Genomic DNA, 55,894 nt, shown 5'->3' with positions numbered 1-55,894 from the left:
GCGCAGCGTCGGTGCGCGGGTGATCCAGTTCCCTTCCGGCAGCATGCCGACAATCTCAGAGTGGGCGTGCTGTCCAATCTGGCGGATCAGCGTCTTGCGGTAGGCATCCGGCATCCAGTCCTGCGGCTCGATGGCCGTCTCCTGTGCGATGCGTTGCTCAAAGCGTTGTTCTTGCGTCACATAACCACCTTTGTGATTCGTTAAATCACCACAAATAGCAAAATGGTGAATCATTTGGTTTCTTAAAAGTTACACAAGGGTTAAATATAACCCCAAGAAGCGTTTGTTTATTTTGTGACGACGCTCGCAAGCCTTTTCATGAAAGGCCGATGGAGCAAGGCTTTCTGTTGGTCAGGCCAAGCAATACAGATCACAACGTTAACAATTCATTAAAACTCAGCTTGATTTTTATGATTCGAGATCAAACTATTTATAGTGAAATCACGAAACATCTGGAGAGAAGAAATGCAGCAGTTAGCCAGCTTCTTGTCCGGCATCTGTCAATCAGGCCGGGGCCGCGAGCGCACCATCACCCACGCCATCAGCGGGGAAACGCTATATCAAGTCACCAGCGAAGGGCTGGATATGGCGGCCGCGCGCCGTTACGCCATTGAACACGGCGGAGAAGCGCTCCGCGCAATGAGCTTTATCGAGCGCGCCGCCATGCTGAAGGCGGTGGCCAAACATCTGCTGAGCCAGAAGGATCGGTTTTATGCCCTGTCAGCCCAGACCGGCGCGACGAAGGCTGACAGCTGGGTGGATATTGAAGGCGGTATCGGCACCCTCTTCACCTACGCAAGCCTCGGCAGCCGTGAGCTGCCGGACGATACCCTGTGGCCGGAGGATGAGCTGATCCCACTGTCGAAGGAAGGCGGCTTTGCGGCACGTCACGTGTTAACGTCGAAATCCGGCGTGGCGGTGCATATCAACGCGTTCAACTTCCCGTGCTGGGGGATGCTGGAAAAGCTCGCGCCCACCTGGCTTGCCGGGATGCCCGCCATCATCAAGCCCGCCACCGCCACCGCGCAGGTGACTCAGGCGATGGTGAAAGCGATCGTGGAGAGCGGACTGGTGCCGGACGGCGCCATCAGCCTGATCTGCGGTGGCGCGGGCGATCTGCTGAACCACCTCGACAGCCAGGACGTGGTGACGTTTACCGGGTCGGCCAGCACCGGGCAGAGCCTGCGCGTCCACCCGAATATCGTCGCACATTCCATTCCGTTTACCATGGAAGCAGATTCTCTTAACTGCTGCGTGCTGGGTGAGGACGTGACGCCGGAACAGCCGGAGTTTACGCTGTTTATCCGCGAAGTGGTGCGCGAGATGACCGCCAAAGCCGGGCAAAAATGTACCGCCATCCGCCGCATCATCGTGCCGGAAGCGCAGGTTGAAGCCGTCAGCCAGGCGCTGATTGCGCGGCTGGAGAACGTGGTCGTCGGCGATCCGGCCCAGGAAGGGGTGAAGATGGGGGCTCTCGTCAACAGTGAGCAACGTGCTGACGTGCAGGAAAAAGTCGATCATCTGCTGGCCTCGGGCTGCCAGATCCGTCTGGGTGGTAAAGCTGATTTGCAGGCGCCTGGCGCATTCTTCCCACCCACCCTGCTGTTCTGCCCGCAGCCGGACGAAACCCCGGCCGTTCACGCCACCGAAGCCTTTGGCCCCGTCGCAACCCTGATGCCCTGCCGTAACACCGAGCACGCCATGCAGCTGGCGCGGGCGGGCGGCGGCAGCCTGGCGGGAACGCTGGTTACGGCAGATACCCGCGTGGCGCGGCAGTTTATTGCTGGTGCCGCGCGCGCCCACGGACGCATTCAGATCCTCAACCAGGAATCCTCGAAAGAATCTACCGGCCACGGTTCACCGTTGCCGCAGCTGGTGCACGGTGGTCCGGGACGTGCGGGCGGCGGCGAAGAGCTGGGCGGCCTGCGCGCTGTGAAGCACTATCTTCAGCGCACAGCCATTCAGGGCAGCCCGTCCATGCTCGCCGCGATCGGTAAACAGTGGGTCCGTGGCGCGGAGGTGCAGGAAGATCGCGTTCATCCGTTCCGTAAATACTTCGAGGAGTTACAGCCGGGCGACAGCCTGCTTACCCCGCGTCGTACCCTGACGGAAGCGGATATCGTGAATTTTGCCTGCATGAGCGGGGATCATTTCTACGCCCATATGGACAAAATTGGCGCGGCGGAGTCGATTTTTGGTGAGCGCGTGGTACACGGTTATTTCCTGATTTCCGCCGCGGCGGGGCTGTTTGTCGATGCCGGGGTTGGGCCGGTTATTGCCAACTACGGCATGGAAAACCTGCGCTTTATCGAGCCGGTCAAGCCGGGTGATACCATTCAGGTGCGCCTGACCTGTAAACGTAAAACGCTGAAGAAACAGCGCACTGCCGAGGAAAAACCCACCGGCGTGGTGGAATGGGCTGTGGAGATCTTCAACCAGCACCAGCAGGCCGTGGCGCTCTACTCCATCCTGACGCTGGTGGCGCGCCAGCAGGGTGACTTTTAATCAATGCAATGGCATTAACCTTGCTGCCTCGAGTGTTTGAGCGCATCAAAATAAGCAGAAGGTAAAACAGGGACTGGATGGCTTTGATTAATCGAACCATCCAGTCTGCCTGGTTTGGATAAGTTACAACCGGAAACACTAAGCAAATTGACCATGTAGTTAGCATGGTTATTATTTGGCGCCGGGAATATTCCCGCATTAAATTACATGGATGATTAACAAACTATGGCAATTCCTGTTTACCTTTTCTTAACTGAAGATGGTGGGTCAAAAATTACAGGCTCGGTGGATGTTCGTTACCGTGAGGGAAGCATTGAAGTCACCGGCTTTACACACAATCTTCGCCTCCTAATTGATCCTGCCGAATTTGCAAAATTCCAGAACAATAATAATTACGGTGATGATCCAGTCGATCAGTTATGGATAAGGGCAGGAATAGATTATGCGCGACGTTCGGGTTTTTAACTGGCGAGCTGGAATTATTATCTTTATTTTTCTCATATTCATTGCATACCCTTTCCGCGATCTTTTTACCGTGTATGAAAATTTGCAGGAAAAAATCAAGGTTAACGATCGTTTAACTCTTTACATCACCCAGGTTGAGACGGGCTCACTGTCTAAAAACAGGTATCATATTTATCTCTTTGATGCGAAAAAAAGTCCGGAAGAATTCATGTCTAACATTAAGAATATCAATCCCGTCATGATCACCGATGATGATAAAGCTTCAGTGGCAATTAAAAATGGAGACATTTATCTTCGCGTTCGCGGTACGGTTTATTCGTTCACGACGGTAGGTTTTGATGTCCGCACGCATCTCGATAGCTCGCCTTACTGAAGCGCAATTTATCTGCCATGGGGGTGTGATGCACCCCCGCTCTTTTTTTAACCTGGCAAGACTGACAAACAACCTGGCAGATGCAGGCAAACGCTTTTCGTGCGCGCCTGTCAGGATAACGCTGGCACAACACAATAAACACAACAAGATGAGGTCTGCGATGGGAAGCAATTCTTCTTTTTCTGCCCGTAGAACGGCACTGGCCATGGCCGTTGCGCTCTGTTGCGCCTGGCAATCCCCTGTTTACGCTCACGGCAGCGAGGCGCATATGGTCCCGATGGACAAAACGCTTCAGGCGTTTGGCGCGGACGTGCAGTGGGATGATTACGCCCAGATGTTCACCATCGTCAAAGACGGTGCCTTTGTGAAGGTCAAACCCGGCGCAAATACCGCCATCGTTAACGGCAAACCGCTGACGCTCCAGGTGCCCGTGGTGATGAAGAACAATAAGGCGTTTATCCCGGAGACCTTTATCAACGATGTCTTTCAGTCCGGTCTTGATCAGACATTCCAGGTTGAAAAAAGCCCCCACCCGTTAAACGCGCTGACGGCTGATGAAATCAACCAGGCCGTAGCAATCGTGAAAGCCTCAGCGGATTTTAAACCCAATACCCGCTTTACCCAGATTGCGCTGGCGGAGCCAGAAAAGGCCAAAGTCTGGGACTTTGTGCTTAACGGCACGGCGGTGGATGCGCCCCGCCAGGCCAATATCATCATGCTTGATGGTAAACACATCATCGAAAGCCGGGTGGATCTGAAGGAGAAAAAGATCCTCCGCTGGGAGCCGATCAAAGACGCGCACGGCATGGTGCTGCTGGATGACTTCAATACCGTGCAGCAGATCATCAATGAAAGCCCGGAGTTTGCCGCCGTGCTGAAAAAGCGCGGCATTACCGACCCGAAGAAAGTGATCACCACCCCGCTTACCGTCGGCTTTTTTGACGGCAAGGATGGGCTGAAACAGGAAGACCGCCTGCTGAAAGTGATCAGCTATCTCGACGTGGGCGACGGTAACTACTGGGCGCACCCGATCGAAAACCTGGTTGCGGTGGTGGATCTCGAGCAGAAGAAAATCCAGAAGATTGAGGAAGGCCCGGTCGTGCCGGTGCCGCTCACGCCGCGCCCTTATGATGGCCGTGACCGCGTTGAAACGGTGAAAAAACCGCTGGAGATTATCGAGCCGGAAGGCAAGAACTACACCATCACCGGGGATAGGGTGCACTGGCAGAACTGGGATTTTCATCTGAGCCTGGACTCACGCGTCGGCCCGATAATCTCCACCGTGACCTATAACGACAACGGCAAAAAGCGACAGGTGATGTATCAGGGGTCGCTCGGCGGCATGATTGTGCCGTACGGCGACCCGGATATCGGCTGGTACTTTAAAGCCTACCTGGACTCCGGCGATTACGGCATGGGTACCCTGACCTCCCCGCTGGTGCGCGGCAAGGATGTTCCGTCTAACGCCGTGATGCTCAACGAAACCATCCCGGATTACACCGGCGCGCCAATGGAGATCCCCCGGGCGATCGCCATTTTCGAGCGTTACGCCGGGCCGGAATATAAGCATCAGGAATTAGGAAAACCCAACGTCAGCACCGAACGCCGCGAGCTGGTGGTGCGCTGGGTCAGCACCGTGGGTAACTATGATTACATCTTCGACTGGGTATTCCACGAAAACGGCACTATCGGCATTGATGCAGGGGCCACGGGCATTGAAGCGGTGAAAGGCGTGCAGACGAAAACCATGCATGATGCCACCGCGAAGGATGACACCCGATACGGAACGCTGATCGACCATAATATTGTCGGTACCACCCACCAGCACATCTACAACTTCCGTCTGGATATGGACGTGGACGGCATCAACAACAAGCTGGTGGCCATGGATCCCGACGTCAAACCGAACACCGCTGGCGGACCGCGCACCAGCACCATGCAGGTTAATCAGTATGATATTGATACCGAACAGCAGGCGGCGCAGAAGTTTGACCCGGGCACCATCCGCCTGCTGAGCAATACCAGCAAAGAGAACCGCATGGGCAACCCGGTCTCATATCAGATCATCCCTTACGCGGGCGGTACACACCCGGTAGCGTCCGGCGCGAAGTTTGCCCCGGACGAGTGGATTTATCACCGCCTGAGCTTTATGGATAAACAACTGTGGGTAACGCGTTACCATCCCGACGAGATGTACCCGGAGGGAAAATACCCGAACCGTTCCACGCACGATACCGGCCTCGGCCAGTACAGCAAAGATAACGAGTCGCTGAACGACCAGGATAACGTCATCTGGATGACCACCGGCACCACCCATGTCGCCCGTGCCGAGGAGTGGCCAATAATGCCGACGGAATGGGTGCACACGTTGTTCAAGCCGTGGAATTTCTTTGACGAGACGCCAACGCTCGGCAAGAAAAAAGAGCAGAAATAACCCACCGACCGGGCGTAATGCCCGGTTTTTCATCCGCTTACTTGCTGAATTACTCTCCCCGATTATAGTTATTGTTACCTCGCTTAATCCTTTTGCATTTCTTGACACACTTTCACCAGGATTCGAAGTCTCCACAAACAACGTCACAGTTTACTGAGAGGTTTTAGGATGAGAATCAATGAGATCGTCAGGAGTCTCGCGCTGGCGGGATGTTTTATTTCTACCAGTTCCGCCTGGGCCGCAGAAGCACCTAAGGATGCCAGCGCAGCAACGCAACAGGCCAACAACGCACTCTTCAACCAGCTTCCTTTCTCCGATAACACCGATTTTACCAACGCCCACAAAGGGTTTATTGCCCCGCTGCCTCAGGAAATTATCAAAGGGGAGCAAGGCAACACCGTCTGGGATCCTCAGCAGTACGCTTTTATCAAAGAAGGCGATAAGGCGCCCGACTCGGTTAACCCGAGCTTATGGCGTCAGTCCCAGCTGATCAACATCAGCGGTCTGTTTGAAGTGACCGAAGGCGTCTACCAGATCCGTAACCTCGACCTGTCAAACATGACTATTATTGAAGGTAAAGAAGGCATTACCGTGGTCGACCCGCTGGTGTCGGCAGAAACGGCCAAAGTCGGGATGGATCTTTACTATAAAAATCGCGGTAACAAGCCTGTGGTCGCCGTTATTTACACCCACAGCCACGTTGACCACTATGGCGGCGTGCGCGGCGTGGTGGATGAAGCAGATGTGAAGTCCGGCAAGGTGAAAGTCTACGCGCCCGCCGGATTTATGGAGGCCGCCGTCGCGGAGAATATCATGGCGGGTAACGTCATGAGCCGCCGCGCCAGCTATATGTACGGCAACCTGCTGAAGCCGGATGCGAAGGGCCAGGTCGGCGCGGGTCTCGGCACCACCACCTCCGCCGGGACGGTGACCCTGATCGCCCCGACCAATATCATCGAGAAAGATGGTCAGAAAGAGGTGATCGACGGCCTGACCTATGATTTTATGCTCGCGCCGGGATCGGAAGCGCCTTCTGAGATGCTCTGGTATATCGAAGAGAAAAAGCTGATCGAGTCTGCGGAAGATGTCACCCATACCCTTCACAACACCTACTCCCTGCGCGGTGCGAAAATTCGTGAACCGCTGCCATGGTCGAAATACATCAACCAGGCAATTGTACGCTGGGGTGATAAGGCCGAAGTTATCATGGCGCAGCACCACTGGCCGACCTGGGGCAACGAGAATGTGGTTAACCTGCTGAAAAGCCAGCGCGACCTGTATCGCTACATTAACGACCAGACCCTGCGCATGGCGAATGAAGGGCTGACGCGTGACGAGATCGCCGCCAACTTCAAGCTGCCGAACTCCCTGGCCAATACCTGGGCCAACCGAGGCTATTACGGTTCAGTCAGCCATGACGTCAAAGCCACCTACGTGCTCTATTTAGGCTGGTTTGACGGCAACCCCGCGACCCTGGATGAACTGCCGCCTGAAGAAGCCGCGAAGAAATTTGTGGAGTATATGGGAGGCGCGGATGCCATCCTGAGCAAAGCGAAAACCGACTTTGACCAGGGGAACTACCGCTGGGTGGCTCAGGTGGTCAGCAAAGTGGTCTTTGCCGATCCAAATAATCAGGCCGCGCGAAACCTGGAAGCGGATGCGCTGGAGCAGCTGGGTTATCAGGCTGAATCAGGCCCGTGGCGTAACTTCTACCTGACCGGCGCCCAGGAGCTGCGTAACGGCGTGGTGAAAGGACCGACCCCGAACACCGCCAGCCCGGACACCGTGCGCGCGATGACGCCAGAAATGTTCTTTGACTATCTGGCGGTGCACATTAACGGTGAAAAAGCGGCGGATGCAAAATCGGTGTTTAACATCGACCTCGGCAGCGACGGCGGTAAATACAAGCTGGAACTGGAAAATGGCGTGCTGAACCACACGGCGAACGCCGAAGCGAAAGACGCTGACGCGACCGTGACCCTCAACCGCGATACGCTGAATAAAATCATCCTGAAAGAAGTGACGCTTAGACAGGCGCAGGATAATGGCGATATCAAAGTGACCGGCGATGCCGCAAAACTCGATGCCATGCTCGGTTACATGGATAAATTTGAATTCTGGTTTAACATTGTGACCCCGTAAAGGCAGCACTCGCGGGCGGAGGTTCCGCCCGCTCAAGGAAAATTCTCTTCAATGGAAAAAAGACATCCAGCCACACCCGAACCTGCGACATGGCCTACCCGTAAATCAATGGTTGTTCACGGGCTGGCCGTGAACCTGCCGTGGCTCGCCTTTGTGAATGCCAGCTTTGCCCTTATGGTCCTGCTGCGCAATTCGCTTTTCGGCCATATCGATGCCCTCCTGCACATCAGCCCGCCTCTGCGGCAGATGATAGACGCCTCCATGCTTGGGGTAGTCATCCTTTCCGTGGCGCTGGTAATAATGGCCTGGCGCCACATCCGCGGCGTCAGCGCGGTGCTGTTAATGTGTAGCCTGCTATGGTCGATAAGTTGTTACTGGTTTATCAACGTGATACAGCTTCCTCATCCCTGGCCGATATTCGTTACCCTGCTGATGGCCGGTATGACCGCGCTCTATTTTCACCCGGTGGCACTGCTCTGCTTCACCGTTCCGCTATGGATAAGCCTGCCCGTTGCCAGCATGCTGCTGAATCAGGAAATTAATTATCGCTTCGCCGGGCTGTGGGTGGTGTTCACCTTCATTCTCGTGTGCGGGCGCTATATCCTGTTGAGCTGGTTTGAAGAGGCGTGGCGTCGCAACCAGCAGAATCAGCGTTTAATTTCGCGGCTGGATGCGCTGGCCCATCAGGATCCGCTGACGAAAACGGCCAACCGGCGGGCGATGGAGCTGGTGCTGGAAAACGCCGTGGAGCAAGGCAAACGCTTCGCGGTGCTGATGCTGGATGTCGATTACTTCAAACTGTATAACGACACCTATGGTCACCAGGCAGGAGACGCGTGTCTCGCGAGGGTGGCAGAGGTGCTGAACACCTCGGTGCGCACGCCAGAGGATGTGGTTTCGCGCTACGGTGGTGAGGAGTTCGTCGTGATCCTCTTTGACTGTGAAGAAAGCGTTGCTGAGAAAGTCGCCGCGCGGATCCAGGCTGGCCTGCGCACCGCAGCCATTGCGCACAGCGCGTCGAAGGTGAGTGAATGTGTGACGGTGAGTATGGGCATTGCCGGCTATACCCCAGGACTGGCCGGCCCGGAAATCATCGCCCGCGCCGATGCGGCGCTGTATCGGGCGAAGGAGGCCGGGCGGGATCGGTGGTCGCGTTAAATAATGCCGGGTGGCGGCTACGCCTTACCCGGCGTTTTATTAATACCGCACACACACCGACTTAGTTTCACACCAGCCATCCAGCCAGTCGGGGCCGAAATCGCGCCCGGTGCCAGACTGCTTCATGCCGCCGAACGGCAGGTTGGCGTCTATCAGCGTGTGGCTGTTCACCCACACGGTTCCGGCCTGTAACCTGTCGGTATACGCCAGCGCTTTACTGATGTTCTGCGTCCAGACGCTGGCCGTTAAGCCATATTCAGTGTCGTTCGCCAGCTGAAGCGCCTCTTCCCCGTCGTCCACACGAACCAGGTTCACCACCGGCCCGAAGACCTCTTCACGCGTCAGGCGCAGATGATTATCCGGGTTGACCACCAGCGTTGGCGAAACGTAATAGCCTTTACCGTCTGGCCCCCGGTTCCCGGCGATCAGCTCCGCATTGTGCGCCTTCGCCTCATCCAGGAACGCCTGAACCTTATCGCAATGGGCGCGCGACACCAGCGGGTTGATAAACGCATCCGGCGACATGCCCGGCCCGACGCTCAGAGATTTCACGGCCTGTTCAAAGCCGCTGACCAGCGTGTCGAACAGCGGAGCCTCAATATAAATACGCGAGCTGGCCGCGCAGACCTGCCCCTGATTCAGGAAGCTGCCGGTCATCAGCCCTTCAATTACCCACGCCGGATCGGCGTCTTTCAGCACGATGGCCGGGTTTTTGCCGCCCAGCTCCAGCGTCACGCCCGTTAGCGTATCCGCAGCCACGCGGGCAATCTGCTTGCCCGTCGCCGTCGAACCGGTAAAGCTTACTTTGGCAATGCGCGGGTGCGAGGTTAGCGCCGCGCCACAGACGGCGCCACTACCGGTCACCACGTTGAACACGCCATCCGGGATCCCCGCCTCGCTCGCCAGTTCCGCCACCCGTAACAGGGTGAGCGGCGTGGTTTCCGAGGGTTTGATCACGATGGAGCAACCTGCCGCCAGCGCGGGCATTACTTTCCACATGCCAATCATCAGCGGGAAGTTCCACGGCACAATCCCCGCCACGACTCCCACCGGCTCTTTACGCGTCCACGCCTGATAACGCGCGCCCTGCGGCAGTGGAATCGAGAGATCGAGGGTTTTACCGGCAATTTTGGTGGTCAGCCCTGCCGTGTAGCGCATCCAGTTCAGGGTGCATCCCACCTCGAAGGCGCGGGAGATGTTAATGGATTTCCCCTGCTCCAGGGTTTCGAGCTGTGCCAGCTCTTCGCCATGCTGTTCCACCAAATCGGCAAACCGCAGCAGGATGCGTTCCCGCTCTGCCGGCAGACGCCCTGCCCAGCTTCGGGCGACAAAGGCGCGCCAGCCAGACATCACCGCACGATCGACATCATCGACGCTGGCATCGGCGGTGGAGGCAATAACCTCTCCGGTCGCCGGGTTGTAGACGTTCAGACGCTTTTCGCTGTCGGATGCCGCCTGACGCCCTTCAATCCACAGGCCGTGCTGGCGATCTAAAAACTGCTGCACGCCTGGCAGGATGGCGACGTGTGATTCGGACATAGGATACTCCTTCGTTATGCTTCGCAGGGTGTGTATGCAGTCTAAGAGGGGAATCGCATTCCTGCTTTTGTCTGTGTGACATTCGCTTTGTCAGCTGTGACAGGCTCCGCAAATCGTGATAATTCCCACTTATATCGCTGTAACCGTTGAGTGTTCTTTCCTATAGTCAGCCTCGTAGCCCTGACAAAATGCAACATAAATGCAACAATGCGAAAACAGTGACGGTGCAGCGAGAACATCAATGGCGTGTGCAAGCGAACAGGACAATTTTCAGCAGTGGCTGGCGCAAATTAACCAGGTTTGTGGGCGCTTTGCGGCACGTCCGTTAGAGGGGGCGTTTCTCGGCGAACTGGAAACCAGCTATACCCAAAGTCTGAAGCTGAGCACGGTGACCGCCGCAGGCGTTAACCTTTTTCGCACCCGTCAGGAGATCAAAAACGGCAACGACGCCTGGTTCTACACCGTGTTTCAGCTGGAAGGCAGCGCCGGAATCGAACAGGACAACCAGCGCGCGATGCTGAAAGCCGGGGATATCACGCTGATTGACGCCTCCCGCCCGTGCTCCATTTACTGGCAGGAGCGTTCCCGCCAGATTTCGCTGCTGCTCCCGCGACAAATCATTGAGCAACACGCGCGTTTTCAGGAAGTGAGGTGCGCGCTGCCCCTCTCCCGCAGTCTGCCTACCGTACAGCTGAGCTACCGACTGCTACAGGAGAGCATGGGCAATGCCGATCTCAGCGCCAGCGAAAGCGAAGCGGCGCTGGAGGCGATGGTGTGTCTGCTGCGTCCGGCCTTCCAGCAGCAACACGAGGTGCTGCCGCGCAAGGAGCGTCAGTTCCGCCACGTTCTGTCCCTGATTGATGATCATATTCAGTCAGAGGCGTTAAGACCGGAGTGGATAGCTTCAGAGAGCGGCATGTCCGTGCGGAGCTTGTACCGCATGTTTGCCGGGAAAGGGCTGGTGGTGGCGCAGTATATTAAGAACCGTCGCCTCGATTTATGCGCTCAGGCGCTGCGTTCCATCAGCGATGACGAAAAGCTGGCGGGCATTGGCTACAGCTGGGGCTTTACCGACCATAGCCATTTTTCCACCGCCTTTAAACAGCGTTTCGGGGTTTCGCCGGGCGAATACCGTAAGCGTTACCGTTAGTTACTTTTTTAGCCACTTGCCGTTAATCCCCTTCACGTATTCACCCGGCTGGGCGCGCGCCACCAGCTTTTGTCCCGCCATTTTCGCCACTTCGTCGACGGGCAAATTATTGCTGTCAGCTAACTGCTGGTAACTTTCCGTGCGTGCGGCGTTGATACGGCTCACCAGCGCCAGGGTTTCAGCGTCGTGCTGAACGGGCGCAAGATAGCCGCTCAGGGTTTCCCCTACGCGCCCCTGGACACGTGCATCGTTGAGCGTAAGCGTGGCGGCGTGAACGTTCATCCCCAGCGCCAGTAACATCAGAGCTAATCGTTTCATGGCATCCTCAGAACAGATCGCTGCGGGATTTCAGCAGGGCTTCAACGTCTTTATCCACCTTGATATGGATTTCATGCTCAATTTTCACGTTCATGTTGATAGTGATCGGCTCTTTGGGCGCCGCCACTTCAATGCGCGGCGTGCAGCCTGACAGCAGCGCGACGACGGCCACGGTGAGTACACCAGCCCTCTTTTTCATTGTTGTTCCTCACTTTCCTTGCCTGTCGAACCGCGGAGAAGGGGTATCGCCGCATGTTGCTCAAACCATGTTTGCAGATTGTCCCCAAAGCGCAGGCTGCGCCAGAGGGTAAAAATGTTCTCTTCATGGGTGTAATTCAGGTTTACGAAACTGCTTTTGCCCTCGACGCGGCTGGTGCCTTTAATGGCCGCCTGCATGGTTAACACACCCAGATTATCCACATTGAGTTTTGTCCACGACTGCGAAATTTCCATATAGCGGAGCCAGTTGATCGCCGCCCCGGCAACCACGTTGTCTTTCACAATGGCATCCGCCGTGTCCTGGTCGATGCGCAGCGTCATCGGCCCCGGGTTGGTCAGCCAGCCATCTTTAATGATCCATTTTTCATTGTCCAGCCAGAACGGCAGCGCGCCGCTCACCGGGCCGGACATGGCAAACTGCTTCGGATTCACCGCGCTTATCAGTTCGCTGGAGGAAATATTATCCACGCGTAGTAAAGCCGGATCGTGCTGCGGCATTCTCAACTGCTGCATGGTGATTTTCCCGCCGAGCGCTTCCACCTTCACGTTGGTGAGCAGGAGCGGGTTCGCTTCGGTCCAGGGATAATCGCCCTGGAGATCCGCGGTGATATTTCGGGCTGTGACCAGGTTTTTTACCTCGTCGATTCGTAACGTTACCGGCCCGCGCGTGCCCAGCGACCAGGTACCCTGGCTTAAGCGGAACGGCAGAACAAAATCAACGCCGTTGATTTCGTTATCCGGCATCCACGCGCTGCCCGCTTTCAGCACCCCGTGCCCCCCGGCCTCAAACCCCTGATCGGAGGCCGCTGAGAAAGCCACCTGTGCGTACATTTCGCCGCCGCGCAGGGTCATTTTCCAGTCTGGCGGGATCAACGGCTGGAACACCGTAAGAGACTGTTTTGGCCACCAGGCCTTACCGCGAAGGCGTTCGCCATCCCAGCGTCCATTCACCTGGACCGGGCCGATGTCGTCCGCATGCAGGTTCCCTTTAAACTGGAACACCGTCGGGTCTGTCCCGTCAACGCTGAAGGTCAAAACGGACGGCGGCAGCACGCTTCCGCCCGAGAAGCTTGTTTGCCCGGCATTGAGCGCGAGCGCGCCGCTAAAGGTGGGGTTATCCGGGTCCCGCGACCAGCGCACCGGGTGATCCAGCACCAGGCGCGGCTTGCTGACCAGCATCGTACCGTACTGCAATTTGTCGAACCCCGTGGAAAGATCGGTCAGTTCGATAACGTTGTCGCGCCACTCCCCGGTTCCCCGGACATCCCAGCGCGCGTTCATCGGCGTGAAATTCCCTTTACCCCAGTAGCGCCACTGCCACAAACCGTTGTCCGGTAAAAAGTCGTTAGCCTGGCCGTCCAGATGCAGTTCAAAATCGCCCATCTCGTTTTCATGCGCCCGCAGAATGGCTTGCAGGCGGCCGTCCACGCCCTTCTGCGTGAGCTTCACGCCTGCCAGCGGCCAGCGGATCTCATCGATATCCAGCGAGTCGATGATGCGCCCGCGCGAGCGCAATAATGCGCCGGGTTCAAACGTAAGCTGCGGATCGTAAAGGCTGCCGGTCAGCTTCGCCGGGAGTCTGGCATACAGGATCAGATCGTTTTGCTTGGCTTCCCCGCTCAGGTGCAGCGGCATAGCGCTGTTTTCCATACTGAGCGAGCCGGGACCGATATTCAGCACCGCGTTGCCCTTCCCCGCATCCCCCTGGGTCAGCACGTTGAGCCGCCCTGTGAAGGTGGCTTTCTCCAGCCCCTGATGCCAGTTATCCACTTTCAGCCCGACGCGACCGCTCATCGGCATACCGGAGGCTGACCAGTTCCAGCGTCCGTCGCTGACGGTTAACTGCTGAGCGGTGATCTGCCACGGTAAATCGAGCAGTGGATCGGGGTTGTCCCGCGCCATGACCACCAGCTGGCCCTGATTGTCCTCCCAGTCCAGATCGGCATCGACCAGCGAGGATAACTGTGGCACGTTAAAGGTCGCGACCGTATGCCCTTTCACCGGCACGCCGTCCGGTACCAACGGCAGGGTAAATTCACCGATCAGCTTCACGGGCTGCGGCTGATCCGGCAGTTGCACATCGAACTGGCTGATGGAGAGCGTCTGGCCGCGCAACTGCCCCTTAATGCTCACCTGCTCGCCGTTATAAGTGATGTCCTGGCGGGCTGGCGTGAGTGAAGCATGCAGCTCACCCTCCCACTGCTGCCAGGGAGAAAGGGTAAAGCGGTGGATGGTCAGCCAGGTGTTGGGCAGGATGGCCTGCCACTGCGCCAGCGTTTTCGGCGCCACCGTTGAGGACGCTGACTGCGGTAATTTGCTCAGGCAGACAGAGTTAAGTTCAAGTGCGCCAATATCCAGATCCCAACGGCTGGGGTGTGACAGGGTCACGTTTTCCACGCGGGCAATTTCGCACTCTTCTACCAGATAGCGTAGATCGGGGATGATCAGGGCGTGGCGCGTGAGCCGTGGGCTTTCTTCAAACGCGATGCGCGTTCCAACAGGGAGCCAGATCCCGGCGAGCGTGGGTACCCACTGGGCGAGCGTCATCAGCAGCGTCAGCGGCACGAGTAATAGCAGCAGTAATAGCGCGATTGCGGCTTTGTATTTACCCTTCATGGGCAGTTAATATCCTGATTTTGCGAAAAAAATAAGCCGTACTTGCCGCTCATTGTCGCATGTTTAGCCAGTCAGTTGAAGGTAATGCCATTTTTAAGAGTAGATGCTCTACAATAATTCATAGAACTTATTGATTTCAATGAATTTTGAAAAATTGTAAGATAATTTTAAACATGCTAACGTGGTTCCAAAATCACTGGAGAAAGTCTTATGAAACTCGCGGTATATAGCACAAAGCAGTACGACAAAAAGTATCTGCAACATGTTAACGAGACGTACGGTTTCGATCTTGAATTTTTCGACTTTCTGCTGACTGAAAAGACGGCTAAAACCGCTCACGGCTGCGAAGGCGTGTGTATCTTCGTTAACGACGACGGTAGCCGACCGGTGCTGGAAGAGTTGAAAAAACAGGGCGTGAAATACATTGCCCTGCGCTGCGCGGGCTTTAACAACGTCGATCTCGATGCCGCCAAAGAGCTGGGTCTGAAGGTCGTTCGCGTCCCAGCCTATTCTCCGGAAGCCGTGGCTGAACATGCCGTCGGGATGATGATGTCGCTCAACCGTCGTATTCACCGTGCCTATCAGCGTACCCGTGATGCTAACTTCTCTCTGGAAGGGCTGACCGGCTTTACCATGTACGGTAAAACCGCAGGCGTGATTGGTACCGGCAAAATTGGTGTGGCCGCCCTTCGCATCCTGAAAGGATTTGGCATGCGCCTGCTGGCGTTTGATCCGTACCCTAGCGCCGCTGCGCTGGAGCTGGGCGTGGAGTATGTCGATCTGAAAACGCTCTTCTCGCAGTCTGATGTTATCTCCCTGCACTGTCCGTTGACCCCGGAAAACTATCACCTGCTTAACCAGTCGGCGTTCGACCAGATGAAAGACGGCGTGATGATCATCAATACCAGCCGCGGTGGACTGATCGACTCTCAGGCCGCTATCGAAGCGCTGAAAACGCAAAAAATTGGCGCGTTGGGTATGGACGTGTATGAGAACGAACGCGATCTGTTCTTTGAAGATAAATCTAACGACGTGATTCAGGACGACGTGTTCCGTCGCCTGTCGGCCTGCCACAACGTGTTGTTCACCGGCCACCAGGCGTTTCTGACCGCCGAAGCGCTGATCAGTATATCGGAAACCACGCTGGGGAATTTACAGCAGCTTGATAAGGGCGAAGCGTGCCCTAACGCGATCGTTTAAGACCGTCAGGCCGGGTGGCGGTAACCTCTGCCCGGCCAATAACAAGCCCATCAGAAAAATAAGCACAGGTTAACTATTAAGACGGGTAACGTTCATCGTAAATATAACAATTAAGGATATGACTGTTCCGGTGTGACCATGTCAGAATGAGACTCTGATGAAGGCTGCGTGATTTGCTGCACTATCGTAACCAGTTGTTCAAAAACAGCTCTCATTTGCGTCGGGTAGGTTAAAGACAACCAGGTTGCCAGCACTGCTCCAGCCAAAAAGCCCAACTTCATACACCATCCCTAATAAATTCTGCGAGATACAAGCTTTAACGTATGTGTGGTGCCGGGTGCCTCCCGGTGAGTCGTTGGTCAGCCACCTTGACCCGCTACTGATTGCCTAAGCTACACGTGCTGTTTAGCCCCTCCGCACAGGGGGATTCACCACGCGAGAAAAATAACACAGTGCCCCGGCTGGTTTAGGGGATATTTCGTTTAAAAATAAATAATGACCATACAAAATTAATCTATAACTGTTTTCAGGAACCCTTCTACACTTTAAGCGGATATATCAGTAATAAGATTAATATAAGTCAGTTTTATTACGTCCCTAAATGCTGGGCTATTTACTTAGCCTTTACACATGTTGCCATTAGCAGAGGAGTCTGAAATATGGCATTCGTAACAACGAAAGATGGTGTCAGTATTTATTACAAAGACTGGGGTCCGAAGGATGCGCAGCCGATCGTTTTCCATCACGGCTGGCCGCTGAGCGCCGATGACTGGGATAACCAGATGCTCTTTTTCCTTGCAGAAGGCTTCCGCGTCATCGCCCTCGACCGTCGTGGTCATGGTCGTTCCGATCAGGTGAGTGAAGGTCATGATATGGATCATTATGCCTCCGACGCCTCGGCCGTGGTCGAAAGACTTGATTTGCGTAATGCAGTGCACGTCGGCCACTCCACCGGCGGGGGCCAGGTCGCCAGATACGTTGCGAAGTACGGCCAGCCTCAGGGGCGGGTGGCCAAAGCGGTACTGGTCAGCGCCGTTCCTCCGCTGATGGTAAAATCAGACGCTAACCCCGGCGGAACGCCCATTGAGGTGTTTGACGGCTTCCGCCAGGCGCTGGCCGCTAACCGCGCCCAGTTTTACCTCGACGTCGCCAGCGGTCCTTTCTATGGATTTAACCGAGACGGAGCAGAGGTTTCGCAGGGCACAATTCAGAACTGGTGGCGTCAGGGAATGATCGGTAGCGCCAAAGCCCACTATGAAGGCATTAAGGCGTTTTCAGAGACCGACCAGACGGACGATCTTAAAGCCATTACGGTTCCCGTCCTTGTGTTGCAGGGTGATGACGATCAGGTCGTCCCCTATAAAAATGCCGCCCTTCTACAGGATAAGCTGCTCGCAAACAGCGAACTCAAAATTTATCCAGGCTTCCCGCATGGGATGTATACCACGCATGCAGATACCATAAACGCCGATATACTGACATTTATTCGCTCATAAAGACGATGATTATCCATAATACAACCGGGCATCACGCCCGGTTTTGTATTGCGGCAAGAATTGAGCAACTATTTCAGGAAGAAACGCCTACAGGAGTTTGATTTTTACTTCGTACCCCTCGAGGCCCGTCATGGCCTCACGAGCGATAAACTCTATTTCAGAAACTTCCTGCCCTGTTTTTTTTCGTAACTCTGCAATTTTTTTGGCTATAAGCGCTGAAATCTCTTCCTCTGCCTTTTGTGTCAGTGCGTCAACTTTCATCTTTACCTCTTACGACCGTTAACTGTATCCATTCTCTAAATGGTTTTAACCATAACCCTTTGTAAAGCGTAGACTATCTGCGTTACGTATGCTGCATTAACCTTAAGATGAGCAGCATGATGGAGCCGTCACATTTAAACATGCATTTATGTTGCATTATTTGAACAAGCTGTTATTGTCCCAAAGCCTTAGAGCACATAAACATAAGAAAAGTTTTGACTTAAACTCGCCCCGCATCAGGGGCATTTTTTTTGGCTGTCTGTAAACAAAAAACCCGCCAGAAGCGGGTTTTTGTGGTATTCGAGAAAATTATTTAAAGACTTCTGCGACGGCCTGGAAGTTAGGGCCATGCTCGCGGGCAGCGATAATGACGTAGTACTTCCCGCCCTTCTCGTCTGCCAGTTTTGAGAGTTTTTGATGAAGATCTGAAGGTGAAGAAATTTGTCCACCTGAAGCCCCTACAGATACATTACCAAGGTATTCAAGTTTGAAGTGGTGCGCTTCATCCTTGGAAATCATATCTGCCGCAGATGCGCCGAAGCTTGCTACTGTTAAAGCCAATACACTCCCTAATAGTGCTTTTTTCATATCATTCCTCCTGTTGATGAATCTATATATTTAACATTAGCACCAAATATGTAAATGATCCGTATCAATATTGTAGAAGAATTGAGCATCACGACCAGCCATCACTGACCTGAACGGCGGGTGCAGCAGTTTCATCTACTATACTGACCCTTGTAGTGAGCATTTATCTGTCCGGTTGCGCCTGAAGCAACCGAAACTTACCTGTACCATGACCATCAGGAGAACAATATGCACACGAGTAAAACCCTGAAAAGGCTGCTAGCCGTATCAGCAGTTGCAGCAATGTTCAGCACCGTTGGCGTACAAGCCCAGACGACAAGCGCCGCACAAACTCAAACTGCGGGCAAGGCTCAACCGGACGCCAGACTCAGCTCCGGCGACGAGAAAGCGTTGAAGGACATGGCGCAGGCCAATATCAACGAAGTCGCCGCCGCCAGGCTCGCCCTGGACAAGGCCCAAAGCAGTGAAGTGAAAACATTCGCTCAGAAAATGGTCGACGATCACGGCGCCGCGCTGACCAAAGTCCAGACCGTTGCCCAGAAAAAGGGCGTGGAGCTGCCGACCGAACCAGACGCCGCGCATAAAGCCCTGAACTCAAGGCTGGAAAACCAGCGTGGTGACGCTTTTGACAAAATGTATATGGAATATGCTGGCGTGAAGGACCACGAGAAGGTGCTGTCGAAGCTTAAGAGCGACGCCAGTAAAATCGACGATCCGGATGTGAAGGCTCTGGCCAACGAGCACACGCCGGTCGTTGAGCAGCATCTGAAGTCCGCCGAGCAGATGTCAACCCACTCCGGCGCATCAGCCGATAAATAACGCTTCGGTAAAACGACAATTGCAAAACAAAGTGGGGCCCGCAGGCCCCACGCTTATTTCCCCTTCCTGATGAATTATTCCGGCAAGGCGTAGACCACCACCTGATCGCCCACCTGATCCTTCAGGATCGTATTCCCGCCTGCCACGAAGGCCACATACTGGCGACCTTTATATTCATAGACGGACGGGTTCGCTACTGCCGGTGCTTCTGCCTGATCGGACCACAGCTCTTCACCGCTCTCGACCGAGTAGGCACGCACTTTGGCATCCATTGAAGCACCGATGAAGATCACGCCACCCGCCGTCACTGCCGGGCCACCAATGGTAGGTGAACCCCAGCTCTCCGGCATGAAGAAGCCATACTGCTGGGAGGCGCCAACCGGACGACGCCATTTCACATCGCCCGTATGCATGTCCAGCGCCACGATTTCGCCAAACGGCGGCTGCCAGCACGGCATGCCCAGCCAGTTGCTCGCCACCAGCAGACGCATACCGTACGGGGCGCCTTCCTGAGGGGCAAAGCCGCTTTCGTTACCTGAGTCTTTGTCTGCGTTATCGTAATCTTCGCGGCTGTAGAGCTTCACGTACTGGACGATATGCGAGGTGTTGACGATGGCGATCTGTTTTTGCGGATCGAACGCCACCCCACCCCACTGTACGCCGCCAGCGCTATCAGGATAGGTTAGCGTGCCTTCGCCCTTTGTGGTCGGCGGAGTATACATTCCCTTATAGGTCAGGTTATCCCACAGACGGGAGCACTGGCCGCCACCGACGATATCCGCCAGCTTCCAGATTTCCGGTTTTTTCGACTGGTCGAGCAGCGGCGCGGGTTTGGTCGGGAACGGCTGCGTGGGCGAGAGAACTTCACCCTGAACCGAACCATCACCCTGCGGAACCGGACGTTCTTCGATTGGCCATACGTCCTCCCCCGTCAGGCGGTTAACCACGAACAGGAAACCCTGCTTGGTGGCCTGAATCAGCGCCGGGATCTGCTTGCCGTCTACGGTGATGTCCATCAGCGTCGGGGCGGAGTTAATATCGTAATCCCAGACGTCGTGGTGTACCCATTGACGGGACCAGACCACTTTACCGGTGTTGATGTCCAGCGCGGTGGTCGAGGTGCCAAGCGGAATAGCGTCCACGCGGTTGCCGCCCCAATAGTTGGGAGATGGCGATGAAACCGGGAGATAGACCAGCCCGTTGGCCTCATCGGCGGACATGTGCGTCCAGACGTTGGCGGTACCGGTACGCTTGCGGATCTCTGCCGGGATCGCCTCAAAGGTCCATTCAAGCTTACCGGTCTGGGCGTTGACTGAAAATACGGTGCCCGGAGGGGCTTCGGCATAGGCCCAGTCCTTCCCGGCCCAGCCCACCAGCAGATGGTTGCCGACAACGGTTGGCGGTTGCAGGACAGAGAGCGGATACTTCGCGTTAACGGTATTCCACTGGTTCAGATCTAACACGCCGTTATTCGCAAAGCCGCTGCAAGGTTTGCCTGAATCGGCGTCCAGCGCAAAGAGCTTGCCGTCAACGGTGCCCATATAAACCATCTTCTGGCATGCCTCTCCGCTCACCGGATTTTTGGCCTGCCAGTAGGAAACGCCGCGGTTTTTCAGCACCGGCTGGGTCAGCGCCTTGCGCGACGATTTCGTGTCATAGTGCCACTTCTCTTTACCCGTCCCCGGATCCAGCGCAATCAGGCGATCGAATGGCGTGCCAATGTAGAGCGTATCGTTGGCGAAAATGGGCGTTGCGGACCAGACGGTGGCTGGCGTATCGCCTTTACCATCCGAGACGTCGCCGGTATGGAATTCCCAGACTTTCGTTAATTTCCCGACATTATCCGCCGTAATTTGGGTCAGGGGGCTGTATTTCTGCGCGTTAAGCTGGCCGTGAAAGCTGTCCCAGGTGGGCGTGCCGGGCACCAGCGGCGTCGCGGGCTGGCTGGCCGAGGCGACTTTCTTTCCGTCACCGCTGCCGGTTGAGGCATCGTCGGTGGTTTTTGTGGTTCCGGGTGCCTGCTGATCGGCGGCATCAATGTTAAGCGATTCCTGGGTCCCCTGAGAGGCCTCAGTGGCCTTATCCTGCGCCTGTAGCGCGAGCGGAGCGACCAGCAGCGCCAGCGCCGTCATGCTGACTTTTATGAAGGGATAATGCTTATCGTTGTGCACGGGCGGCTCCTCAGCTTCTGACGCGATGGTTGTAACGGGCGGAATGGCTGCTCAGCATAATCAGACCTATCAGGCCGACCACCATGGCTGCCGTTATGATGTACTGGTGCAGCAGCGCGGCGGCAAAACCAATACCCGCCAACACCACCAGGGTGACAATAATCAGGAAAACGCGCGCCCCGCGACGCGATGCCGCGCGTAGCATAACGGTCAGGATCGCCAGCACTACGCTGGCAATGACCACGCCCAGTGCGCCAATGGTGCCAGTGACGCCGGTAAGCGGCGTCCACCAGGCGTATAGCGCCACCGCGAAGGCTATTATCGCGGTCAGCAGCAGCAACATGCTACCGACCCGCGAGGATTGAGAATGCAACATACCAGGAATCCCCCTCTAAAAATGCAAAATTGACCATTATTAAGGCGTTTTCGTGGATATATGCCCCTGCTGCCCGCTGCTATTAAGGCAACGCGACGTGTGGAGCGGCGGCATATTTCACTAAACGTAACTGAGTATAGAAGAGGATTTTTTTATGGGGCGTTTAATAGCAGGCATACGACGCCTTGTGCCCCTTCGCCACCATAAAGATAGCGTTATGTTACAAGACAGTTCGAAAGCTACGAGCAGGTTACGTGATTGTCTATATCCTGTTTTTTAATTTGAGGCATGACGGGATAATTCTCCGCCCAATAAAATAATTAAATAAGTCCCCCTTCAATATGATGGCGCCTTATGGTACTTAATAAAACAGGGTATTTATTCTTTAATTAACAGACTTGCAGGCAGGGAAAGTCAGTCGTTATTTGTTCGTTAATTTAACAAATCCCCTTCTTAATTAACCGCCTGTTAAAGCATCGTCAAAGAATAACGATAGTTATTGCAGGCATACACATAAGGTTTACGGTATGCGAAATCAAACCCCTCCCACCCGTGGTGTAATGGCGCAGCAACGACTACAGGCAGATAAAAACTAAATAAGTCGTCGCTCCTCTAACAACGCGGTAAATATGATGAATAAAGCCACCACTCTCTCAGCTAATATTACAACACGCTCTAACTGGCACTGGCAGGATAACATCTGGACGCTGGGCCTCTACGGTACAGCCGTCGGGGCGGGAACGCTGTTCCTGCCCGTGGAAATCGGCACCCGTGGTCCGGTTATTTTCCTGGTCATGCTCCTGCTGGGGCTGCCGTTATCCCTGATCCCCCATTTACTCCTTTGTCGTGTGTATATGCGAGAAGAGAAGAATGAAAACGGCACGTTGCCGATCTTCGGCTCCTTCTTCAGCGGACGGGGTGAAAAGCTGATCACCCTGTTCTATTGTGTGACCTTCTTCCCGGTAACCCTGGTTTACGGGGTGGCGCTGATTAATGCGCTGAGTAATTTACTGGTGGAGCATCTGCATATTACCGCCCTCAGCCGTGGGCCATTGTCGTTTATCGTGGTTGCCGCACTTTATGTGGTGCTTAGCAAGGGCCGGGACAGAGTCGTGGCCATTATGAGCGCGCTGGCGCTGCCGTTCGCGGCATCTGTACTGCTGATCGCCGTATCACTTATCCCGGGATGGCATCTGTCTAACCTGACCGATACGGCCGCTGAAATGAACGCCACGCCGCTGCCGGTAACGCTGAAAAATATCTGGCTGACGCTGCCGCTTATTACCTTCTCGTTTTGCTGTGCGCCTATGGTCTCCCCGCTGAGCTCTTACTACCGGGAGAGGAAAGCGGAGGGCGAGAAAAAGGCACTGTTCGTGATCCGCATCGCCTATTTAGCCATCTTCGCCAGTATCCTCTTTTTCGTGCTGAGCTGCGTGCTGGGGATCCCGCATGACAACTTTGTACGGGCGAAGGCGGAAAACCTGAATGTGCTGTCCGTGATGAAAGGAAACGGTGATTTCAGCCTGATTTACCACATTGCCCCGCTCATCGCTATCATCGGTATGACGAAATCCTTTCTCGGCGTAGGCCTGTCGGTCGCACAAACGTTTGGTCAGCTGGCTGCCAGCGTATCCGGCAAAAAGGCCAGCGCCAGCAAGCGGCTGGCCTCTCTGGCGCTGTTCCTGCTGACCTATGGCATTGTTTATGCCAATCCGGATGTGCTCAGCCTGATTGAAATGTTCTGCGGACCACTGATCGCGGTGATCCTGTTCCTTATCCCTGCGTACCTCATATACACCCGCCCCTCGCTGGCGGAGCTTCGCGGCGTGACGGTGTTTCTGGTTGTTCTGGGCGGACTGGCAACGCTGTCTGCATTGCTCTGGACAATGCTTTAGCCTGAACGCCGTTTGACTGTACCCATATACAGTAGTATTTTACGTTCAGGCTGAATCACATGCGTAATATCCATAAGGTAAACAATCATGTTTGTGGAACTGGTTTATGACAAGCGAAACGTACAGGGGCTGGAGGGAGCCAGGGAAATCATCCTGACCGAGCTGACAAAACGCGTGCACCGGATTTTTCCTGATGCCAGCGTGACGGTTAAGCCAATGCAAGCGAACGGCCTGAACAGCGACGCCAGCAAAAGCGACCGTGAAAAGCTTAACCGCATGCTCGAGGAGATGTTCGAAGAGTCGGATATGTGGTTGATACAAGAGTAACCGGGCGCAAAGCCCGGCTCTGTTTTCAACTAACAATACCCCTGTGTATTCAGGCCGCGATTTTCCAGCATCGGTTCAATCTCAGAAGCATGCCCGCGCGACTTTTTCTCCCTGCCCTATACTTTCAGTCTGACTGACTGGAGGTTTCTATGTGTGGACGTTTTGCACAAGCCCAAACCCGTGAAGAATATCTGGCTTACCTGGCCGACGAAGGCGAACGCGATATCGCATATGACCCTGAACCCATTGGCCGCTACAACGTTGCGCCCGGTACCAAAGTGCTGCTGTTAAGCGAACGTGACGAACAACTGCACCTCGATCCGGTATTCTGGGGCTACGCGCCTGGATGGTGGGACAAAGCACCACTGATTAACGCGCGTGTAGAAACCGCAGCCACCAGCAGAATGTTTAAACCTCTTTGGCAGCATGGCCGGGCGATCTGCTTTGCCGATGGGTGGTTCGAATGGAAAAAGGAAGGCGACAAGAAACAGCCGTATTTTATTCATCGGGCCGACGGGCAGCCGATATTCATGGCGGCGATCGGCAGTACGCCGTTTGAGCGCGGCGATGAAGCCGAGGGATTTCTCATAGTGACCTCTGCTGCGGATAAAGGCCTCATTGATATACACGATCGACGGCCGCTGGTTCTGTCGCCAGAAGCAGCAAGAGAATGGATGCGACAGGATGTTGGCGGGAAAGAAGCGGAAGAGATTATTGCCGACGGTACAGTACCCGCCGACGAGTTTATTTGGCATGCTGTAACTCGCGCCGTGGGGAACGTGAAGAATCAGGGGGCGGAGTTAATCGAGGTGGCTCATAAAATGGAAAAATAAGCTGCATACCCATTATGACCAGGAAGCGATGCCGCTCGGCGTTAATCCTGGAGAACCGTTCATTCCCTTTCTTCAATCCAGTTCACAAGCTCCGCAAACTGAGTTTCTGAAAATACCGCAATACCATGCTCGGAGAGTAATGACGCTGCCACTCCCATACCCGATTTACGCTGATTACTGAAAGAACCGTTGTAGATAAACTGAGTTCCGCACGTTGGACTACCATCAGTTAACAAAGCAGCAGTACATCCTGCTTCTTGTGCTGCTCGCAGAGCCAGCCAGGCTGCAAGTTGATAATGCCCGGTAACATCTGTTCCGGTGTTTTCAATTATTCTGGCTTGTCCACGCATTACGTCTTTACCCTCAGCAGACATAATCTCAGCGGGTGGTCTCGGAACAGGTAGCCCCGCAGCCAACTCAGGGCAGTGGATCACCAGGCGCTGCTCCTGTTGCCAGCGAGCAAGTTGATGAGTCATCTGCGCTTTCTCTTTCCCGTTATAACGGACTTTAAGGCCCATCAGGCAGGCACTGACCAGTATTTTATTTATCATTGTTTAATAGTATTAAGATCCAAAACGCCTACGATTTTAACACCTTAACCCTTCTCATGAATTAAAGAATTTGACGTGGCAGCGTCTTTAGCTGGTACATAGCTGACGCTATGATCGGTGCCCTGTCCCGTGGAACTTTTTGAATAATGCCGGGTGATAATACGAAGGTGGCTGTCCTGTGACACGGCGGAACATCGTTGCGAAGGATGATGCATTATCGTATCCAAGAGTCAAGGCTACTTCATTTACGGGTTTTCCCGTTATCAACAATGCCAGCGCGCTAACCACGCATGCTCGTTGGCGCCAGACAGAAAATGACATGCCCATTTGCTTAAGGAAATGGCGACGAAAGGTGCTGTCGCTCATGAACAGCGCATTTGCCCAGCGCTCTGCTGGATCATGGATTGAGGGATTGAGTAAAAACGCCTGACAAAGAGCCAGTAGGGCCGGATGTCGCGGCTGCGGAATATCGAATTCGCGAACCGGCATAGCCGCCAGCTCCAATATCATCAGATTTATCAGTGCACGGTCACGCGTGCTTTCATACAGTGGCGGTAAATCCACTGACTCAAGCAATAGCTGACGTAATAATGGCGATACGCTAATAACTTCACAACGAGGATATTTTAAGAAGGCATTCACGAAATCTGGTTCTATATACAGACTGCGAGTGGTCACGCCAACAAATTTGACGGCGTGCATAGTTTCGGGTGGGATCCAAACAGCATGTTGTGGAGGAACAATCCACTCTCCATCCTGGGTTATGACATGCATTAATCCGGTCGCGCCATATAGCAGCTGCGCGCGGCGATGTTTGTGCTGTGGCAGCATAAATCCCTGCACATAGTCATTGCCTATCGCTACCACTTCACGATCTAGCTGCTCGACCTCTTCAATCTTTACGTTGCGCACACCCGTCTCCTTATGACCGATTTACAAAGGTAATTGAGCGCGGCGCTAATGGGAAGCAGGACGCTACCGGTATAAGCTGCGAAATCATTTTCAGGTCGAGGGTATGATTTTGAATGATATCGCAATCATTGCGCTGGCAGGCTTTACTACCGGTATTACCACCGTGCTTTTTGGCTTTGGCGGCGGCTTTGTCGTAGTGCCATTCGTTTATCAACTAATGCTACGGCAGACCGAACTGGCACTAAACGCCATGCATATCGCCGTTGCTACCTCTACATCGGTGATGATATTTAACGCGGGCTGGGTCACCTATCGAAACTGGCGAGCTTGCGAGCTTTCATCGCAAATGTTATTCCCGTTACTGTGGTTTATAGCCATTGGGGCTATCATGGGTTCCTGTCTGGCAGGAATATTTAGTGAGAGTGTTGTTCGCGCGCTGTTCATTTTCTACATGCTGGCAACAATTAGCGATTGTTTGTTGCGTAAGGGTTTTCTCGGAGGAAGTTCTCTGCGTCGCTTGTCATTTCCTGTAGTAACGGGCGGCGGAGTGACCATTGGTATGATAGCCGCATTGCTTGGCGTGGGCGGAAGCGTAATGACGGTACCCCTGTTACGGCGCCATGGTTATGCGATGCGTGAATGCATTAGTGCTTCTAATCCGCTTTCCCTGCCCGTCGCGCTATGTGGTGCCGTGACGTATGCAGTTATTGGCTGGCAAACTATTCCTGTGAATGGATTTCTCGGTTTTATCAACCTGAAAATTTTAGGTATGTTGGTACTAACAGGCTGGGCAGGAATAGTTTTTAGCCGTCGGGTTATACCTGCTGTACCTGATATTTGGCACGCACGAATCTATGTCATGCTGCTGTTCCTGGTGTTACTGGCGATGCTATTTCAGTAACCCTCTTTTAAGCGACTAATGGCCCGTAATTATACTTGTCTCAATGTTCCTTTCAGACACAAAGCGGACCAAAGCGTACAAAAAACCGGGCCTCGCGCCCGGTTCTGTTTACACACTAAAAAAGCCTTACGCACTCAATCCGCGATTCTCCAGCATCGGTTCGATCTTCGGATCGTGCCCGCGCCAGTTCCGGTAAAGTTCAGCTAGATCAGTGCTGTTGCCGCGGGACAAAATCGCCTCGCGGAATGCCTGTCCGTTTTCGCGGGTCAAACCACCCTGCTCGACAAACCACTGATAGCCATCGTCCGCCAGCATTTGCGTCCACAGGTAAGCGTAATACCCCGCCGCGTACCCGCCGCCGAAGATATGGGCGAAATAGCTGCTGCGATAGCGCGGCGGTACGGCTGGAAGATCCAACCCCTCTTTTTTCAACGCGGCGGCTTCAAAGGCTTCCACGTCTTCAACGGGCTCCTGAATGCCGTGCCAGTTCATATCCAGCAGCGCGGCGCTCAATAGCTCCGTCATGTCATAACCCTTGTTAAACTGGGTCGCATTGAGCATTTTTTCCCGCAGCGCATCCGGCATCGGTTCGCCGGTTTGATAATGACGAGCAAAGTGCGCAAACACCTGCGGATGGCTGGCCCAGTGTTCGTTGATCTGCGACGGAAATTCAACGAAATCACGCGGCGTGTTGGTGCCTGAAAGCGTGGCATAGCGCTGGCTGGCAAACAGACCATGCAGGGTATGGCCAAACTCGTGGAACAGGGTAATCACATCATCCCAGGAGATCAGCGCGGTCTGCCCGTTCGCCGGTTTTTGATAGTTGCAGACGTTATAAATCACCGGACGCGCAGCAAACTCGTAAGACTGCTCAACAAAATTCCCCATCCACGCACCGCCCGCTTTGGAATCACGCGCGAAAAAGTCGCCGTAGAACAGCGCCATGCCTTCACCCGTGTGGTCGAAAATCTCCCACACGCGAACATCCGGGTGATAAACCGGAATATCGAAACGCTCGACAAAACGGATACCGAACAGCTGCGTGGCGGTCCAGAATACGCCATCTTCAAGCACGGTATTGAGCGCGAAATAGGGTTTGATCTGCGACTCATCCAGCGCGTATTTCGCTGAGCGCACGCGTTCGGCATAAAACGCCCAGTCCCAGGCCTGCACCGTAAAACCGCCCTGCTCGTCGTCGATGACTTTCTGAATATCCGCCTGCTCCAGCGCAGCCCTGCCGCGCGCCGCAGGCACTATTCCGCGCATGAATTCGAGCGCGGCTTCCGGCGTTTTCGCCATTTGATCGGCAATGCTCCAGCTCGCATAGTTGTCAAAGCCGAGCAGCTGCGCCTGTCTTGCCCGTAACGCGGTAAGCCGACGGATCAGCTCGCGCGTATCGTTTTCGTCGCCATTCTGAGTGCGTTCCCAGCCCGCGCTGAACAACTTTTTACGGGTCTCGCGCAACGCCAGCGCCGCCAGCGCGGGCTGTTGCGTGGTATTCAAAAGCGGGATCAGCCAGCGCTCCTTCAGCCCTTTTTCTGCGGCAGCGTGAGCCGCGGCAGCCATCTCCTCCGCACTGAGCCCGTCAATCTGGCGAACATCGTCCACCACCAGCCCTCCCGCCTTATTCGCCGCGAGCAGGCGCTGGTTGAACTGGCTGGTCAGGGTGGCGGCTTCGGTATTCAGAGATTTCAGCTCGGCTTTTTCATCGGCGTTCAGACGCGCGCCCGCAAGAACAAAGTGCTGATACGTCTCCTCCGTCAGTCGGCGGGATTCGGCATCCAGCGCCTCGCGATCCTGCCAGACGGCTTCCACGCGGGCGAAAAGCGTATCGTTTAGCCAGATATCGTTCGCCAGCCCGGCCAGTTCGGTGGAGAACTGCTCGTCCAGTGCCTGAAGATCATCGTTAGTGTGTGCGGACGTCATGGCGAAGAACACGCTGCTGACGCGCGACAGCATGGCCCCGCTCTTTTCCAGCGCCAGCACGGTGTTATCGAAGTCCGGCGCGGCGCGCTGCGCGATAATCGCGTCAATGTCTGCACGCTTCAGGCGCATTGCTTCATCAAACGCCGGGCGATAATGGCTGTCGTTGATCGCATCAAAACGTGGCGCCTGATAAGGCAACAGGCTAATTTCAAAAAAAGGATTGTTGACCGACATCGTTTACTCCTGTGCACGGTATTTCTCCCCAGAGTAGGCCAGCCTGCGCCAGCCTGCAATGGCGTTATACAAATGTTGCCTTAACGACGTGCCGGAGAGCGTGCTATGTTAGTACAACACAAAAAGCGTTGAGGAACAGTGAGATGATTATTTTAGTTACCGGGGCGACAGCGGGTTTTGGTGAAAGCATCACGCGTCGCTTCGTCGCCAACGGACACAAAGTGATTGCAACGGGGCGTCGTCAGGAGCGTTTGCAGGAGCTAAAAGACGAGCTGGGTGACAGCATTCTGACCGCACAGCTGGACGTCCGCAACCGCGCCGCCATTGAAGAGATGATTGCCAACCTGCCTGCCGAATGGCGTGAAATTGACGTGCTGGTCAATAACGCTGGCCTGGCGCTGGGTATGGAGCCTGCTCACAAAGCCAGCGTGGAAGACTGGGAGAACATGATCGACACCAACAACAAAGGCCTGGTGTACATGACCCGCGCCGTGCTGCCGGGCATGGTTGAACGTAACCGTGGTCATATCATTAACATCGGTTCCACCGCCGGAAGCTGGCCTTACGCGGGCGGCAACGTCTATGGCGCGACCAAAGCCTTTGTCCGCCAGTTCAGTCTGAACCTGCGCACCGACCTGCACGGAACCGCGATCCGCGTGACCGATGTTGAACCGGGTCTGGTAGGCGGAACCGAATTCTCCAACGTGCGTTTCAAAGGCGATGACGCGAAAGCGGATAAAACCTATGAAAACGCGAATGCGCTGACGCCGGAAGATATCACCGAAACCGTCTGGTGGGTCGCGAATTTGCCGAAGCATGTCAACATCAACACGGTTGAGATGATGCCCGTCAGCCAGACCTATGCCGGACTCAGCGTGCATCGCGGGTAATTCACCCTTCCCGGCCTGCGGGCCGGGTATGTGATGGCAGGGAAAAGAATGGTAGTATGTTCAGGTTAACTCTCTGAGAAATCACAACCCATGGCCGCTGAATCGCAACTTAATCCTACCCAGCCCGTTAATCAGCAAATATATCGCATCTTACGCCGTGATATTGTTCGCTGCCTGATCCCACCGGGAACGCCACTCTCAGAAAAAGAGGTTTCGGTACGTTTTGACGTTTCCCGTCAGCCCGTGCGCGAGGCGTTTATTAAACTCGCAGAAAACGGACTTATTCAGATCCGCCCACAGCGCGGCAGCTATGTAAATAAAATTTCGCTTTCGCAGGTACGGAATGGCTGTTTTGTTCGCCAGGCCATCGAGTGCGCCGTGGTGCGTCGCGCCGCGTCGCTCATCAACGATAACCAGTGCTACCTGCTGGAGCAAAACCTGCATCAGCAACGAATCGCCATCGACCGCAAACAGTTAAACGACTTTTTCCAGCTGGACGACGAGTTTCACCAGAAACTGGCGCAGATCGCCGAGTGCCAGCTCGCGTGGGATACCGTTGAAAACATCAAAGCGACCATCGACCGCGTGCGCTACATGAGCCTCGACCATGTTTCTCCGCCAGAGATGTTGCTGCGCCAGCATCATGATATTTTCAGCGCGCTGGAAAAACGCGACGTGGAAGCCGTAGATAAAGCGATGACGCTTCACCTTCAGGAAATTAGTGAGTCAGTTCAGTTAATTCGTCAGGAAAACCGCGAGTGGTTCAGCGAAGAATAAAACCTCGCCGCCCCCTTTCGGTTGCGGCGAAGTAATTAGCGGACCACTAACACCGGAATAGTGGCGTAGCGCAGGATAGTTTCAGCATTTGAACCCAGCAGATGGGTTGTCATGCTCGGATTTCTTGATCCAATAACAATAACGTCATATTTCCCCTCTTTGCTGAGCTTGATGATTTCATCGCGTACGTTGCCGAAGCGAACTTCACAATCAATATTTTCCGGGGACATATCAAAGAGCCGTTTCAGCGCCTTCATCTTCTTATCAGACTCGGCGGTCATATACTCTTCGAACTTCTTAATATCGGCATTGAACCCCCGCAGTAATGAACGGCTGCTGTTAGGGAGAATGTTGACCAGGGTGATCGTCGCGCCTTCCGCCTTCGCGAGGTTGACCGCATGGCGTACCGCTTTATCGCTCAAATCCATTTCAAACACGTCAACAGGCATCAAAATTTTCTTATACATAAGCCTGACTCCTTTTCCGATGAAGGGTTATTTTCTGTCTCCAGAATGACATTGTGGATATAAACAAAGCCTAAACACTTGCATCCGGAAACTATCAATTAAGGAAAATAACTGTCCGCTTTGTAAAGTGGTGTCCTGAACCGTCAACGCCTGCATGAAATAAGAAAAAAGTGTGAGCTTGATCAAAAGCAAATAATTTCGTTAAAGAGAGGCGTATTAATAGTGCCCCGTGAACGGCAGCCGTCGAATTAGCGCCGTAGCGGATAAGTACGAGAGGAGAAAATACCATGATGACATACGACCGTAACCGAAATGCAATCACCACTGGCAGCCGCGTCATGATTAGCGGCACAGGTCAGTTCGGCGTGATTAAAGCGATCCACAGCGACGGCCTTAATGCCGAGCAGGTGCGTCGTGGTAAAACGGTTGAAGTGGAAGGATGCGAAGGTAAGTTCGAACCGATTGAGCTGATTCGCCTGGGGATGCACTAAGCTGCGCCCCGACATGCCGCCGCGGACGGCGGCATGTCATAGCGTTAAAGCCGGGTGGCGTACTCAGCAACCGTGGCCTTCGCGCCTTTTTGCAGCAACGTCTGATAAGCCTGCATGACCGACGCCACAAACACCGCGTCCTTCGGCAGCTCGTTACCGAAAATAGCCTCAATGCCCAACAGCGCATTAACGCGGCTTTCGCCTTCAGCGCTACCGTTTACCGCCGCCTGAATCACCGCCAGCTGCGGGTCACTCACCTCAATCGGGTTACCCTGCTCATCCACACCGCCGACATAACGCATCCAGCCCGCCACACCGAGGGCCAGCAGCGGGAAGGGTTTCTGGTGGACCAGGTGCCAGCGCACGGAATCGAGCATCCGCTGCGGCAATTTCTGGCTACCGTCCATGGCGATTTGCCAGGTGCGGTGACGCAGGGCCGGATTGCTGTAGCGCGCGATCAACAGGTCAGCATAGTGAGCTAAATCCACCCCCTTCACTTTCAGAGTCGGCGCCTGCTCTTTCAGCATCAGCGCATGCGCGGCTGCGCGATAATGTTCATCTTCCATGCAGTCGTTAATGTGCTGATAACCGGCAAGGTAGCCGAGATAGGCCAGGAACGAGTGGCTGCCGTTAAGCATTCGCAGCTTCATCTCTTCAAACGGAATGACATCAGAAACCAGTTCCGCACCGGCCTTTTCCCACTTTGGACGTCCGGCGACGAAATTATCTTCCACCACCCACTGGCGGAACGGCTCGCAGGCGACACCTGCCGGATCGCGTACGCCGGTCAGCTGTTCGATTTTATCCAGCGTGTCAGCCGTGACGGCGGGCACAATACGGTCCACCATGGTTGACGGGAAGGTGACGTTCGCTTCAATCCAGTCGGCCAGTTCGCCGTCAACAGCGCGCGCGTAGGCGCAGGTGACATTGCGCATCACGTGGCCGTTCTCCGGCATGTTATCGCATGACATCACGCTGAATGCTGGCAGCCCCGCCGCCTTACGCCGCGCCAACGCTTCAACCACGACGCCCGGCGCAGATTTCGGCTGATGGGGGTTTTGCAGGTCGGCAACGATTAACGGATGATCGAACATCAGTTGTCCTGTTGCCGGGGAATGGCAATACCCTTTCTCGGTGATGGTCAGGGAAACAATGGCGACCTGTGGCTCGCACAGCGCCGCCAACACGGTTTCCAGCCCGTCGACCTGCGCATGCAGCGCGTTTTTGACGACGCCGACCACGCGCGCTGTCCACGCATCGGCAGACATCTCTGCTACGGTATAAAGGTTATCCTGTGCCTTCAGATCGGCGATCTGCTGTTCGCCGCCAATCAGGTTAACTTCGCAGTAACCCCAGTCGCTGCCCTGTTCTGCGGCGAGTATATCGGTGTACACCGCCTGGTGCGCGCGGTGGAACGCGCCAAACCCTAAATGAACAATGCGTGCCTTGAGGCTGTCGCGATCGTACTGAGGACGCGTTGCCTTCGCCTGTAATAACTGGTTTTCCATGATTGAGACTCGTTAATTAATGAACGCTGTGATCCGCTGCCGCTTCCTTTTCAGAGCGGCAGCGCCTGCTGACTACACCAACTAGAATGGCAGTCGGAGTCAAAAAACGCTGCCATTAACCATACTGATACGTCGTTTTCAGATCTTGATTTACATTAACTTTTCGCCATGTGGTGTGACATCAGTAAAAAGTTGTGTGACAGGTAACACAAGATGTAAACCACTAGCGGCGTGAAGAGAGCGCGCCGTAGGCTACCGCTTCTTTATGCGGCGCTTCGGCTGCATCTTCGGCTTCACTCAGATCGCGGTCGCGCACTTCCGGCATCAGCAAAGTGGAGACCAGCCCAATCAGCGAGTACGCCACCAGCATCGCCACAATTGGCCACCAGGACCCGGTCATATTGCAGAAGATCCCCGCCAGCACCGGACCAAAGCCTACGGCCACCAGCCCTCCCGCCTCTTTCGAGATTGCCATGCGGGTAAAGCGGTTCCGCGAACCAAACATCTCTGCCATGGTGATGTTTTCCAGCGCAAACAGCCCGAGGACCGCAAAGTTATGAATAACGATGATAGAGAGCATAATCACGCCCGGCGCGTAACTCTTATCAACAATAATCGACAGCATCGGGTAAGCCAGAATAATGGCTGAAATGTTAAGGATGATATACGGCAGACGGCGCCCCACTTTATCGGACAGCCAGCCCAGCAGCGGAATGGTGAGGAAGCCGAGAATCGAACTGATCATCAGCGCATCGGTTGGGATCGCCTTATCAAATAACAGCGTCTGCACCAGATACCCGGCAAGGAAGGTCTGGATAAGCCCAGAGTTACCGGCCTGGCCAAAGCGCAGCCCCGTCGCCAGCCAGAACGATTTGCTCTTAAACATCGCGCCTAATGAGGTATCCTGCGCCGCCGCTGGCGCAACGGTTTCGGCGTCGTTAACCTTCTCAAACACCGGGCTCTCTTTAAGGTTCATACGCAGCCAGATGGCGAAGATCATCACCACCACGCTGGCGAGGAATGGCACGCGCCAGCCCCAGGCAATAAGTTCTTCACGATCGAGGGCAAAGAACATCACGGCCCAGATCGCCGTGGCGCTCAGCGTTCCGCAGTTGGTGCCCATGGCCACCAGCGAGGAGATGATGCCGCGTTTACCCTTCGGCGCGTACTCCGCCAGCATGGTGCCCGCACCGGAGATTTCTGCCCCCGCGCCCAGCCCCTGAATAATACGCAGCGTCACCAGCAGCACCGGTGCGAAAATCCCGATCTGCGCGTAGGTCGGCAGCACGCCGATTAAGGTGGTGCAGATCCCCATCATGGTGATGGTGATAAACAGCACTTTTTTACGGCCAATTCTGTCGCCCATTCTGCCGAAGATAAATGCCCCGACGATACGCGCGATGTAGCCTGCGCCGTAGGTGCCCATCGCCAGGATCAGCGCCATGGCCGCCGATTGCTCAGGGAAGAAAATTTCATGAAACACCAGCGCGGCGCCAAGGGAGTAGAGCTGGAAATCCATAATTCACAGATGTTTTTTCTCATTCTGTGGTTTCCTTGGCGCTTTCTAGGTTTTTTCAGATAGTTACATTTTTTCAAAAGCATCCTGAGTTCGATCTTACTATCTATCTGTGGCCTATTTCTGTCCCATATATGCCCCAAAAAACACCCCAACAGATAAGCAGTCTTTTCATGGTGTTACGCGTAAAAACAATAACGGCTTGAAATTATTAAATACACTCTCGAAAGTGCATCAGCCAACCGCAGATCGTTATTGCATACAACGTTTCTGCGGCATATCACGAAACGATTACTTAATGACTGGGACTTCAGACCACTCAATATCCGGTACAATTATGTATCAACGCAGTTTAACAACACCCTATATTTAATCCAGAGTGCGAGCAACGTTGTCCCTTTCTCTTTTGCACTCTTAAAATATACGATTACTTAAGTGAAGATGCTTGACGAATCGCCAAATAAAACATCTTCATCAGCATAAAAATCCATATATGATTGAAAATTTAGTCATTAATACCATTCATATCTGAATACTAACCTAATACGCTTACTAACCGTGAGAAATCTTTTTTTTCGACTTAATCACTCGAAATAAACTTTCACTCAATTGAAAACAATTAGCTACAATTATCATTGCAATATCAAATCAAACATATCAACTTGCATAAATTCTCATGGGATACAGCATCAGTTGTGCCAAACACATAAGGAATTGAAATGGACGGAGAAAGCTTTAACTTTGATGACAATGATATTGAATTTATTGCTTCAATGTATGCATCATGTAAATTATCAGGAAGTATCGCCCCCATAATGCATATAATGGTTAGCATTCCAAAAAATAAGAAAAAACAATTCTACGAACGAGTTGAGCATTATTGTAGTTTATATTCCAATAAAAACCCACCTTCTTAAATTCGCTGCATTCTAGTGGATTCCATTAAGAAAACAATGACATACACTCAAACACATCTTTTTTATCAACAGTGAATTTCAGTTCGGCCAGTTTTTACCAGCTATTATAAAAATAGCACCCATATAAAGTTTTTACCCCACAGGTACAGCTGGCCATTCGATAACCGCACTAAGGAAGTGCCAACACAACATCAGCAAGACCCGATATTCCTTCCATGCCGCCAGCAACGATGTTAAGGTTAAATTAATTATAAAAAAATATATTATAATTCCATCTTCGCATTAAATTTTAACCTTTAATCTCCACACGGAACAAGTTGCATAGGTGACTATATTAAGAAAACTTATAACCACCAAAAAGATTTGCTTTGCAAGCAAAAACAGTGACCATTGACTCTAAGAAAATTCCGATCTATTGTTAGTGTCATCAAAGTTACTTAACAGTATTCCGAAATGAAAATACAAAGCAAGCTAATTGTCTTATTAAACATTATCATTGCATTTATATTATTTGAGCTTTTAGCTCAAAAATTTGGTTTGAGTACATTATTTTAAAGCAAGATAAACAATATCGGGCACTCTAGTTTTTATAATTAACAATTAAACGCCCATAAAATGTTATTTACTTTTCTTCGCTATTGTCATATCTTAATATAGTGGCTTACGCCACTCTACTTTCATCATATTTTGTACGTTTATGTACTCGCCATGAAGCTCTTTCATGGCGATTTTTTATTCTTAATCCAAGAACATACTCCCTACCTATAGAAAAATCACTTTTTGAACAAAAGAATAACGTATTTAGGTAATCATTACGAATTTACCCTATAAGTGCTACTGGCCATTCAATATCCGGTGCAGTTGTTGTATTAACACGGTTCAGCAACACCCGATATTTTTTCCAGGCTTCCAGCAATGAGGTTTCTTCCTCCGTTGCGATCTCCAGATCTACAGCATCCTGAAGTGGCGCTATATGCTCACTGGCTACCTGCATCAGGCTGTTTTTTGTTTCTTCCGCCTCCCGGATCCGGAACAGTTTTTCTGCTTCCGTATCCTTCACCCAGGCTGTGCCGTTCCACTTCTGATATTCTCCTTCCGGCGATAACCAGGTGACATTTTCCGGTAACGAGCCAAGTTCAGAAATAAATAACGCGTCGCCGGAAGCCACGTCATAGACGGTTTTTCCCCGATGATCTTCAACGAGATGCCACGATGCCTCATCACTGTTGAAAACAGCCACAAAGCCAGCCGGAATATCTGGCGGTGCAATATCGGTACTGTTTGCTGGCAGACCTGTATGAGGCGGAATATATGCGTCACCTTCACCAATAAATTCATTAGTTCCGGCCAGCAGATTATAAATTTTTATGGTCCGTGGTTGTTCACTCATTCTGAATGCCATTATGCAAGCCTCACAATATAGTTAAATGCGATGTTTTTGACGGTGTTTTCCGCGTTACCAGCAGCGTTAACGGTGATGGTGTGTCCATGTGAACCAATCGCAACGGAGTGCGTGTGTGCACCAATACCGACAGTATGTGCGTGTGCACCTGCAGATGCTGCTGTGCCGGACAGTGAGTGGCTATGGTTACCATCTGTACTGGTATTAGCTAACGCCCCCGTAGACATACCTACTGAGCCTTGTACACCCCAGGTATTTTGACCTGAGCTTGTATAACCATATTGATAAGTATCTTTAAAAACACTGGGGTTAAATCGACGGCCATCTCTATGGCTGTGATTACCAGCTGCATTCGTGCTGCCACTTAAACTATGGGTATGCGCACCAGTGTTATTCGTGGATTTAGTGCCGTAATCAAACGACGATGTGGTTTTCGTCCCCAAATCAGTACTGGATGCGCTGGCGCTGTGGGTATGCGATTTTATGCCGTCCTGTTCCTGAGACAATACGGCACGACCACTGGCGGGCTTGCCCTTAATCGTCCAGCCACGCATATCAGGGATCACGCCTGACGGATAAGCGGCTGCAAGTTTCGGGTAGGCAGATTTGTCAAAAGTCTGCCCCTGCATCAGGGCATAACCAGACGGAACGGTATCTGATGGCCACGGGATTGGTGCGCCGACTGGGTAGCTTTCTGGTGGAAGATTTTTCGAGGTATAAACTTCTGCCCAGTCTTCCTCAAAACCATAACCGTCTCTTGAAGAACGGTAGAACAGACCACCATTTCTGTAATGCGCCTTCATCTGCAAGGTCCGGCAACTTCCGACTCCGGTATAGAAGTTAACCAGAATATAGCTGTCGCCAGAGCGGGTGACATTATAAGCGCCTGATTCGGCATTCCAGGGAACGCCACCATCCGCATCGGCATATGTATCCGTTGCCCTTCTGGCAAAAGCAGCCACATGCGCGGCGGTTAAAGTAATATCTTTGGAACCATCAAACTCAACACCAGAAAACGGTCGTAATCGGTTAAGGCGACAAACCGGTAATCCGACGACGACATAATGTTGACCGAGGGCCAACCAATTTTAAGGAACGAGCCATCCCTGAACGTCTTATCATGGACATTATTGTCGTTACGACGTGGACTCATTCTTTTCTTTACCGCCGCACTGCTTCTGAACGTTCTGTCGAGGCGCTTTTTAGAATGCTCGCGGGCCTTATCTTCGGTCATCTGCACAACGAGCATGTCCGAAGGATCGCAAACGATGGTATAGACAATCCATCCATCGATCAGACCAATGGTCTTCCCTGTTCGCGCAGGACCAACAAAAATCACCGCATCGTATTCACGCGATGCCAGGCAGTTCATGGGCTCAATGATGTAGGGTGTCAGTTCAGGATCCCATGGCACCGAGTTACCAGCCCCCTTGGGAACACGCATGAATTTTTTAACAGCCTCCGAAATCGGCATGCGACGTGGTGGGGAAAATCCTGCCGATATGTCCCTTCCCAAATTTCGGGCTGATGAAAAACCCATTATTCCTCCTAGAGACTCTCTCCTTCCTCATCAGGAATTAATTCAGCAGCACAAGCCTCGTAGGATTTTTCCTGAAGAGTGTATCGCAGGTCATCAATGGCCTGCTGTACAACGCCGACGGCCTGAGGAGTCAGGGCGCAATCGCGTTCAAGAACATCCGGAATTGTCTCCAGAACCTGGACGACAGCCTTTCTCATGGACGAATAGACGATGACTACTTCATCAACTGGGATGAGTTTTCGCTGCTCCTTTTCCAGCTTGATCCTTTCATTTTCAGACTGGTACCAGTCCTTTCTCTCTTTCGGCTCCATACGGGATGGATCATGAACAGAGTCTGCTGCCTCATGCTTCACACTAAACAGGGCGGGCCCGACATGCTGCAGGGCGTAAACGGGGTTCCCCCTGACAGTCGCAGCCACAGGAGTGTTGGCCGCGAGGAGCCGTTTTTTTACTGTGTCCCGGTGAAGCCCAAAGGCCTCGGCGATTTTAAAAACACTCCAGTAATAAGCATCACCGATCCCGCTCACATTTGACATAAGCAACTCCATCTGGCAGGTGAAAATCAGGTTTATTTATATATTTCAATTAATTGCAAACTAGTCTAATGACAGGGAGAAAAAAATATTGTACAGCTGAAGAGAGAAATAACTTTTAATTATCAATAAATTACCAAACATGCTGCCGCCGCCATGGAAATGCAAAAACTAGCCTTTTTCCGCGACGCTCCCGCCCCGTGGCAGGGACCCCCACTGGGAGGACCCGACAGCCTGACAACCGTGACGAGCATCTGAAACAGAGCTTTACATAATGGCATGGGGATAATTCAGAAGGACATCACAGCATGCCCACACAAATTAGTGTGAGTGTCCTGTTTCTTACTACGCGCAGGACTGACGAGCATGAGGGGAAAATACGCGAACCGAAATGCCTTATCTTCAGAAATGCAGCCGGCATCCGAACTGGACGATATTGTAAATTCACCTAAATACGAGGCATTGCTGTAGTTGAATTGCAGTACTGTATTAGCCTTACAGTGACAGAATACGATATTGACTCTGTCACTTGTGAAATGGTCAGAATGGTTAGCAGTTATGGTGATCAGTCAACCACCAGGGAATAATCCTTCGTATTCTTATCGTGCTTTACTAACGCGGCCTCAATTGCCCTGAATGCTTCCAGAGATACTTGATGTTCTATACATGCAATTACAACATCCGGGTAACCCATCGAAATGGTGCTATTAAGCATAGTTTTTACACGAACCTGCTCCTGGGAGGGGGCATCAGTGTATTGATCTTTATGCATTTTGTCGCTCCATTCGTTTGCACTTCACTTGCGGCTAAAAATATAACGTCAAATCACTCAGCATGAAAGAGTGAAAGTTTCAGCGCGTTTCCCTTACATAATCTGTCGTTTGTATTCTCTTCAGGCATACCGGAAAGACTAGGTATTGTCACACAACCAATACCATCGACAATCGAGATTTATATCTATTCGGTAATGTTTAAATATAACAAAACCCCGTAAAAACGAGGTTTATGGGTAATTTGTATTGTTGAATAGCATCTGATGAGAAATTGATGCTAATACTATAAACATGCTAGATTAAATCAATCTTGATATCATAGCTTTCAAGACCAGTCATTTTTTCCCGTGCAGTAAACTGGATACTGGTAACTTCTTTCCCGGTCTTTTTCTTAAGCTCAATGATTTTTTTTGTTATATATTCAGAAATATCTGCTTCTGTTTTTGTTTTTAACTCTTCAATGTTCATCATTTCCTCTTTTAGTCTGTTATGACTGTCCTGGTACACAGTAGTGTCAATTATATGGAGCAAACGTATAAAAGATAAGATGAAACATCGCAATAATCAACATACGACGGTCTAAATTTCACACAAACAGATAAAGATGATTATCATTTATTATCAATGCATTAGAATCAAATCAATTCAAGAGTCTCATTGCTGCTTCCAGAATTTCTTCTGAAGTTACATGTCGATCCGCTGCTACATAAATGACTTTATGATCTCCGGTCAGAGATGGAAACCCTGCAGCCATTACAGTGAGGTGTGTTGTTTCGCCATTTGGATATTCACGCATGATGGTGTTAACTCCGGTCATCACTGGCACTACCATTGCTGGTTCAGAGTTAAAAAAAACTATTATTTTTTTCATAATGTTACCGTAATATGTGAGTATCCATCGACTAGACACTAAGCAAAAAAGCTCCCGAAGGAGCCTTCATTTTCACTTTCTTAAATCTAACGACAGATGGCTAACATTTAAGTATTGTGAAATATTATCAAATGTAATCATCATTGATTTACAAAAGATACATTTTGCCCCGAAAGGATTTCTGTCAGAAACATCAAAAGATGATGTTCTATACTGAGAACCATGGCAACACGGGCATCTAAAGTGAATATGGTTTGTAATATTTTCTACCTCAAAGTGCCACTACATGAACAGCTGCAGGGCCTTTAGGTCCGTTCTCAATACCAAATTCGACTTCCTGATTCTCAGTTAACGTTTTGAAATCGTTGCTCTGAATAGCTGAGAAATGCACAAACACATCTTTGCTACCATCTTTCGGCGTGATGAAACCAAAACCTTTTTCAGGGTTAAACCATTTCACTAAACCAGTCATTTTGTTAGACATCATTATTACCTTTTGAAGAAGTTAGCCCTTGGGCAGAATGGTCCGAAAAAAAATATCAGAGAGAAAAACCAACAAGGAAATCTCAAGAGGTACAAATAATAAAATTATAACAATGACTGCTTCAGATAATTTTGTAACAAACCAGAACACCATTAACGCATGATTAACCAACCATAGCAAGGATTACTTTTGTAAAGAAAAACACACGAATGAAACAATAGCTTTATTTATTAATAAAACGTGTCATTCTGTCTAATGACCTTTTATCTTACCCTTAAGATTTCAAGGATTTTGACTCATGGAAAAGTCCTTTTTATTTAAATTTCACATTCAGCGCTAAAAATAATCCGATTTAATATTAATCTACATCTGATATTTTTTATCTCTTAAAGATTCATAAATCCGTTGACAAGTCACTCCTGCGATGTAGCGTTTGTCAGCAATTTCAGCATAAAGCTGAGCTTCTGCTGCAATATCTCCGAGCATGTTGGTGAGCATTCCTTCGGCGGCTTTGGTTGTTTTGCCTCTGACGGCAGCGGCAAGATTTGCGGTATGCTGCGCTGCGTCAAGGCGTATGGCATATTTTGTTGCTTCGGCACGCAGCTGGTTAACACTATCAGACAGATCAGCAGCCCTGGCAGAAATTTCAGCGGCTTTCTGTTGTGCATCTTTAACAGCCTCATCACGGGATATACTTCGCCCCTGTTCAATTATTCGAGCAGCAAATTGGACATTTACCTCTTGAGATAATTCGGCAGCATCACGCTCCGCCCATTTTTTTTGCCATCCTCTGTCGCACCAGACATTACCTACGACAAATCCTACCAACACGAGCAAAATCACCGTGAATATCTGATTCACTGTTCTATCCCCCAGCAGGTTAATGCACTCTCCTGGTCACGACGAATAACCTGACCGTAACAATTATTTGAACGAATGCGGCAATCACGTCCACCGTCCTTTATCCACCAGCGAATCGCCTCGCATGCGCCTTTACGATCACCGGCATTAAGCCGCTTATAAAACGTCGACGGAAAACACTTACCAGGGCCAATGTTATAGGGACAGAATGACGCGATACCGGCTTTCTGTGGCTCGGTCAGTGGAACTTTTATATTGCGCTCCACCCATGCCAGCGCCTTATCACGCTCAATGGCGTTGACCTGGTCGCATTTTTCCTTCGACAGTTTCATATTGGGAAAAACGTTTTTTCCATCCACCACTGTGGCACCCCGACAGATGGTCCATATGCCAGAACCATCGCGGTATGCCATTGTGTGGTTACCTTCTTTTTCGTCCAGAAACTGGTCAAGTATCTGAGGAGCAGATGCGCCAGCACCAATCAGCGCCAGAACGGCAGCCGACAGGCCGTATCTGATTTTTGTGTTCATAGATATTTATGATGAGGACGCTCGTGCTTATTGGCAGGATTTTCAATCTTAAAGGAGTACTGATGCTGCAGATAAGACTCAACTTTTTCTGACAATTTTTCTGCTACTTCCAGGAAGACTTGCCGGACGCTCATTCTGGCTGCTGCCTCATAAAACTCCAGCGCAGCTCCTTCAACACGGTCCATGGCGACATCCAGGCCAAAAATTTCACCGTCAAAGCGTTCTTTGTCCTGTAAGGCTACAGTTACCGTAACTTTATTCTCAAAATTACGGACTCCTTTCACAACCAGTTCATAGTCTTGAGTCATTGGATTACTCTCCTCTCGCAGCCTTACGCCTGTCTTCTTTAATCTTGAAATAAAGATTTGTCAGGTACGTCAGCAGGCCAAATACCAGGCTACCCAGCACACCTATTGCTGCCCACTGTGAGGGCGTGACTTTATCGAGCAGCTGTAAAAACCAGTAGCCAGCACTGCCTGCGGAGGTGCCGTAGGCAATGCCTGTTGAAATTTTGTCCATGGATTTCATAGCCTCACCTCCGCACGGAACGGATGGCATAGTTATTATGTGTAGGCTTCCAGACACATCAATCAGAGCCTTAATTGATATATATGCTGGAGACGATGCAATATAAAAAGCTCGCCGTAGCGAGCTAATAAAATGTATTTCTCTGATATTATGTTTATTTGTATTAGCTCAGACTTGACATCACAGGTTTCGTATATAGAACATCATCAAATCTGTCAGTTTGCTATGAATGAGATATAGTATTTGAAGAGCTAACCTCGCATGTCAAAGCCAGATTTCTGAAAATCTCTGTAGACTTCCGGATTGTTGAAGGCCGGAAATTTGGCTTTATGAGCTGCGGACTTTATCGCTTCGCAATAGGCTTTATCACCGTTACTGGTAGATATTTTTAACGCCGTGCCATCCTGAGAGAATTCCATATGCAACCTGCATTTTTTCCCTTTCCAGTTATGCGGCTCATCAAGTTTGGCATTAATTGCAGCTCTGATTCCCCGCGCTTGCGCCCCCCATTCATCCTGATCATCCCAGCGTCCTGAACTGCAACTACCTGTAGCAGTAGTTTTGTGGCAATCTGAAGGGTGTAAAGGTGTGCATCCCGCAACAAAACCGACCCAAAAAGTCAACATAACGATTTTCTTTAATCCCACTTCTTGCTCCTCAATCCATTAAAATCTCAGCAATAGTAGTTGTTACGTCCGCCACTGGCTCAGAGCTGACTATCCGCTAAATTTAGCTCAGTGCCGTAGTTGTGTCAGAACAAACCTAAGCCGAAACCGTTTATTACAAAACAATAAATATCAGGGTTTAAAATCCAGCACCCCATTTTGAAATACTTTATATACTTCCGGCGAAGGGGGGGCAGGTATATCAGCATTCTTTATCGCATTCATCGCTTCACGACATAAATCGAGGTCTCCACTTTCTCTTTTAACCTCCAGTAGAAGGCCATTCGGGGCCATATGCATTCTCAGTGTACACTCTTTTCCTGAATACTTACTCGCATCCCCGAACTGTTTTTCGATGGCGCTCTTGATTTGATGGGCATACAGACGGATATCCTCACTAACATCAGAAGTACGTTCAGATGAACTCACATACTGTGTCTCTATTGCTTTATCGGAGTAATATGATGTACGGTCATGATAATTTGTCGATACAGCATCACTGCACCCGATAATAATCCCACTAATAATCAACGTAAGAATTGATGCGCTACGAAAACCCATTTTTCCTCACATATGTCATATAGTAAAGGATTATATATACCGTTGTTTTGGACGCTCAAACAGCGAATCAGATCAAATAAAACGCACATTTGTTAACATTTACACAAAGTCTGCGTGGGATATTCTGAAAGAATATCCATAATGTGGAGAGAATCTATTGAAGTGCATGGTGCCGGGTGCCTCCCGGTGAATTCAGTACCAGCACCTGAATCCGCGATTATCCCATATACCTACTCGCTGATTGCCCCTCCGCACAGGGGGATTCACCATGCCAGTTTCTTTTAACAAACTCCCCGCAAACCAGAGAACAGTCAACCGCCTGAATTGTGAAGTATTTAAAAATTTCTCCCGCTAACTGATACCCGGCTAACAGTCTGGCGTTTTCTTTTTCAGCAACGGGAAAGCAACAACCACCACACCCGCCACCAGCACACCGTCAGCCAGCACTGACATTATCCGGCTGCTGCAATGCCATTCACAAAAACAGTAAGCAATCACTTTTTACCGTAACAGGTGATAATCCAGATATGTATCTACCCCAGATGAGTAATCCGAAGTTCATCCATACCACAGGTCCTGGCTATTCTGTTGTACTCCTGAACAAGAGCAAATAATTCTGAATTAGCAACCATGAACTCATCGCAAACCCTCTGTATAGCATCACTATTCAGAATAATAACGTCTCTTCCCGAAAGACGATCAGGAGCACAGAACAAAACTGTCAAACGGCTGAAGGCCTTTGCTCGTGCTGCATTGACTATATCAATACGCTGCCTAAGGATGAAACACCCCGACGCCTCATCAATATTCACTCTACCCACACCATATGAATGATAAATATTTAATGCTGAAAAAACCATTAGACCGTATAACAAACACTCAATCAATACTTAACAGAACTTTTATTTTTGACAAACATATTATGTTTTCAACAATATCCTGAGCCAGGTATATTCCAGTATAAGGCTCTGCCGGAAGGAATCTGGAAGAATGAATATGGCGCGCTGTACTGGATTCGAACCAGTGACCGATTGCTTAGAAGGCAATTGCTCTGTCCGGCTGAGCTAACAACGCTGAATACCGATAATGGACCGCCATCGGGGACCCGCCCCCGCACCAACAACCCTGTTATCGTGTCGTCTGCTCTTCCTGATAAGCTAATGGCGGTTTGTGATGGTGGCCCTTGCTGGATTTGAACCAGCGACCTGGCGATTATGAGTCGCTCGCTCTCACCACTGAGCTAAAGGGCCGGGAGCAGAATAATAACGGTCCGTAATTAATTCCGCAATAAAAAACCCGCTCGGCGGCGGGTTGTAGAAACTCTTCTAACGTCAGGCATAAAAAGCCCATCATTATGACGAATTTACCACAGATTCCGGAAAAATCAACCTTGTTACCTAGTTACCTTTTTTAACTGCCGCTCAGCCCATGCTTCTTCAATATCAAACCGGGTCACCAGCGCATCATAGAATTTCTTAACTGTTTTTTCCCATGACGCGCGTGTTATCTGGTTTGTCACCTCGCATATAGCATTAAATGCCTCCGTTGATGGTAGTCTTTCATAGCCACGACCACCACAACGCTGGCAGTCTCTGATAACAGGCATACCACGTTTTACCGACTCTTCACGGTGAATGGCGACACCACGCCCACGGCAATCCTTACAGGCGGTGGAAACCTCACCCTTTCCGCCACACTCCGGACAGGCAACTTTTACCACCTCCCTGACTTTTTTCCATTCTTCCCAGTAAGACGGATACACACCTTTCGTACACTTTGCCCATACCGGCGGCTTACCATCCGGATACTGGACCTTGTTTGTAAAAACTACGCTTTCAATAAATTTTTCCCCATCGCAACAAGGGCACTGCTTTTTACTCGCTGCGCTGCGGGCATAATCCTCAAAAGCGTACGAAGCCATAATGCGCATCACTACCGGTTTTATTTCTGCCGGAAGTTTTCTCAACGCCGCCACACGATCGCACCGACTGAGTGCATAATCTGCCAGTAATTCTGTTGCCCGCGCCCTGTCATTCATACTGATGCCCATTTTCCCCAGGAACGCAGAAAACCCCATCTCAGCCCGATTCTGTGTCATGCCCTGCGCGGCCATCACATCAGTGATACTCAGCGCATCTTTTGACGTTGAAGCCGATGCATCGGTCAGGCAAGGGGATTTTAGGGAGTAGTATTTCGGTAAATCTTCCAGTTTCATTTTTTGACCTGCTCTTCATGCATTATGGGGTAAATCTTCACCCCCATACGTCCACCAGATACTGGCTGACCACGAACGATATTGATTTCATCAAACTGCTCATCGTCCATTAACACTCCCGCATGCGTCAGCGCATCCAGCGGTGCTTTCAGGATATTGTCCAGGTCGCGACGACGCTTATCCGGTGGCTCTGCAATCACCTTTATCGCCAGCCTTCCGGACAGGCTTAATTTCAGCCGCTGCTGGCGAACAATAAGCGCCACAGCCCGGTGATAACGCTTTCCCTCCTCCGAGATAAAATATGTGCTGCCACGGCGTCGCCAGTAAGTGTTCACCGTCGGCGGGTAAGGTAAAACCAAATCTATGAGCATCAGTCACCTCTTTTACCCAAGCACGCCAGTTGCAAAGGCGTGATCAAGAAAACGAAAAATTAAATCAACCTGAGAACCATGCTTTTCTTCGAACGCCAGCGGATCCGCATGAAGCTCGTTGTGATGCTCCCGACACAGCGGTAGCGTGAAAATATCGTGAGATTTTGTCCCCATTCCGCCCTGACCATGACCAATCAGGTGATGGGGATCGTCGGCTGGCTTACCACAACACGCACACGGCTGTGTCTTCACCCAGCGTGTGTATTTCTCGTTAACCCAGCGGCGACGTTTAGGTCGTTTCATAAAAGATTCCGGAGACTCAGGATCAACGGCAATGCTGACCACCGTCTTTTCCTGTGGTGGGTTCTGTTGCTGGTGGGCGTGAGGCAGCGGCGCAAGATTTTTTGTGCGCTGTTTCAGTATGCTGGTGGCGGTCTGCTCTCCCGGTACGATGTCGCTTTCACGGTACATTGAGCGGATTTTTTCCGCACGCAACCCCAGCGAACGACGTAATACCGCTTCCGGTAGCGCGTCCGCCACCTGATTGCGGACCGCCCACCAGGATAATTCAGCCAGAGATAATTCACGCTCCTGCGTACCGCTTATTGCGTGACCGATGACGTCAATCATCCATGCTGACAGGTTTTGATGAGCAAGTTGCTCAAGTGATTCGGATGTCTGGTCACGCAGCTGGTTGTCGCAGTGCCAGCACAACACCATTGCGCCGGTACCATAACGGTGAATGACGGTTTCGCTGTGATGATAATCGCCGTGTGGCCACTGGCAGGATTTAATATGGCGCAACAGCCAGTCAGACAATGCACCAGCACCACCAGCAGCACGAATCACCCGTGCGTTACTGAAAAACGGCAGCAATGTTTTGTCTTCCACCAGCGGCTGGCGAGCGGCAGGAACGACCCCGGACGGCAGATTACGCATGCTTTTCGGTTCCGGCTCCACCAGTAACCGGGTATTGTGGAATACCGGCATGGATTCACGGCCCGGCTTAACGATCACCAGCCCGAGTTCCGGTACCAGAACAGGTCGAAGTAATACCCGCACGTTACCTCCAGATGCGTTGCTGGAATGTGTGGGACGGACGCGGTGGGCGTTCGGAGTAAGGCAATCTGACTGAGATTATCCAGTGACGGTAGTCGAGGCTAAGGGCTTTTTTAACCTCGTATCCGCGCCTGCGGTAACACTGAATTATCCATTCAGCCTGCTCTTCAGTGCATGGTGGATGCTGGAACCAGTCCGATTTGAATGCATGAAAACGCCGTCCGCACCTGCAGGCAAAGACGGCAGAATCATCAGAATTGTGTAATTTGGTATCGTGCGCCATCGGTTGTCTCTGCTGGCGCAGCAGGTGCCAGTTGTTCAGGCTGGCGTATAAAGTATAAATAAACTGGTTCCAGTGTAAAGCCCCTACATTAATGGAATAAAAGTCAAACAACAGATTGTTGGGATAAACACAACGCTTATTATTAAAAGCGATTAGATAAATTAAATTTTAATGTTATGCAATTTTACCAGATCACCATAACATCTCTTTTGAAACCACCGAAACAACAACCATATCAATATTGATTATGTTAAAGTGAGTAAATATGGAAAACAACAAATCTGCACATTACGCTCCTTTTTTATCTGTGATACTTTTTGTTTTATGCTGTGTGTGGGCATTATTTTTATAAAAATATTTACAGATAAAATAAACCCGCCGAAGCGGGTTAAGTGCGGGTGCATTGAGGATGCCTGACACATCAGAGGTGGCGAGGGATTTCTCCCTCGCCAAGTCTCTTACTCCTCAGGTTCGTAGACTGTGAAGACAGCGACCTCCGTCTGGCCGGTTCGGATTCGTACCTCGCAGAGGTCTTTCCTCGTTACCAGTGCCGTCACTATGACGGTTAAACAGATGACGATCAGGGCGATTAACATCGCCTTTTGCTGCTTCATAGCCTGCTTCTCCTTGCCTTTCGGCACGTAAGAGGCTAACCTAGATTTGCCGTTCATAGATTGAGCCTCAGATTAATGTTAAGCGTCTTGCAGGACGCGTAATGTTAACTGGGGCTTTTCTCTATCTGCCTTTGGTGTTCATGCCTGAGACAGATAGCCTCAAGCACCCGCAGCCATTCTACTTAACTCCCGTCACCTGGCCAATATAAAATCAATCAGAAAGGCGATCCATAAGAACAACAGCAAGACAATAAATTGCCATTACAGCTGCAATAGCCAGCGCACATTTGAGAACCAGCACGACAACCTCCTGTATTGGACGTACACCAGTCCTGATAAATATGAGGCTCTCTCATCATTGATGAGATACAACTATTGGGTATAGTTTCTGTGATTTTGTTCTGTAGAAATGGAACACAACAACCAGTAACCACCAGCGATTCTTTAAATACGCCAAATCCGACGCAAGCTAACCTTCTAGTCCGCTTTGGGCGAAGACCGGACGTTCGATAGGTGTGAACTAGTAACTTTAAAAACATTTAATTACCAGTAAAAAAACAAGAATATACTATCACTTTTCCAATTTTTAATTACCCTTATCAATTTTAAGAAATACATTTCCAATCTCATCAGAATAATCCTGTATTATTTTTGAAATGACGGCATGATCAATGGTTGGTTTTAAGAATAAAAGTGTCACAGTAATCTGCATCAAACTAATAGCAGTAGCATGGGCTGGATCAGCCATTCCTGAATCACTTTGCCCGACCAATAATATATCATCACCAGTTTCACAGAGACCAAGCCTATTTCTCATTGCCTTGGAACCGGTGTGTACATTCTGACTCGCCCACTTATAATAAGGGCGCATGTGTTCTAACTGAACATCTTTCTCAATAGCTCCAAACCCCACTTTATTATGGTTAGGGAAAATATAAGATGCCCACCCATAATTATCTGCATATTTTTTGCCGTATTTTTTTATTAATAGATCAAATTGAACTTTACACTCAGCTATTTCTTCAATAGTTGGACCTTTTGCTTCTAACCGGTGCTCGTACTTTTTGTGTTCCAACATTCCAGTATATGAATCAACCACTTCATGGTAGTAAAAGCGCTCAGCACACTCTTTTCCATGCTTTGCTATAAACATAGCTGTGGCTGCTACCTCATGAAGTGCTCGCCATCTCGCTTGGGCAGCATCTGCAAATCCATTCTTTAAGAGACACAAAATTTCGTTGGCGATGTGGCAAGCTCTTGCGTGATGCCGAACGACTAAATCAAAAACCACATCCTCTTCAGAGGCAGCTTGTGGTCTATAAGAACGATTGAACTCTTCACCGGACTCCGTGCATATCACTATAAGTGTTTCGAGCAAATCAAAAGCCTCTGCCCATCTTGAAATATTTCTCTCAACAAATTCATCACAAAGAGAACGATGTTCTCTAAGCATTGCATTGGCCGAGCCAATAAGAGATTTTTTAACGACAATGGCTATTTTAGGAATTAGGTTATTAATTTCTTTTTCGATATCAGCGTCACCAGATAAATCAAGTCTCTCTTTTAAAAGGCTGTCTATGTGCTCAAGCAAAATATTATGAAAAGTATCCATGTCATATCTCAATAAGTTTTAAATCCATGTGGCACACCCATAATATAAAAATAAACAGCATGCCAGTCTAAGTCTGGCTATTTGTATATCATATCACCTGAAACATTGACAGATGTAACCCACCAAAATATTATCAATGACCACTCTTGGCACAAAGCGAACAACCACGCTAGCTCTACCTTGTGCCATGAAAATGTCAATGCATATCTGAACTAATGCCCTTTAATCTAGTAACGTCTAAAATACCTAACATTTCCCTGATAAAATGCCATAATGCGCTGCATAACTTCGCTCTTCCGGCACTCGCGACAGATTATGTTTAGACAACTATCGTAGCGACGTATTTCTCCGTCAGGTAATGACCAGATAAGGTCCGGATCAACCGCAGATGGTTTCTTCAGCTTTGCCCTTGAGAGCTTTTTACGGGCATTTTGCCAGTCCTTACGCGCCTGTTCAGACGGGAATAACCCGTAACCAGAGTTGTATACATCGCCACTGGCAACCAGCTCTCTGGCCAGAACGCTCATCAGATATCTTGTTGCCCCAGTTTTAGTTTCCAGTTGTCGTAACGTCTCGCGCCCACTCTGGCGTACGAGTTCAACAACCTGCCCTTTAATTTTTTCCCGCTCTTCTTGTGTAAAAACTTTTGCCACAAGCCCTCCTGAAAATTACCTCATGACCAGAAATTAACACTTACCCCCTGAAGCCCGGCGGAATTTCGTTATCCGGTTCAGAAATATGATTCACACAACGCTGGTTGTTCGTGCCGCTTACCGGGAGCAACCAGGGGTTCTCAAAATTCCGGTCCGGTCCAAAAAACGTCGTCGCTCGCTGAACAAATTCCGTTCCCGTTTTCCCGGTAGCCGCCAAGTATCTTGCGTAACGCCTCACGCCATCCAGCATGGCCTCTGGTGGCACCCCCTCGCGTAATCTGGCCTTCCAGGCACTGAAAGCGGATTTCTTCGGGTTTGCTCCGGCACGCAACGGGTACTCCCGCCAGACCTGTTCGAACACATCCGGATAATCCACTCGTCCCACAGACAGCCCGGTGTTTTCCGGGACTACCCGATCGGCTTCCCGCTGAATGGCGGAATCGGCTTCAGGCTGCTGCAGTTGGTGTGATTGTTCCGGCCTTTGGGTCATCACCTGCTGCACAGCGCCCGAATCGGCTTTCAGCGCATACGCTGAATCGGCTTCCGGTGTCGTGCCTGCTGGCTGACCAGGATTGACGGTCTGAACATCCCCTGCCTGGTTCGTGGCGTTTTTTACGCCATGGACCATAGTGTTTTGATCTTCTTGATCTGTATCTTTATCTGTATCTTTATATGTCGTGACTCGTCGTGACATGTGCGTGACATTTCGTGATGCGCCGTGACAATCGCCATTTTGTTCCCGCTTTCTTTCCCTCTCTCGCTGCGCCCTCTTGCGCTCTGCAGGAGATTTTGCGGTTTGCGAAATATTGCCGTTGTCCTCTTTAAGCACCTGGCGTTTTTCCCATCCAGTGATTAAATCACCATCAAGTACCCGCCCCTGCATCGTCTGCAAAATTGAATCAATTACCTCTTCTGTCACGTCGAGCGCACTTGCCAAATCTTCTGTCGTGACATCAATGTGACCTCGCGTGACATTTCGTGACGCGCTCACCAGGAGGTGGATATACACTGCCATCACTGTTGCAATTGGCTGCCCTGACACCCTGGCAATTGTTCGCCACTTAGGGTCATTTGGCATGTCATGCCATAATCTGAGCCAGGCGTTAGCCATACTCACCTCTTCTGATACCGAATCTTTTTACTCACGAGTTGCCGGAAGCGATTCGATATGGCTATTATCACTCAATGCACTGCCACAGCATTTCCTGCCGGGCCACCACGGTTCATCTGATTGAAACCGGCGATTGCCACTGCGACAAAATCATCAGCGTCTCTCACCAGTCGCTCCCGCGTCTCCACCAGCTCCCGAAAATAAGCTGAACTGTGGCTGCGCATTCTGCGCCACCAGCAAAGGTGGCATTGCCTTTTCGATCGCTGGTAACAACGCCTGAATTTTTTCAACTGCATCAGGGGTGTCTTTCTCTACCCAGCGGAAAATTTTCTGGGTATTGCGAGCCAGGGCTTCCGGATGGCTGTCGTCATGCAGTTCTGGGAACGTCATACCCAGTTCAAAATAAGCCCTGGTTATTTCAGCTGCCGGAACTTTTTCACCGTCCGGATGCGCCCAGGCATTCATCGCCATGCGGATGTGTTCATGCTTGATTTTCATGAATCAAGCTCCTAGAAAGTGGTTGTGTTAACGTTTTGGTATCTTCCAGCTCGGGCCAAATATTCATCCAATCAAAAGGCCTTAGTTGCTGACGTGTAACTTCACCATTACTGGCTCGTTCAATAAGGACACATAACGATGCCCCTAACACTTGACCTTTACTCAATGCCTTTCTTAGATAACCGATGCTGGTACCACACTCGCATGCAAACATACGCTGTTCATCTGACGAAAGAGAATTGAGAAATATTCTTAATTCTTCCATAGCTACTCCTTAGTAAACACAGCAAAGAATACCTACAGGTAAACAAAAGTCAATACCCACAGGTTGTTTACCTTGCAGTAATCGCATCTATTATTTACCTATGGACAAATATGAATTTAGACGACAGCAACTCATCAAAATTCGTGATGAGAAATGCGATGGTAAAGCGGTTAACGTGGCCAGAAAGATCGGGCGCGAGCCTTCTTATGTATCAAGAATGTTGTACCCAGAGGGGAAAAAGGGAAAAAAACGGATCGCTGATGATATGGTGGAGATTATCGAAGAGTCCTTTGGGTTACCCCGGGGATGGATGGATGGTATCGTTTCATCATCAACGAACACAGCCTCCAGTTATGAAACAAGGGTTCTAACGCCACGACAACGTATTTTTTTAGATCTCTTAGACGAACTGCCAGAAAGTGAAGCGGATAACTTATTAAAAACTCTTGAAGAGAAAAAACAGTATTACAATATGATCTACGAAGAAATCCGTAAAAAGAAAGCACAAAACGCATCATAGCTCACCAAACAACTAGTCACCAGTTAAGACACCGCAAAAAGTTACCCATGGGTATTTACTTTTTAAATACCTATGGGTATCCTTCTTTTCATACCAACTCACCCCGCTCCACAGAATGCAGGGCAATACTTCGAGTTACCAGGCAGTGGTCAGGGGTTAAGTAGCCAGCCCGAGGCGTAAGAACATGACGGCAGGGTACAACTTTAATAACTATGCAGCAGGTTTTTGTTCCGCTACCCCGGCGTTAAGGGGAAATGAGGTCAGCATGGATACTATCAATCTTGGCAACAGCGAATCTCTGGTATGTGGCGTGTTCCCCAACCAGGACGGTACGTTCACCGCAATGACGTATACCAAAAGCAAAACGTTTAAAACCGAAAATGGTGCCCGTCGCTGGCTGGAAAGAAACTCAGGTGAGTGATATGGATTTCGACACAATCATGGAAAAGGCTTACGAAGAATACTTCGAAGGCCTTGCCGAAGGCGAAGAAGCTCTCAGCTTCAGTGAGTTTAAACAGGCACTCAGAATAAGAATGTGCTCTCACAATGACGCGGAGCACAAATATGAGAAGCAAAATCAGACCGCAGAAAATTTTGTTCTGGAACCCGGAGAAACGCTTTTCAAAATTCCCGTTACGTGCCCCATTTGCGGTTTTACATCAGAAGAACTTGACGACTCCTGTAACAATCAGGAAACAACCAAGTATGTCGAAGATGATACCGAGTGCGCACGAAGAACGATTATATCCACGAGTCCAAACTCCAGGGCCAATAAATCTCACTTTGAGAGGGTGATTAATCCACTCCCCCAAACCAATAAAAAAGATGCCGGAGGACAAAAAACCCAATGGAACAACGGGATATCTGTCAAAAAAAGACGTTCCATTAAAGACAAACAACGCAGCGCCAACAACTGTAAGCGCTTTATACCAGTAATCAATTTTCATGTTCTTAAGCGGATTTATTGGTGGTTGCGACATTGCTTAATGAATCCTTAAAACTGTGGTGATTTTAAGGATACCACCTCGCCTGACGTGGTTAAAAGCAGGCACACAACACGAAAGCGCACGGCGAAGTTCGTCTCACTGTACGGTGTCGTTAAATTTAATTCGACCGTGCGCTTCCGGTTGTGGCAACCCGCAAAATGGCGCGGCGGTAAGTATGGCGGGGTTATTCCTTCCCCGTTGAGGACACCGGGTTGTCAGGTTGACCATACGCTTAAGTGACAACCCCGCTGCAACGCCCTCTGTTATCAATTTTCTGGTGACGTTTGGCGGTATCAGTTTTACTCCGTGACTGCTCTGCCGCCCTTTTTAAAGTGAATTTTGTGATGTGGTGAATGCGGCTGAGCGCACGCGGAACAGTTAAAACCAAAAACAGTGTTATGGGTGGATTCTCTGTATCCGGCGTTAATTGTTAACTGGTTAACGTCACCTGGAGGCACCAGGCACTGCATCACAAAATTCATTGTTGAGGACGCGATAATGAAAACGTTATTACCAAACGTTAATACGTCTGAAGGTTGTTTTGAAATTGGTGTCACTATCAGTAACCCAGTATTTACTGAAGATGCCATTAACAAGAGAAAACAAGAACGGGAGCTATTAAATAAAATATGCATTGTTTCAATGCTGGCTCGTTTACGTCTGATGCCAAAAGGATGTGCACAATGAATTCAGCATTTGTGCTTGTTCTGACAGTTTTTCTTGTTTCCGGAGAGCCAGTTGATATTGCAGTCAGTGTTCACAGGACAATGCAGGAGTGTATGACTGCAGCAACCGAACAGAAAATTCCCGGTAACTGTTACCCGGTCGATAAAGTTATTCACCAGGATAATATCGAAATCCCGGCAGGTCTTTAAAACAGTTCCGTAATAAATATCCGGTTTCATTCTTATATGCCAGCAATGGCAGGGATTTGTTCATCCTTAAATCTGTCATGAGGTTAAAACAAATGAGTAAAGTCTTTAT

At 50.9% G+C, this 55,894-nt stretch carries 59 protein-coding genes, 2 tRNA genes and 7 pseudogenes (2 of these 68 running past the window's edge); 24 read left to right on the top strand and 44 right to left on the bottom strand.

All coding sequences use genetic code 11. The annotated features are described in order from the left end of the window. Positions 1 to 180, bottom strand: partial view of a 1,2-phenylacetyl-CoA epoxidase subunit PaaA gene (paaA, locus tag ACOTXL_RS00640; protein WP_003857355.1) — the 5' end (the start) only. It extends 750 nt beyond the left edge of the window; 180 of the gene's 930 nt are visible here — the first part of the coding sequence; the start codon lies at positions 178 to 180; its stop codon lies off the left edge, out of view. A 285-nt stretch (positions 181 to 465) separates the two neighbouring features. Between paaA and paaZ the strand changes: the two genes are divergently transcribed. From paaZ to ACOTXL_RS00610, 6 genes and pseudogenes are all read left to right on the top strand, one after another. Then, positions 466 to 2,505, top strand: coding sequence for a phenylacetic acid degradation bifunctional protein PaaZ (paaZ, locus tag ACOTXL_RS00635; RefSeq protein ID WP_045625983.1), 2,040 nt, complete (start codon positions 466 to 468; stop codon positions 2,503 to 2,505). A 225-nt stretch (positions 2,506 to 2,730) separates the two neighbouring features. After that, a pseudogene (locus tag ACOTXL_RS00630) lies at positions 2,731 to 2,862 on the top strand (type VI secretion system tube protein Hcp); the annotation flags it as partial. An 85-nt stretch (positions 2,863 to 2,947) separates the two neighbouring features. Then, complete coding sequence (locus ACOTXL_RS00625; RefSeq protein ID WP_022651150.1) at positions 2,948 to 3,343, top strand: hypothetical protein; 396 nt, start codon at positions 2,948 to 2,950, stop codon at positions 3,341 to 3,343. Between the two features lie 160 nt (positions 3,344 to 3,503). Further along, on the top strand, positions 3,504 to 5,777 hold the full coding sequence (gene tynA / locus ACOTXL_RS00620) for a primary-amine oxidase (RefSeq protein WP_045350641.1): 2,274 nt from the start codon (positions 3,504 to 3,506) through the stop codon (positions 5,775 to 5,777). 168 nt (positions 5,778 to 5,945) lie between these two features. Further along, positions 5,946 to 7,919 (top strand): alkyl/aryl-sulfatase, encoded by a 1,974-nt coding sequence (locus tag ACOTXL_RS00615; protein WP_023324592.1) that lies wholly within the window; start codon positions 5,946 to 5,948, stop codon positions 7,917 to 7,919. A gap of 51 nt (positions 7,920 to 7,970) precedes the next feature. Next, a complete protein-coding gene (locus ACOTXL_RS00610) occupies positions 7,971 to 9,077 on the top strand; it encodes a GGDEF domain-containing protein (RefSeq protein ID WP_023324591.1) in 1,107 nt (368 codons plus the stop codon). 39 nt (positions 9,078 to 9,116) lie between these two features. Here the strand turns inward: ACOTXL_RS00610 and ACOTXL_RS00605 are convergent, their stop codons facing one another. Beyond that, entirely contained in the window at positions 9,117 to 10,616 is a 1,500-nt protein-coding gene (locus ACOTXL_RS00605; protein ID WP_022651146.1) for an aldehyde dehydrogenase family protein, read from the bottom strand. Between the two features lie 241 nt (positions 10,617 to 10,857). On the opposite strand from ACOTXL_RS00605, the gene feaR reads away from it, so the two are divergent. Beyond that, complete coding sequence (gene feaR, locus ACOTXL_RS00600; RefSeq protein WP_023314084.1) at positions 10,858 to 11,766, top strand: transcriptional regulator FeaR; 909 nt, start codon at positions 10,858 to 10,860, stop codon at positions 11,764 to 11,766. On the opposite strand, the gene ACOTXL_RS00595 is transcribed toward feaR, so the two are convergent. The 3 genes from ACOTXL_RS00595 to ACOTXL_RS00585 are packed head-to-tail and all read right to left on the bottom strand — an operon-like array spanning position 11,767 to position 14,919. Next, a complete protein-coding gene (locus ACOTXL_RS00595) occupies positions 11,767 to 12,084 on the bottom strand; it encodes a YdbL family protein (RefSeq protein WP_023324590.1) in 318 nt (105 codons plus the stop codon). Positions 12,085 to 12,091: 7 nt separating this feature from the next. Next, a complete protein-coding gene (locus tag ACOTXL_RS00590; RefSeq protein WP_003857369.1) occupies positions 12,092 to 12,283 on the bottom strand; it encodes a YnbE family lipoprotein in 192 nt (63 codons plus the stop codon). Continuing rightward, complete coding sequence (locus tag ACOTXL_RS00585; RefSeq protein WP_045350642.1) at positions 12,280 to 14,919, bottom strand: YdbH family protein; 2,640 nt, start codon at positions 14,917 to 14,919, stop codon at positions 12,280 to 12,282. The genes ACOTXL_RS00590 and ACOTXL_RS00585 overlap by 4 nt, the downstream gene beginning before the upstream one ends. A gap of 210 nt (positions 14,920 to 15,129) precedes the next feature. On the opposite strand from ACOTXL_RS00585, the gene ACOTXL_RS00580 reads away from it, so the two are divergent. After that, a complete protein-coding gene (locus ACOTXL_RS00580) occupies positions 15,130 to 16,119 on the top strand; it encodes a 2-hydroxyacid dehydrogenase (RefSeq protein WP_003857375.1) in 990 nt (329 codons plus the stop codon). A gap of 659 nt (positions 16,120 to 16,778) precedes the next feature. Further along, complete coding sequence (locus tag ACOTXL_RS00575; protein WP_045350643.1) at positions 16,779 to 17,615, top strand: alpha/beta fold hydrolase; 837 nt, start codon at positions 16,779 to 16,781, stop codon at positions 17,613 to 17,615. A gap of 87 nt (positions 17,616 to 17,702) precedes the next feature. On the opposite strand, the gene ACOTXL_RS00570 is transcribed toward ACOTXL_RS00575, so the two are convergent. Together ACOTXL_RS00570 and ACOTXL_RS00565 are read right to left on the bottom strand one after the other, a co-directional pair. Continuing rightward, on the bottom strand, positions 17,703 to 17,876 hold the full coding sequence (locus ACOTXL_RS00570) for a GnsA/GnsB family addiction module toxin (protein WP_003857379.1): 174 nt from the start codon (positions 17,874 to 17,876) through the stop codon (positions 17,703 to 17,705). A gap of 309 nt (positions 17,877 to 18,185) precedes the next feature. After that, a complete protein-coding gene (locus tag ACOTXL_RS00565; protein WP_003857380.1) occupies positions 18,186 to 18,464 on the bottom strand; it encodes a DUF1471 domain-containing protein in 279 nt (92 codons plus the stop codon). Between the two features lie 228 nt (positions 18,465 to 18,692). Here ACOTXL_RS00565 and ACOTXL_RS00560 point away from each other — a divergent pair, with 228 nt between their 5' ends. Beyond that, complete coding sequence (locus ACOTXL_RS00560; RefSeq protein ID WP_003857383.1) at positions 18,693 to 19,283, top strand: DUF4142 domain-containing protein; 591 nt, start codon at positions 18,693 to 18,695, stop codon at positions 19,281 to 19,283. Between the two features lie 74 nt (positions 19,284 to 19,357). Here the strand turns inward: ACOTXL_RS00560 and ACOTXL_RS00555 are convergent, their stop codons facing one another. Together ACOTXL_RS00555 and ACOTXL_RS00550 are read right to left on the bottom strand one after the other, a co-directional pair. Then, complete coding sequence (locus ACOTXL_RS00555) at positions 19,358 to 21,454, bottom strand: pyrroloquinoline quinone-dependent dehydrogenase (protein ID WP_045350644.1); 2,097 nt, start codon at positions 21,452 to 21,454, stop codon at positions 19,358 to 19,360. A 10-nt stretch (positions 21,455 to 21,464) separates the two neighbouring features. Further along, on the bottom strand, positions 21,465 to 21,830 hold the full coding sequence (locus ACOTXL_RS00550) for a hypothetical protein (protein WP_022651139.1): 366 nt from the start codon (positions 21,828 to 21,830) through the stop codon (positions 21,465 to 21,467). Between the two features lie 632 nt (positions 21,831 to 22,462). Between ACOTXL_RS00550 and ACOTXL_RS00545 the strand changes: the two genes are divergently transcribed. The 3 genes from ACOTXL_RS00545 to ACOTXL_RS00535 all read left to right on the top strand — a co-directional run bounded on the left by ACOTXL_RS00545 (position 22,463) and on the right by ACOTXL_RS00535 (position 24,885). Beyond that, the gene (locus ACOTXL_RS00545; RefSeq protein ID WP_080336822.1) at positions 22,463 to 23,725 is read left to right on the top strand and encodes an amino acid permease; all 1,263 of its coding nucleotides are present in this window, start codon (positions 22,463 to 22,465) and stop codon (positions 23,723 to 23,725) included. A gap of 87 nt (positions 23,726 to 23,812) precedes the next feature. Then, positions 23,813 to 24,052: a DinI family protein gene (locus ACOTXL_RS00540; RefSeq protein ID WP_045342839.1), complete on the top strand. Its 240-nt coding sequence runs from the start codon at positions 23,813 to 23,815 to the stop codon at positions 24,050 to 24,052. Positions 24,053 to 24,201: 149 nt separating this feature from the next. After that, positions 24,202 to 24,885: an SOS response-associated peptidase gene (locus ACOTXL_RS00535; protein WP_003857392.1), complete on the top strand. Its 684-nt coding sequence runs from the start codon at positions 24,202 to 24,204 to the stop codon at positions 24,883 to 24,885. A gap of 59 nt (positions 24,886 to 24,944) precedes the next feature. Here the strand turns inward: ACOTXL_RS00535 and ACOTXL_RS00530 are convergent, their stop codons facing one another. Continuing rightward, on the bottom strand, positions 24,945 to 25,436 hold the full coding sequence (locus ACOTXL_RS00530; RefSeq protein ID WP_003857394.1) for a DUF523 domain-containing protein: 492 nt from the start codon (positions 25,434 to 25,436) through the stop codon (positions 24,945 to 24,947). 108 nt (positions 25,437 to 25,544) lie between these two features. Further along, positions 25,545 to 26,348: an AraC family transcriptional regulator gene (locus ACOTXL_RS00525; protein ID WP_045350645.1), complete on the bottom strand. Its 804-nt coding sequence runs from the start codon at positions 26,346 to 26,348 to the stop codon at positions 25,545 to 25,547. 109 nt (positions 26,349 to 26,457) lie between these two features. Between ACOTXL_RS00525 and ACOTXL_RS00520 the strand changes: the two genes are divergently transcribed. Continuing rightward, positions 26,458 to 27,249 carry a sulfite exporter TauE/SafE family protein gene (locus tag ACOTXL_RS00520; RefSeq protein WP_032645704.1) on the top strand — a complete coding sequence of 264 codons (792 nt, stop codon included), beginning with the start codon at positions 26,458 to 26,460 and terminating at the stop codon, positions 27,247 to 27,249. Between the two features lie 126 nt (positions 27,250 to 27,375). Here the strand turns inward: ACOTXL_RS00520 and dcp are convergent, their stop codons facing one another. Then, positions 27,376 to 29,409, bottom strand: coding sequence for a peptidyl-dipeptidase Dcp (dcp, locus tag ACOTXL_RS00515; protein ID WP_045350646.1), 2,034 nt, complete (start codon positions 29,407 to 29,409; stop codon positions 27,376 to 27,378). A 143-nt stretch (positions 29,410 to 29,552) separates the two neighbouring features. Here dcp and ydfG point away from each other — a divergent pair, with 143 nt between their 5' ends. Both ydfG and ACOTXL_RS00505 read left to right on the top strand, forming a co-directional pair. Continuing rightward, entirely contained in the window at positions 29,553 to 30,299 is a 747-nt protein-coding gene (ydfG, locus tag ACOTXL_RS00510; RefSeq protein ID WP_015570609.1) for a bifunctional NADP-dependent 3-hydroxy acid dehydrogenase/3-hydroxypropionate dehydrogenase YdfG, read from the top strand. 90 nt (positions 30,300 to 30,389) lie between these two features. Continuing rightward, on the top strand, positions 30,390 to 31,076 hold the full coding sequence (locus ACOTXL_RS00505) for a GntR family transcriptional regulator (protein WP_003857403.1): 687 nt from the start codon (positions 30,390 to 30,392) through the stop codon (positions 31,074 to 31,076). Between the two features lie 35 nt (positions 31,077 to 31,111). On the opposite strand, the gene ACOTXL_RS00500 is transcribed toward ACOTXL_RS00505, so the two are convergent. Beyond that, a complete protein-coding gene (locus ACOTXL_RS00500; protein WP_003857404.1) occupies positions 31,112 to 31,543 on the bottom strand; it encodes a universal stress protein in 432 nt (143 codons plus the stop codon). Between the two features lie 287 nt (positions 31,544 to 31,830). Between ACOTXL_RS00500 and ydfZ the strand changes: the two genes are divergently transcribed. Then, entirely contained in the window at positions 31,831 to 32,034 is a 204-nt protein-coding gene (gene ydfZ, locus ACOTXL_RS00495) for a putative selenium delivery protein YdfZ (RefSeq protein ID WP_003857405.1), read from the top strand. A 44-nt stretch (positions 32,035 to 32,078) separates the two neighbouring features. Here the strand turns inward: ydfZ and ACOTXL_RS00490 are convergent, their stop codons facing one another. Together ACOTXL_RS00490 and ACOTXL_RS00485 are read right to left on the bottom strand one after the other, a co-directional pair. Then, on the bottom strand, positions 32,079 to 33,542 hold the full coding sequence (locus tag ACOTXL_RS00490; protein ID WP_003857406.1) for a mannitol dehydrogenase family protein: 1,464 nt from the start codon (positions 33,540 to 33,542) through the stop codon (positions 32,079 to 32,081). A gap of 223 nt (positions 33,543 to 33,765) precedes the next feature. Beyond that, a pseudogene (locus ACOTXL_RS00485) lies at positions 33,766 to 35,061 on the bottom strand (MFS transporter); the annotation flags it as partial. 716 nt (positions 35,062 to 35,777) lie between these two features. Between ACOTXL_RS00485 and ACOTXL_RS00480 the strand changes: the two are divergent. Further along, on the top strand, positions 35,778 to 35,975 hold the full coding sequence (locus ACOTXL_RS00480) for a hypothetical protein (protein ID WP_000348576.1): 198 nt from the start codon (positions 35,778 to 35,780) through the stop codon (positions 35,973 to 35,975). A gap of 820 nt (positions 35,976 to 36,795) precedes the next feature. Here ACOTXL_RS00480 and ACOTXL_RS00475 read toward each other — a convergent pair. From ACOTXL_RS00475 to ACOTXL_RS00335, 29 genes and pseudogenes are all read right to left on the bottom strand, one after another. Continuing rightward, positions 36,796 to 37,377, bottom strand: a complete 582-nt coding sequence (locus ACOTXL_RS00475; protein WP_045350647.1) for a tail fiber assembly protein — start codon at positions 37,375 to 37,377, stop codon at positions 36,796 to 36,798. Continuing rightward, a pseudogene (locus tag ACOTXL_RS00470) lies at positions 37,377 to 38,399 on the bottom strand (tail fiber protein); the annotation flags it as partial. The gene ACOTXL_RS00475 and the pseudogene ACOTXL_RS00470, both read right to left, overlap by 1 nt. Then, positions 38,390 to 38,917, bottom strand: a pseudogene (locus ACOTXL_RS00465) (phage terminase large subunit family protein); the annotation flags it as partial. The pseudogenes ACOTXL_RS00465 and ACOTXL_RS00470, both read right to left, overlap by 10 nt. Positions 38,918 to 38,925: 8 nt before the next feature. Beyond that, positions 38,926 to 39,453 carry a DUF1441 family protein gene (locus ACOTXL_RS00460; RefSeq protein ID WP_001389340.1) on the bottom strand — a complete coding sequence of 176 codons (528 nt, stop codon included), beginning with the start codon at positions 39,451 to 39,453 and terminating at the stop codon, positions 38,926 to 38,928. A gap of 562 nt (positions 39,454 to 40,015) precedes the next feature. Then, on the bottom strand, positions 40,016 to 40,222 hold the full coding sequence (locus tag ACOTXL_RS00455) for a hypothetical protein (protein ID WP_000548593.1): 207 nt from the start codon (positions 40,220 to 40,222) through the stop codon (positions 40,016 to 40,018). A 295-nt stretch (positions 40,223 to 40,517) separates the two neighbouring features. Then, complete coding sequence (locus ACOTXL_RS00450) at positions 40,518 to 40,691, bottom strand: GnsA/GnsB family addiction module toxin (RefSeq protein ID WP_001019207.1); 174 nt, start codon at positions 40,689 to 40,691, stop codon at positions 40,518 to 40,520. Positions 40,692 to 40,863: 172 nt separating this feature from the next. Then, positions 40,864 to 41,094 carry a protein YnfN gene (ynfN, locus tag ACOTXL_RS00445; protein WP_000720960.1) on the bottom strand — a complete coding sequence of 77 codons (231 nt, stop codon included), beginning with the start codon at positions 41,092 to 41,094 and terminating at the stop codon, positions 40,864 to 40,866. 31 nt (positions 41,095 to 41,125) lie between these two features. Further along, positions 41,126 to 41,164 (bottom strand): annotated as a pseudogene (locus ACOTXL_RS00440) (hypothetical protein). 2 nt (positions 41,165 to 41,166) lie between these two features. Continuing rightward, a complete protein-coding gene (locus ACOTXL_RS00435; protein WP_071526745.1) occupies positions 41,167 to 41,355 on the bottom strand; it encodes a cold-shock protein in 189 nt (62 codons plus the stop codon). Positions 41,356 to 41,365: 10 nt separating this feature from the next. Continuing rightward, positions 41,366 to 41,578, bottom strand: coding sequence for a cold shock protein CspI (gene cspI, locus ACOTXL_RS00430; RefSeq protein WP_000066495.1), 213 nt, complete (start codon positions 41,576 to 41,578; stop codon positions 41,366 to 41,368). A 363-nt stretch (positions 41,579 to 41,941) separates the two neighbouring features. Then, positions 41,942 to 42,439, bottom strand: a complete 498-nt coding sequence (locus ACOTXL_RS00425; protein WP_001071775.1) for a DUF2514 domain-containing protein — start codon at positions 42,437 to 42,439, stop codon at positions 41,942 to 41,944. Continuing rightward, complete coding sequence (locus tag ACOTXL_RS00420) at positions 42,436 to 42,969, bottom strand: lysozyme (protein WP_001092966.1); 534 nt, start codon at positions 42,967 to 42,969, stop codon at positions 42,436 to 42,438. Before ACOTXL_RS00420 ends, ACOTXL_RS00425 begins: the two co-directional genes overlap by 4 nt. Then, positions 42,966 to 43,277, bottom strand: coding sequence for a DUF1327 domain-containing protein (locus ACOTXL_RS00415; protein ID WP_000189918.1), 312 nt, complete (start codon positions 43,275 to 43,277; stop codon positions 42,966 to 42,968). Before ACOTXL_RS00415 ends, ACOTXL_RS00420 begins: the two co-directional genes overlap by 4 nt. A gap of 4 nt (positions 43,278 to 43,281) precedes the next feature. Beyond that, the gene (essD, locus tag ACOTXL_RS00410) at positions 43,282 to 43,497 is read right to left on the bottom strand and encodes a phage lysis protein EssD (protein ID WP_000839562.1); all 216 of its coding nucleotides are present in this window, start codon (positions 43,495 to 43,497) and stop codon (positions 43,282 to 43,284) included. Between the two features lie 251 nt (positions 43,498 to 43,748). Continuing rightward, positions 43,749 to 44,123, bottom strand: a complete 375-nt coding sequence (locus tag ACOTXL_RS00405) for a cell envelope integrity TolA C-terminal domain-containing protein (protein WP_001348108.1) — start codon at positions 44,121 to 44,123, stop codon at positions 43,749 to 43,751. A 171-nt stretch (positions 44,124 to 44,294) separates the two neighbouring features. Continuing rightward, complete coding sequence (gene tolA, locus ACOTXL_RS00400) at positions 44,295 to 44,723, bottom strand: cell envelope integrity protein TolA (RefSeq protein ID WP_000506933.1); 429 nt, start codon at positions 44,721 to 44,723, stop codon at positions 44,295 to 44,297. Positions 44,724 to 45,089: 366 nt separating this feature from the next. Continuing rightward, complete coding sequence (locus ACOTXL_RS00395; protein ID WP_000114359.1) at positions 45,090 to 45,176, bottom strand: DUF3927 family protein; 87 nt, start codon at positions 45,174 to 45,176, stop codon at positions 45,090 to 45,092. A 544-nt stretch (positions 45,177 to 45,720) separates the two neighbouring features. Then, positions 45,721 to 45,797: transfer RNA gene (locus ACOTXL_RS00390), tRNA-Arg, on the bottom strand. Between the two features lie 100 nt (positions 45,798 to 45,897). Beyond that, positions 45,898 to 45,973 (bottom strand) — tRNA-Ile (locus ACOTXL_RS00385). A 143-nt stretch (positions 45,974 to 46,116) separates the two neighbouring features. After that, the gene (locus ACOTXL_RS00380; RefSeq protein ID WP_045350650.1) at positions 46,117 to 46,938 is read right to left on the bottom strand and encodes an antitermination protein; all 822 of its coding nucleotides are present in this window, start codon (positions 46,936 to 46,938) and stop codon (positions 46,117 to 46,119) included. Further along, positions 46,935 to 47,309, bottom strand: a complete 375-nt coding sequence (locus ACOTXL_RS00375) for a RusA family crossover junction endodeoxyribonuclease (RefSeq protein ID WP_021536265.1) — start codon at positions 47,307 to 47,309, stop codon at positions 46,935 to 46,937. The genes ACOTXL_RS00380 and ACOTXL_RS00375 overlap by 4 nt, the downstream gene beginning before the upstream one ends. Positions 47,310 to 47,321: 12 nt before the next feature. Then, positions 47,322 to 48,371: a DUF968 domain-containing protein gene (locus ACOTXL_RS00370; RefSeq protein ID WP_001265033.1), complete on the bottom strand. Its 1,050-nt coding sequence runs from the start codon at positions 48,369 to 48,371 to the stop codon at positions 47,322 to 47,324. Position 48,372: 1 nt separating this feature from the next. Beyond that, entirely contained in the window at positions 48,373 to 48,651 is a 279-nt protein-coding gene (locus tag ACOTXL_RS00365; RefSeq protein ID WP_086532009.1) for a hypothetical protein, read from the bottom strand. 458 nt (positions 48,652 to 49,109) lie between these two features. Continuing rightward, positions 49,110 to 49,265: a type I toxin-antitoxin system toxin HokD gene (hokD, locus tag ACOTXL_RS00360; RefSeq protein ID WP_000813256.1), complete on the bottom strand. Its 156-nt coding sequence runs from the start codon at positions 49,263 to 49,265 to the stop codon at positions 49,110 to 49,112. Between the two features lie 586 nt (positions 49,266 to 49,851). Further along, a complete protein-coding gene (locus ACOTXL_RS00355; RefSeq protein WP_000379313.1) occupies positions 49,852 to 50,877 on the bottom strand; it encodes a DUF5677 domain-containing protein in 1,026 nt (341 codons plus the stop codon). 227 nt (positions 50,878 to 51,104) lie between these two features. After that, positions 51,105 to 51,530: a DUF977 family protein gene (locus ACOTXL_RS00350; RefSeq protein WP_001151208.1), complete on the bottom strand. Its 426-nt coding sequence runs from the start codon at positions 51,528 to 51,530 to the stop codon at positions 51,105 to 51,107. A 40-nt stretch (positions 51,531 to 51,570) separates the two neighbouring features. Beyond that, positions 51,571 to 52,641: a hypothetical protein gene (locus ACOTXL_RS00345; protein ID WP_021536266.1), complete on the bottom strand. Its 1,071-nt coding sequence runs from the start codon at positions 52,639 to 52,641 to the stop codon at positions 51,571 to 51,573. A gap of 71 nt (positions 52,642 to 52,712) precedes the next feature. Continuing rightward, a pseudogene (locus ACOTXL_RS00340) lies at positions 52,713 to 53,139 on the bottom strand (toxin YdaT family protein). Next, entirely contained in the window at positions 53,123 to 53,404 is a 282-nt protein-coding gene (locus ACOTXL_RS00335) for a transcriptional regulator (RefSeq protein WP_000391950.1), read from the bottom strand. The pseudogene ACOTXL_RS00340 and the gene ACOTXL_RS00335 overlap by 17 nt, the downstream one beginning before the upstream one ends. A gap of 100 nt (positions 53,405 to 53,504) precedes the next feature. On the opposite strand from ACOTXL_RS00335, the gene ACOTXL_RS00330 reads away from it, so the two are divergent. From ACOTXL_RS00330 to ACOTXL_RS00305, 6 genes and pseudogenes are all read left to right on the top strand, one after another. After that, positions 53,505 to 53,924, top strand: coding sequence for a hypothetical protein (locus tag ACOTXL_RS00330; protein WP_000362155.1), 420 nt, complete (start codon positions 53,505 to 53,507; stop codon positions 53,922 to 53,924). A 265-nt stretch (positions 53,925 to 54,189) separates the two neighbouring features. Next, entirely contained in the window at positions 54,190 to 54,345 is a 156-nt protein-coding gene (locus ACOTXL_RS00325; RefSeq protein WP_071607875.1) for a DUF1391 family protein, read from the top strand. 1 nt (position 54,346) lies between these two features. Further along, positions 54,347 to 54,448 (top strand): annotated as a pseudogene (ydfB, locus tag ACOTXL_RS00320) (protein YdfB); the annotation flags it as partial. An 855-nt stretch (positions 54,449 to 55,303) separates the two neighbouring features. Further along, complete coding sequence (gene dicB / locus ACOTXL_RS00315; protein ID WP_001328011.1) at positions 55,304 to 55,597, top strand: cell division inhibition protein DicB; 294 nt, start codon at positions 55,304 to 55,306, stop codon at positions 55,595 to 55,597. Then, positions 55,594 to 55,785 carry a lysis protein YdfD gene (ydfD, locus tag ACOTXL_RS00310; RefSeq protein WP_001083297.1) on the top strand — a complete coding sequence of 64 codons (192 nt, stop codon included), beginning with the start codon at positions 55,594 to 55,596 and terminating at the stop codon, positions 55,783 to 55,785. The genes dicB and ydfD overlap by 4 nt, the downstream gene beginning before the upstream one ends. A gap of 92 nt (positions 55,786 to 55,877) precedes the next feature. After that, positions 55,878 to 55,894: the 5' end (the start) of an exonuclease gene (locus ACOTXL_RS00305; protein ID WP_001537739.1), read on the top strand. Its footprint extends 2,455 nt past the window's final position; 17 of the gene's 2,472 nt are visible here — the first part of the coding sequence; it begins with the start codon at positions 55,878 to 55,880; its stop codon lies off the right edge, out of view.

This window comes from Enterobacter cloacae complex sp. IR5402, assembly GCF_049238125.1.
In the GTDB taxonomy this organism is placed as follows: Bacteria; Pseudomonadota; Gammaproteobacteria; order Enterobacterales; family Enterobacteriaceae; genus Enterobacter; species Enterobacter hormaechei_C.
Note: the sequence above shows the minus strand (reverse complement) of the source record. Positions and strands in the feature narration are given on the sequence as shown.

Excerpts from the sequence above, each read along its gene's own strand:
- ACOTXL_RS00615 (WP_023324592.1), top strand. The coding sequence starts at position 5,946 with ATGAGAATCAATGAGATCGTCAGGAGTCTCGCGCTGGCGGGATGTTTT.
- ACOTXL_RS00405 (WP_001348108.1), bottom strand. The coding sequence starts at position 44,123 with ATGTTGACTTTTTGGGTCGGTTTTGTTGCGGGATGCACACCTTTACAC.
- ACOTXL_RS00575 (WP_045350643.1), top strand. The coding sequence starts at position 16,779 with ATGGCATTCGTAACAACGAAAGATGGTGTCAGTATTTATTACAAAGAC.
- paaZ (WP_045625983.1), top strand. The coding sequence starts at position 466 with ATGCAGCAGTTAGCCAGCTTCTTGTCCGGCATCTGTCAATCAGGCCGG.
- ACOTXL_RS00505 (WP_003857403.1), top strand. The coding sequence starts at position 30,390 with ATGGCCGCTGAATCGCAACTTAATCCTACCCAGCCCGTTAATCAGCAA.
- ACOTXL_RS00595 (WP_023324590.1), bottom strand. The coding sequence starts at position 12,084 with ATGAAACGATTAGCTCTGATGTTACTGGCGCTGGGGATGAACGTTCAC.
- ACOTXL_RS00475 (WP_045350647.1), bottom strand. The coding sequence starts at position 37,377 with ATGGCATTCAGAATGAGTGAACAACCACGGACCATAAAAATTTATAAT.
- feaR (WP_023314084.1), top strand. The coding sequence starts at position 10,858 with ATGGCGTGTGCAAGCGAACAGGACAATTTTCAGCAGTGGCTGGCGCAA.
- ACOTXL_RS00330 (WP_000362155.1), top strand. The coding sequence starts at position 53,505 with ATGGACAAATATGAATTTAGACGACAGCAACTCATCAAAATTCGTGAT.
- ACOTXL_RS00500 (WP_003857404.1), bottom strand. The coding sequence starts at position 31,543 with ATGTATAAGAAAATTTTGATGCCTGTTGACGTGTTTGAAATGGATTTG.
- essD (WP_000839562.1), bottom strand. The coding sequence starts at position 43,497 with ATGAAATCCATGGACAAAATTTCAACAGGCATTGCCTACGGCACCTCC.
- ACOTXL_RS00625 (WP_022651150.1), top strand. The coding sequence starts at position 2,948 with ATGCGCGACGTTCGGGTTTTTAACTGGCGAGCTGGAATTATTATCTTT.
- ACOTXL_RS00345 (WP_021536266.1), bottom strand. The coding sequence starts at position 52,641 with ATGGCTAACGCCTGGCTCAGATTATGGCATGACATGCCAAATGACCCT.
- ydfD (WP_001083297.1), top strand. The coding sequence starts at position 55,594 with ATGAATTCAGCATTTGTGCTTGTTCTGACAGTTTTTCTTGTTTCCGGA.
- cspI (WP_000066495.1), bottom strand. The coding sequence starts at position 41,578 with ATGTCTAACAAAATGACTGGTTTAGTGAAATGGTTTAACCCTGAAAAA.
- dcp (WP_045350646.1), bottom strand. The coding sequence starts at position 29,409 with ATGTCGGTCAACAATCCTTTTTTTGAAATTAGCCTGTTGCCTTATCAG.
- ydfG (WP_015570609.1), top strand. The coding sequence starts at position 29,553 with ATGATTATTTTAGTTACCGGGGCGACAGCGGGTTTTGGTGAAAGCATC.
- ACOTXL_RS00590 (WP_003857369.1), bottom strand. The coding sequence starts at position 12,283 with ATGAAAAAGAGGGCTGGTGTACTCACCGTGGCCGTCGTCGCGCTGCTG.
- ACOTXL_RS00480 (WP_000348576.1), top strand. The coding sequence starts at position 35,778 with ATGGACGGAGAAAGCTTTAACTTTGATGACAATGATATTGAATTTATT.
- ACOTXL_RS00550 (WP_022651139.1), bottom strand. The coding sequence starts at position 21,830 with ATGTTGCATTCTCAATCCTCGCGGGTCGGTAGCATGTTGCTGCTGCTG.
- ACOTXL_RS00570 (WP_003857379.1), bottom strand. The coding sequence starts at position 17,876 with ATGAAAGTTGACGCACTGACACAAAAGGCAGAGGAAGAGATTTCAGCG.
- ACOTXL_RS00490 (WP_003857406.1), bottom strand. The coding sequence starts at position 33,542 with ATGGAAAACCAGTTATTACAGGCGAAGGCAACGCGTCCTCAGTACGAT.
- ACOTXL_RS00540 (WP_045342839.1), top strand. The coding sequence starts at position 23,813 with ATGTTTGTGGAACTGGTTTATGACAAGCGAAACGTACAGGGGCTGGAG.
- ACOTXL_RS00585 (WP_045350642.1), bottom strand. The coding sequence starts at position 14,919 with ATGAAGGGTAAATACAAAGCCGCAATCGCGCTATTACTGCTGCTATTA.
- ACOTXL_RS00455 (WP_000548593.1), bottom strand. The coding sequence starts at position 40,222 with ATGCATAAAGATCAATACACTGATGCCCCCTCCCAGGAGCAGGTTCGT.
- ACOTXL_RS00545 (WP_080336822.1), top strand. The coding sequence starts at position 22,463 with ATGAATAAAGCCACCACTCTCTCAGCTAATATTACAACACGCTCTAAC.
- ACOTXL_RS00415 (WP_000189918.1), bottom strand. The coding sequence starts at position 43,277 with ATGACTCAAGACTATGAACTGGTTGTGAAAGGAGTCCGTAATTTTGAG.
- ACOTXL_RS00325 (WP_071607875.1), top strand. The coding sequence starts at position 54,190 with ATGGATACTATCAATCTTGGCAACAGCGAATCTCTGGTATGTGGCGTG.
- ACOTXL_RS00535 (WP_003857392.1), top strand. The coding sequence starts at position 24,202 with ATGTGTGGACGTTTTGCACAAGCCCAAACCCGTGAAGAATATCTGGCT.
- ACOTXL_RS00395 (WP_000114359.1), bottom strand. The coding sequence starts at position 45,176 with ATGTCAGTGCTGGCTGACGGTGTGCTGGTGGCGGGTGTGGTGGTTGTT.
- ydfZ (WP_003857405.1), top strand. The coding sequence starts at position 31,831 with ATGATGACATACGACCGTAACCGAAATGCAATCACCACTGGCAGCCGC.
- ACOTXL_RS00460 (WP_001389340.1), bottom strand. The coding sequence starts at position 39,453 with ATGTCAAATGTGAGCGGGATCGGTGATGCTTATTACTGGAGTGTTTTT.
- ACOTXL_RS00355 (WP_000379313.1), bottom strand. The coding sequence starts at position 50,877 with ATGGATACTTTTCATAATATTTTGCTTGAGCACATAGACAGCCTTTTA.
- ACOTXL_RS00365 (WP_086532009.1), bottom strand. The coding sequence starts at position 48,651 with ATGGCGCACGATACCAAATTACACAATTCTGATGATTCTGCCGTCTTT.
- ACOTXL_RS00380 (WP_045350650.1), bottom strand. The coding sequence starts at position 46,938 with ATGAAACTGGAAGATTTACCGAAATACTACTCCCTAAAATCCCCTTGC.
- ACOTXL_RS00530 (WP_003857394.1), bottom strand. The coding sequence starts at position 25,436 with ATGATAAATAAAATACTGGTCAGTGCCTGCCTGATGGGCCTTAAAGTC.
- ACOTXL_RS00375 (WP_021536265.1), bottom strand. The coding sequence starts at position 47,309 with ATGCTCATAGATTTGGTTTTACCTTACCCGCCGACGGTGAACACTTAC.
- tynA (WP_045350641.1), top strand. The coding sequence starts at position 3,504 with ATGGGAAGCAATTCTTCTTTTTCTGCCCGTAGAACGGCACTGGCCATG.
- ACOTXL_RS00580 (WP_003857375.1), top strand. The coding sequence starts at position 15,130 with ATGAAACTCGCGGTATATAGCACAAAGCAGTACGACAAAAAGTATCTG.
- ACOTXL_RS00335 (WP_000391950.1), bottom strand. The coding sequence starts at position 53,404 with ATGGAAGAATTAAGAATATTTCTCAATTCTCTTTCGTCAGATGAACAG.
- ACOTXL_RS00420 (WP_001092966.1), bottom strand. The coding sequence starts at position 42,969 with ATGAACACAAAAATCAGATACGGCCTGTCGGCTGCCGTTCTGGCGCTG.
- ACOTXL_RS00605 (WP_022651146.1), bottom strand. The coding sequence starts at position 10,616 with ATGTCCGAATCACACGTCGCCATCCTGCCAGGCGTGCAGCAGTTTTTA.
- ACOTXL_RS00565 (WP_003857380.1), bottom strand. The coding sequence starts at position 18,464 with ATGAAAAAAGCACTATTAGGGAGTGTATTGGCTTTAACAGTAGCAAGC.
- tolA (WP_000506933.1), bottom strand. The coding sequence starts at position 44,723 with ATGGGTTTTCGTAGCGCATCAATTCTTACGTTGATTATTAGTGGGATT.
- ACOTXL_RS00450 (WP_001019207.1), bottom strand. The coding sequence starts at position 40,691 with ATGAACATTGAAGAGTTAAAAACAAAAACAGAAGCAGATATTTCTGAA.
- ACOTXL_RS00560 (WP_003857383.1), top strand. The coding sequence starts at position 18,693 with ATGCACACGAGTAAAACCCTGAAAAGGCTGCTAGCCGTATCAGCAGTT.
- hokD (WP_000813256.1), bottom strand. The coding sequence starts at position 49,265 with ATGAAGCAGCAAAAGGCGATGTTAATCGCCCTGATCGTCATCTGTTTA.
- ACOTXL_RS00610 (WP_023324591.1), top strand. The coding sequence starts at position 7,971 with ATGGAAAAAAGACATCCAGCCACACCCGAACCTGCGACATGGCCTACC.
- ynfN (WP_000720960.1), bottom strand. The coding sequence starts at position 41,094 with ATGAAAAAAATAATAGTTTTTTTTAACTCTGAACCAGCAATGGTAGTG.